This is a genomic window from Streptosporangium amethystogenes (genome assembly GCF_000721075.1).
Lineage (GTDB): Bacteria > Actinomycetota > Actinomycetes > Streptosporangiales > Streptosporangiaceae > Streptosporangium > Streptosporangium amethystogenes.
Window position 1 is genome coordinate 113,582 of sequence record NZ_JOEQ01000017.1, and the last position, 51,836, is coordinate 165,417.

Below are 51,836 nucleotides of genomic sequence, written 5' to 3' on the forward strand. Positions count from 1 at the left end.
AACACTGGCGGCCAGCAGCCGGTTGTCTGCTGCCTGGGCCAGGCCGAGGGCTTGAATGAAGTAGCGCTGGGCCAGAGCGTGCAAGCCGCTGTCGTATGACATCCAGGCGGCCAGAAGGGTGGCTTCGGCCACTACGGAGACGAGACGGGGGCTCGTTTTCTCCGAAGTTCGACCACGTAGAAGCCGGGTGGCATCCGTATTCAGATAGTGGATGAAAGAACGTCTCGCGTGCTCCCCTCCGAACCGGTTGTCCATCTGCGCGAACAGATCAACCGTGGCACAGAATCGCGCGATGTCGGCTTCGCCTATCCGAGATTCTCTTTCATCGGCGAACAACGGCGTCGCGAGGAGCCAGGTCAAGGAAGCGTCGTTCCATGCTCGTGCGTTGATTTGCCCGTTGAGTACGACCAATGCCTCGTCGAGGTCGGCCTGCCACAGTCGCGTGACTGTCTCCACACCTTCGGCGAGCGCTTCGGGATAGGCCAACCCCAGATCCACCGGCAGCTTGGCCGAGGATGCCAGACCGGCGTCGGAGGGGGTGATCGTACGTCCCAGGACTCGGCTCAACGTCGCGGTGATCAGCCCTGCGGTGTCGCCGCGAGGCTGCATGCCGTTCAGCCATCGACTCACCGACGTGTGATCACAGTTGATGGGAGTGCCTTCGTTCTCCGAGGTGCCTCGGACCGCGCGAGCAAATGATTTACGAGAAAAACCGGCTTCTTTGATAAGTCGGGCCAATCGGTCATTGGGCGCCTGCTCCACCATTCCTCCTCCTGAGTGCACATTTGCGCCCCCTTGCGCGCACTGCGGTAGGCCCTCGGAGAGGTGCACTCTTGTGTCGTCCAGTCAAGCGAGGATTACCGGCCTGGTCTACGGCAATGCGAAAAGAAGGGGTGGCATGAACCAGTGAATTCTTCGAATTTTCGGCCGTCCATGGACGGATCTCTGAACAAAGATCCTCTTACCTCGATGAGACGCCCCCACCCCTTCGACGAACGCGACAAACCGTTGGGACGCTTCCGGGTGATCGCCTGGTGCCTGCCTCGCTGTAATGCCGCCCGGCGTGCTCGAGAGCTGTTCCGTGACCAGCTGGCCAAGCTACCCCTGGCCACCGACGTGCTCGACGAGCTGGAGATCGTGGTCTCCGAACTGGTCACCAACGCCACCCGCTACGCCCCCGGCCCCTACGAACTACGCCTCCTACACGACCAGGGCCTGCCCGTCCGCGCCGAGGTCGTCGACGCCGGAGCCGGAACCACCCTCATCGCACACCTGCTGCACCGCCCACTCCCCCTGCCCGAGCACCTCGACGACCTCGAACTCGGCGGCCGGGGCCTGCGCATCGTCACCGAACTCACCCACGGCCACTGCGGCACCCAATGGACCCGCCTGTGCGGCACCGGCCAACTAGGCACCGCCGTCTGGTTCGACCTCCCCACGTCTCACCACCCCTGACCCCCAGACCTCCGGGCAGCCGGGACCGTCCCCCGATCCCCGCTGACCCCGGAGCCGGTCCACGCCCACGGTTTCCCCGGCCGCGCGTGGACCGCACGAAAAGGCCGGCGTCCACGGACCTGATCCCCCTCGTCCGGGACGCCGGCCTCCCCCACCACAGCCACCACGGAAAGCGACGGTCCCCATGACCGCACCAGCAAACCCCAAAGGCCGCCGCCGCCGCGAAGCGGGCCCCGTACCGATCGGCCCCCATCCGGCAAGCACCGACAATGCCACCGACCTGGCCCGCGACCTGGAAGCCCGCCACCCCGGCTGGGTCATCCTCTGGCGCCACTGGGCCCGCCGCTACTGGGCCTTCCCCACCTGGCTCCCCAACGCCCCCGGCCCCATCGAAGCCAGAAACATCCAGGACCTGCTAAGCCAGATGAACGACATGCATGCCCGTCCCGCAAGGGAAAGCTCCGGTACAACACCCGAAGGAGGCATTCCACCCTCGGGCAGCGCAGCCCGATAAAGCGCTGTTCGCCGCATGACAGCCGGTGTCCACACTTCGGGGTGAACCCCCGACAAATACCCCAAGGCCGCCGAGCATCTGGATGAGGCGCGCGAGGACATCCTGGCCTTCGCCGTCTATCCCAAGGCCGTGTGGCGGCAGATCTGGTCCAACAATCCGCAGGAGCGGCTGAACAAGGAGATCCGCCGCCGCACCGACGTAGCCGGCATTTTCCCCAACCGAGATGCCATCGTCCGGCTGGTAGGCGCGGTGCTGGCCGAGCAGTACGACGAGTGGACCGAAGGCCGGCGATACCTCGGCCTGGAAGTCCTCGCCGACTGCCGCAAAGCCGCCGAGAGAAAGGCAAAAGAGGACACCGCTGATATCAATGTGACTAAAGATGCTATTGCTGCTTAAATGGTATTCAGATCGCAGAGTGGTCGAATCTCATACACTACGATCTTGGACGCGGCCGAAAGCCTCAGGCTAGAGTGCAAGAGCAGTCAAGGCCCCGGCAGCGTAGCCGGGCTCTTGCGGCATCTGTAACTCATCAGCTCAAGGGTTCAAGTCGTGCATACCTAACTCGGTCTTCAACGCCAACACGAGCGGGTCGGTGAGGTCTCGATCCTCGGCGTACAGCTCTAGCAGGGTCAGAGCAGTGATCACATCGTTGTGGCTGAAGACCCGGTTACCCCAGCCCGCCACCACCCCCACTCCTCCCCTGCTTTGCGCGCGGTGTTCGAGATCGTGTCGCTGGTCATCTCCGTGTCGGAGATCTGAAGGGTCATGAGCAGCCCCTACCCAGTCACAGGTCTGGGCCCGCCTACAGGAGGTGCAAACCTCAGGCGCTGAGCAGCTTCTCGAAGGCGCGCGTGGCGCCGATCAGTCACATCATGGACCGGCTGTCCTCGGCGACCTCACACTATGCGCGTATCGCCTCGGCCCGGTGCCGGGCGTGCCGGAGCGTGTTTCGGCAGCAGATATCAACGGCACCGACCAACGAACGATCATTATTCAGAGTTCTCACAATGAACAGGATCCGTGCGGGGAGGCATGTGACCCTTTTCAGAGATCATATAAATATCAAGGTTATTCTTAAAAACCTCCCGCCACCGAGTACTAATAAAATCATTTAACGCCTTGCCGATCCCCTTACACAGGTTGGGGTGGTTATTTTTTACGCCGACACCAATCTCCACTTCCCCAGAGAGATTAATCGTGTCAAACCTAGTTCTATCGCCCTTCTGGCTTCCTATATAGGTATCCAGAATGCTTCTGTCCGTCGCCACCCCCACAACCGGATCTGCGGAATTAAAAAACCTTACCATACATTTATCTATAGTCACTTCCTTCACAATTTCATAATCCAATTTGAGGTCACTTTCGGCCGTAGTACCACTGGTAATGCATACATTCGGCCGCTCACCCCTTTCCTCAACTTCGCCACGTTTGACAGTGTCATAAGAAATTGCCGGAAAATCGATATAGTAAGGGCCCGCAAAGTCGACGAGCCGCTTCCGAGCAAGAGTAATGGAGTAGCTTGCGATGATTAAATCAACTTCCCCGTCTTTCAATTTCGTTTCTCGATCTCCTGGGTTCACCGGGATATATTTAATATTATCAAAACCAAGCTTTTCTAAAAGGAAGTCACCGACAGCGGTATCGAATCCCGATGCCTTCTGACCGGCCCCTTTGCTCCACCCTGGAATATCGCCATTAATACCTATTTTAACGGTGCGACCTCGTAAATATTCGACCGAGTCTCGGTTCGGCCAGATAACATTCACCGACCAGAGCACCAGGAGGGCTACGGCGGCTATGATTGATACCAATCTCACCAAATTTGGCCGCCCCTGGAGCTTACCTCCGGATATCTGAGGTTGATTAGCGAGACGAATCGCTAGAACCGCAACACCCACGCCGGCGATCCCTATAGGAACAGCAAGGATAGTTGCAAACCCAATACCATCCGAAAGATTAAGGAAGAGTAGGCCAGTTGTGGCCAGGGTGGCCAAGACCAGCGGTACGACCCAAAATAACTCCCGTCGAACCAGTCCGAGCCCAGAAGTCCCTTTAGTTTCGTCGCCAGCGTCAGCCATGAGCGGGACTGTAGCAGACCGGTTTGCCCGATGAGTAGCGACTTAGAAAGTTTTCCAACCCTCTCACCTCCTTACACCTCGACACGAAATTTTTAAATCCGACAAGATCCCGTAGTCGATCTGTTGTCGAGGCCCGCTATCCGGGATGGGTCGTCCTCTAGCACTGCTGGGCACGGTGCTACTGGGCCTTCCCGACCGGGCTTCCCGACATCCCCTGCCCCATCGAAGCCAGAAACGCCCCGGACCTGCTGACCCAGATGAACGACCTCGAATGCAGCGGGCACAGCTGATTCCTCATGTCAGGGCCAGGTTTCCTCAGACCGTCACACCATTTCCCGAAGATGGAAAGGAAAGCGATGACCACACCACAGCGGGTACTCGATCCCACGACATCGGCGAAGCAGGCTGGAACGAGCGTCCGCGAGACGTTCCCGATGGTCCCGGCGCATGGACAGGTCCCCCCGAGCGGCGAGCAACCTTCCACGACCGGGTCTCGGCCGTGGATCCTGAGGTTCGCCCGTGTTCCCGACCGCACACAGGCCACGCGTGTCTCCGAGACGTTCTACGACGACGAGCGACAGATCTCTCTCCAACTGGGTGGCGGACTGCTGCCCTACATGGCCACGAACAAGCCGACCGTCGTCGACGGGGACCCGAACAACCCGCCGAGCCTGGACGAAGGCTCGAAAGACTGATGCCGAACCCCATCCTGGTGCTGGCCGACCGGGGAGACTGGCCGACCGACCGTGTGGTGCAGACCCTCATCGAGCGGGGTGCGGAGGTGTTCCGGATGGACACCGCGGAGTTCCCCCGGGACGTGGCGTTGGACGCGCGGATCGGTGCCGCCCACTCCTGGGCGGGCTCGCTGGTCACCGCTTACCGTGACGCCGACCTCGGCCGTGTGCGGGCGGTTTATTACCGCACCCCCACGGCGTTCCGGTTCGAGGCCGGGATGAGCGGGCCCGAGCGACGGTTCGCCGCCGCTCAGGCCCGGTCGGGTTTCGGCGGGGTTCTCACCGCGCTGGAGTGCCGATGGGTTTCCCATCCGGTCGCGATGTCCCGGGCGGAGTACAAACCCGTGCAGCTTGACATGGCCCGCCGAACCGGCCTCCGCATCCCCGAGACACTCATCACCAACCGGCCTGACGCGGTACGTTCCTTCGCCGAGCACGTCGGCGGCCCGATCGTGACCAAGCCGGTCGCCTCACCGATGCTGATCGAAGACGACTGTCTCAAGACCGTCTACACCCGTCGCCTGACTCCCCCGATGCTGGAGGACCTGGCGGGCATCGAGACCACCGCCCACCTGTTCCAGGCGTGGGTGCCCAAGTCCCACGAGGTACGGCTGACCGTCGTCGGGGAACGTCTGCTCGCCGCCGAGATCCACGCGGGCAGCGACACCGCGTATGAGGACTGGCGGGCCGACTACGGGTCGCTTCGGTACGAGGTCACCGAGGTCCCGGCCGAGGTCCGCAACGGTGTGCTCACGCTGATGAACCTGCTGGGATTACGCTTCGGAGCGCTGGACTTCATTGTGGATCCGTACGGGCAGTACTGGTTCCTGGAAGTGAATCCGTGCGGCCAGTGGGATTGGATCCAGCACGCCACCGGCCTGCCGATCTCCGAAGCCATCGCCGACGAGCTCCAGGGAGTATCTGCATGAACATCCAGCAGCCGCCCTCTCCCGAGATACGGCGCAGGCTCGATGCGATGGTCGCAGAGCTGAGGCAGGCCGGGGCATTGGTCTCCCCGCGCTGGATGGACGCGTTCACCAACGTTCCCCGGCACGTGTTCGTACCGCGCCTGTTCATCCAGGAGATCGACGCACGCGGGATCACAGTGTGGTGCCCACTGGACGACGGCGACCGCGAGGCATGGCTGGACGCCGTCTACAGCGACACCACCCTGGTCACCGCCCTGGACGAGGACACCGTCGCGCCAGCGGACGGCGACGGGACGACCGGGATCGCCACCTCTTCCAGCACCGCGCCGTCACTGATGGCGCGGATGCTGGAAGACCTCCGGGTCGAGGACGGACAGCGGGTCCTGGAGGTGGGCACCGGCACCGGTTACAACGCCGCGCTGCTCAGCCACGTACTGGGCGACCAGCGGGTGCACTCCGTTGACATCCACCCCGCCCTGGTAGGGGCCGCCCGGGAACGACTGGCGTCGGTCGGCTTCAAGCCCGCCCTCGTCTCCGGCGACGGACGCCACGGCTTCCCCGGGCACGCCCCGTACGACCGGATCATCGTGACCTGTTCGGTGACGGCTATCCCCCGGGCCTGGCTGGAACAGACCCGCCCAGGCGGGGTGATCCTCACCGACGTCACGTCCGGCATCGAGGGCGGTCTCGCCCGTCTGACCGTCGGCGAGGGCCTGCGTGCCGAAGGCCGCTTCACCTCGACCACCGGCCGCTTCATGGCCTCCCGTCATGGCGAGCGTACCTACGAACAGCCACGACGGCCCACGTACGCACCTGTCTCGGGGACCAGGGACAGCACGGTAAGCGCGGCCGACATCCGGGCCAACTACGCCTTCCGTCTACTTCTGGGAGGACTGCTTCCCGACCTCGAACTGGTCTATCACCACGACGACGCCACCGGCGCACTCGCCGTACAACTTCAGCGACCCGACGGGTCGGCTTGGGCCCGCACCCCGTTGCCCGGACACCCCGGAGAGGGAGTCGTCACCTGGGGCGGCACCCACGACATATGGCAGCGAGTGGAGGATGCCTGGCGATGGTGGGCCGACCGGGACAAGCCTGACCACACCCGGTTCGGAATCACCGCCGACATTCACACCACCGGCATGTGGTGGCAGCCTCGCGACGAAGACGAACGTGTTCCGATCGGCAATCTGACCCTCTAAACCGATTACTTCGACCGGGGCCGGTGGGCGGCCTCTCGGGATCGCTACCGGTTCAGCTCCGCTCCGCGATGACCTTCCGGTGGTAAGCCAGATGCTCCGGGCTGATCTCGTGGTTCGGAGCGAGCCGGAGCAGATCCAGCGGGGTTTCGGATGTCGTGTCCATCACCCTGAGGTCGGCCTGGATGGCGATCGCGCCTCGGTCGAACAGGACGTGGTGGTTGGGGCAGAGGCAGAGCAGGTTGTCGGGCTCGTCGGGGCCGTTGTGCGGCTTTCCGAGCGGGCGGATGTGAGCTCCCTCGGCATAGAAACCCTGCTGGAGAGCGAGACGGTCGCCGCAGATCTGGCAGTGGTAGTCGTGCGCGCGCTTGATCTGCTCAGCGAGCAGAGAGTCGCGGATGACGCGCTCCACAACGGACTCGACACGGCCAGGCGTGGAGGACCCACCTCGAATGGCAACCGGGTTCAACCCGATCCTGGCGAGAAGCGTGTTGTGGTCGACGCCGTGGAAGTACGCGCCGAGCAGCCTCACGACGATCTGAGCACGAACGTCCTCCTGATCGGTGACGATCTCATGCGCCCATGTCCGCAGGCCGCTGTCCGGACGCTGCTCCTTCATCCATCGCTGCGCGGGCGAGCCGCTGGCGCGTGGCACGTCGGTGTGACCGGGCAGATCCCACAGGCCATGGTGGTAGAGCCACAGCACGGGGAACTCCGGGCTGGGCCGGTCCTCCTCAAGGCCGAACTCCTCGATGAGCTGCCCGAGTTCGCGGCGGGTGCTCTCCCAGGTCGTGAGGCGTGGCTCGCCCTGGGCAGCGCGGCCGATCGCCCAGAGCAGGGTCAGCGGCTGATGCCGTTTCTGTGCGCCGGTCGTGGGAGACACGGCGGGCTTGAGTGAGTCGACCTTCTGCAGGAGGTCTTCGACGGAGGGCACCGTGACAGCCTGCCCCGGTTTCGTCACCTCGAAGCCGAGGTCACCGAGCACCCGGGCAACGGTGGCGTTCCCACCGGAGAACTCGTCGGGACGCAGCGGCCTGCCACGGACTCCCCGGTAGGCGACTCCCGCGATCGCCTTGGAGTCGTACCGCCTACCGCCGTGGACGAGGAAGTAGCCGATGGCCCGGCGGTAGCCGTACTCCTCAAGAAAGGCGTCACGGCCCAACCGGTCGAACTCGGCGATCGCGTCGAGCACCATCTCACGTCGAAGATCGGAAAGCGCCACCGCACGAGCCTATACGCGGGTATCGCGTGAATTCCTGTCGATTTCCGGCGGAATCGGACTTCATGGCAAGCGGTGAGACCTCTCGGGCACCGACCGAAACCCTTCCTTGATTGGTGCGGTCAGTTGTTCTCCCGCCTCCGGCAGGTCACGACGGCCGGGCAACGGTGCACTCCTGCCCTGGGCTCGAGCCGTCAGGAGGTGGGTCTGATGCGTGAGTGCTGTGCCAGGAACCAGTCGGTGGCGATGTCGGTCTCCGTGATGCGTCCGATCAGCGCCAAGGCCGAGCTGATGCTCTCTGGATCCTCCACGGGATTGTCGAGGACGTCGTCATCGCTGATCTGGAAGCGCAGTCCGTCCATCAGGTGATCGAGCGCGTGCGGGTCGTCGCCGGACCGTCTCCAGTTCTCGGGCGAGAGCGGGTCGAAGGAGACGACCGTGCGGCCGTCGCGGGCGTAGTCGAAGTAGGCGTTGTAGTTGATGTCCATGAGGAGGCCGAGGGCCTGACGGCCACCTTCGGTGACGGAGCGCACGAACTCACCGTGGCCATGCGCCGGCACGATGCCGATCCAGCCGTTGACCTCGGCCACCCAGCGGGATTTGTCGTCGATGGCATGGTCGAGGATCTCGCTCAGGTAGCACGGGGTTCGGGTGGCGAGGTCCAGGTGGAAGGGCCGGGCGAGGGCGTCGAGGTCCGCGCCCTTGATCCACATGGCGCTGAATCCCAGCGCCCACAGGTCCATCTCGGCATCGAGTCCCTCGGTGAAGATGGTCGAGACCAGAAGGTCGTGCAGGTAGGTCGGTGACTGCATGGTCGCCTCTCGGAGGAGGGGGTATCTCACAGGACGCCCCGCACTGCGTGTCCGGTACCCGCGCCCGGGGAGCTTATATCTTGATCACCTGGGCGCACCGTAGCAAGGACAAGCCTCGCCCAGGTCGGCCAACCGAGCTTGGTGCGGGCAGGCGGTTGGGATCGACATGGTCGGTCCGGGGGCGGTGTCAGGCACGTCGAGATTTTCCGGATGGCGAGCGCGGGAGCCTCCATCCTGGAAGACTCCGACGTGCCTGCCCGCGCGCTACGAAGAGTCCCCATCCATCGCAGGGCTCTCCCTGCCCGCCCCCCAGGAGCCGACGATGGACAGCGAGATTCAGCTGATCAGTGACGGCGATGGCCTGGCTGTCATCGGGAGTCCGACGGCTGTCGAACGCTTCCTCGTCTCTGAGGGACTGCCGTCGAAGGAACTGGGGCTGCAACGGCTCGCGCCTGCCCTCAGTGCCGCGGCCGGAGCCGCACAGGCAGGTTCCGAGATTGCCGCCAGCTCGGGTCGCTGGGTGAAACTGACTCGGGAGTCAGCACAGCTTGTCGACAGGTACGGGCTGAGGACGAGCTCGAAGACGAATCTCAGCTCGGGTGTGCTGAAGGGGAACAATGGTCAGATCAGGGGATTCGTCGAATTCGCGAAGGGGCCTGGATCGCTTCTGACCAACCCGGCCCTTCTGGCCGGTGCCGCGGGGATCATGGCGCAACTTGCGATGCAACAGGCCATGGACGAGATCACCGACTATCTCGCCACGATCGATGAGAAAGTCGACGACGTGCTCCGCGCCCAGAAGGACGCTGTGTTGGCGGACATGATCGGAGTGGACTTCGTCATCGAGGAGGCCATGACCGTCCGAGAGCATGTGGGCCGGGTCTCCGAGGTCACCTGGTCGAAGGTCCAGGCCACGCCGACGACCATCGCGCGGACCCAGGCGTACGCGTTGCGTCAACTCGACGCACTCGCGGAGAAGGTGGAGCACAAGGCCAAGATCGGTGATCTCGCCAAGACGTCCAAGGAAGCCGCGTCCAAGGTCCAGGAGTGGCTCGCCGTTCTGGCTCGTTGTATCCAGTTGCAGGATGCGATCGCGGTGCTGGAACTCGACCGCGTGCTGGACGCGTCTCCGGAGGAGCTTGACCGGCATCGCCTCGCGCTGAAGGCTGCTCGGCAGAACCGGCTGGAACGCATCTCACGGAGCACCGAGCATCTGATGGCCCGTATGGATGCGGCCGCCGGCACGGCCAACACCAAAGTGCTGCTGCACCCGACCGCGTCCCGGACCGTGGTGCATTCGAGCAACCATGTCGCGACCGCCGTCGTTGACTTTCAAGGGCGGCTCGGGATCGAGCGCGGCCGGCAGTCACTGGAGGCGAGACGATGGGTGGACGCGGCCACGGAGGTGAGGGACAAGGTGTTCGAGACAGGAACAGCGGGCGTCGATGCCGCCAGGCGCGTCGGTAACGAGACCTTCGACCGCGCCAGATCGGTGACGGACAGGCTTTCCAGCGGGATTGCCGAGCGAGCGCTCCGTCGGCGCGGGGACGACGAGGAAGTCTGAATGAGCGGCGGCCGTCGGGGCCTTGGAGCGCAGGCACCACACGATACGGCTGACGGTCACCCGGGGGTTTCTCGCTGCGTCGGCACCGCCCATGTCCGCGACTCCGAGTTCGCCTTCCCTGCCCGGGGTGCACTGATCGCCGTCAGCGTGGTGGGACTGCGCCGATCAGTCGCCTGACTGCCTTGAGGTCGCCGGTCACCGTGAGCGCGCCGTCATCGATTGCCGAGGCCAGTGAGCGTTCGTGGCTCAGTATGGACTGCAGCGTGAGGTGGTCGCTCTCAAGGTATACGTCCGCGGGGGCAGAACCCTGGTCGCGCGCGACGGTGACCAGTTCGCCGTCGACAATCTCGACGCGGTAGACGTCGCGCTCCAGGGCGATCCGATACGTCGCGGTCCACGGCGCGTCCAACTGCGGCACGAAGAAGGCCCGCACGCCGAGCAGTACGGTGTCGGCGCTGATCCCTCCGGTCAGCGGCACGACCGGTGAGCGCATGCCCCAGGTCCGAAGCGCCGCGAACACCGGCTCCAACTCGGTGCCCCATTCGGTGAGTTCGTACGTCCTGCTGGCCGCAGGCGGTGGCAGCATACGCCTGCGCAGCACGCCGACTGCTTCGAGATCACGCAGCCGCTGTGCGAGCACGCTGGGGCCGAGTCCGGGCAGGGCGGCCTGCAGGTCAGCGTAGCGGCGTGGCCCGAGGCGCAGTTCGCGCACCACCAGCAGTGCCCAGCGCTCGCCGATCATGTCGAGCGCGTGGGCGATGGGGCACGCCTGTCCGTACGTCCGCTTCCCGGACTTCTCGCCGGCCTTCGCGTTTACCATCGCCACCTCGTCCGTAGTCGGCCAACTTTAACTATGAAAACAGTAGCATCTACTTCGATTATCGAAGTAGAGTCACGACGAGGCGCACTCGGCCCTGACCCAGGAGGCACACCATGCACGACAGCCGGCAGACCGCGAGCCCGTCCCAGGCCACACCGCAAAAGACAGTGCACGCCAACGATGTCGACTTGGCCGTACAGGCCTTCGGCGACCCGGCTGCCCCCGCGATCCTGCTCATCTCGGGTGCGGAGTCGTCGATGGACTGGTGGGACGACGACTTCACCGCCCGGCTCGCCGCGTCCGGCCGGTACGTGATCCGCTACGACACCCGCGACACCGGCCGCTCCACGACGTTCCCGGTCGGCGCGCCGACGTACACACAAGGCGACCTGCTCGCCGACGCGGTCGGCGTGCTCGACGCGTACAACCTGGCCGCAGCGCACATCGTGGGCATCTCGATGGGCGGGGGCCTCGCACAGCGGCTCGGCGTCGAGTACCCGGAACGGGTCCTGTCGCTCACCTTGATGTCCACCAGCCCCGGCGGCCCCGGTGGTCCGGACAATCCCGACCTGCCGCCGATGAGCGAGGCGTTGACCAAGATGTTCGAGGAGCCTGCCTCCGGCCCCGACTGGTCCGACCGCGACGCGGTCATCGCGTACTTCCTCGCCGCCGAACACGCCTTCTCCGGCACGATCCCGGTCGACGAGGACCGTGTACGCCGCACCGCCGGGCGCGCGTTTGACCGCAGCCCGGTCCCGGCCGCCGCGTCGAACCACTGGATGATCGAGGGTGGCGAGCCGATCCGCCCCCGTCTCGGCGAGATCACCGCACCGACCCTGGTCCTGCACGGTACTGAGGACCCGCTCTTCCCCTATGGCCACGCCGAGGCCCTGGCCCGCGAGATCCCCGATGCATCGCTGATCCCACTGCCCGGCGTGGGCCACCAAATGCCGCCCTACCAGGTGTGGGACACGGTCATCCTGGCGATCGTCGGACACACCGGACCCCGCGTGCGGTGACCGGCCGCGGTCGCGATGCCTGATCCAGGCCACTCGTCCGGCCGAACCGCCGCCCCCTCGCGACCGCGCCGTCTCACCCGGTCGACGCTCCGTTATGAGGCTCCCCCTGTAGCCCGGTCACCGATCCGTTGGTTATCCGAGGGTGCGGACCATGAGCCGTTCGCGGAGGCTTGGATCGTTGGTGTGCGGCTGGGACTCGTCGGTGGCTTCGAAACCCAGGCGCCGGTACAGCCGGGCGGCCCTGTCGTTCCCGTCCACGACCCACAGCTCGATCCTGCGATGTCCCTGTTCGGCGGCCCACTCAAGGACCTCCTCGCAGAGAAGGGCGGCGGCCCCGGTGCCTCGCATGGCCGGGTCGACCCACATGCTGTACACCTCGACCGCTCCACCTCGGTCCTCGGGCACCCAACCTCCGGCGACCCCGACCACCTCGCCCTCGACGACCGCGACCACCTTCACTCCGCGCTCCGGCCGCATCCGGGCACGCCACTGCGCCTCGTCATACGCCTGTTCCCGCGCAAGGGAAGAGGAGAAGGCATAGGGCGCGTCCGCCAACGCCGCAAACCGGACGTCCCGAAACGTCTCCCACTCCTCGGTCGTCAGACGACGGATCTCCATTCGGCATGCCCTTTCCTCTGCTAAATGGAGCCCCACGCTACAAGCTGCCTCCCGCTTCGGTCACTCGATATTCGACCCGTCCGCCCGTCTTCGAGAAGCGGGGCCGCGCGACGGTCGCCCAAACGCCGGACGCGCGGTCGTCCACCGCTCCCAAATCCTGCTGATCACCGTCATGGGCCGGCCCCCACGGCGCGCAGGACAGGCCTCAGCACCAGTTCACGGTGCCGCTCACGAGCGTCGCGTTGTCGTTGGAGATCCACCCCTTGGTCTGGGTGCCCTGCACACGGCCGTAGTTCCAGACTTTCCCGGAGTCCGGGTTCAACACCATGCACCAGACGTAAAAGATGGTGCCTTCACTGAGAAGAGTGATGTTCCCGCAGACCGAACCGATGCCGTTCTTGAGGTTGTAGTTGCCCTTCATCTTCAGGACCTGGTTCGAGTTGTTCTGGACCGAGTTCTGATGACACTCCGCCGCCTGGGCGGACGCGGACGAGGCGCCGGCGATCCCCCCCAGAGCAGTCATCAGGATCGCCGAGGCCAGGACTGCTGCCGTCTTCCGCTTGATCCGCTGTACGCGCATGCGCAACTCCTTCATGACGACCAATGACATGGGAACAACTGCCGACTGCCCATGGGCGCTGAGGGCGATCGCCTCGAAAATTCGGCGAATCGGTAATTGACCGTTGAATCCGTACCAAGACGGTAAATGATTGCGTGCTTCAGGGCGTCAACCAACGGGATTGATCTCCTACCGCGTCCGGTGTAACCGGCATTACAACCAGCGCGGTAGACGAGCCACCCGGACGGAGGCTGACTGTCGGCGCCTTCTGGTCGGGTGAACCGCACAGATCACAGGGTTCGTCGCGAGAGGGGCGACGGGCATGAAGGAGGAGGAAGGTTTCTGGGACCTGATGGATCCCGCGTGGATAGACGACTTCCTGGCAGCAAACGATCGACTTCTGCGGGCGTTGCCGCACCACCCCGACATCAAGGCGTCCTACGGCGCTACGGCAGGCGGGTGGCCGTGGAACAGCCATCACGGTGACGGTTTCGACTCACCTTCGGCGTCGACCGGTCGTCGTCGACAGCTGGGAGGATGCGGGACATGTATGTCCTTGAGGCCGGTGACGCACACGCTCCTTCCATTCTGTTGCTGCACGGTGGTGGCGTCGCGGGGTGGATGTGGCGTCCGACGCTGGAGCGGCTCGCCACGACGGCCCGAGTGATCATTCCCGACCTTCCCGGCCACGGCCGCAGTGCGGACGAGGCGTATCGATCGCACGAGGAGACCGCTCAGGCTGTGGCGGGAGTCCTGGAGGAACGCGCACCGCACGGCGCGATGGTCGCGGGGTTCTCGTTGGGTGCGCAGCTCACGATCCTCCTCGCCGCGACACGGCCCGATCTTGTCACCAATGCCGTCGTCGTGAGTGCGCAGGCCAAGCCTCTTCGGTTCCCACGGGCGACCCTTGGGCTCCTCTCCGCGACCGCACCGCTCGCCCGGCAACGGTGGTTCGCGAAGCTCCAGGCGAAGGAACTGTTCATCCCGGACGAACTGCTGAGCGACTACCTTCGCGACAGCGCTCGCGTGAGTCGTGAGACTCTTCTCGCCGGCGTCGGCGAGAACATCCGCTTCACCCTTCCCGCCGGCTGGGCCGACTTCAAGAACCCGGCACTGGTGATGGTGGGGAAGAAAGAGCGGAAGCTGATGCGTGATTCCGCACGCATCATCCACGATTTCCTCCCGGGCAGCCAGATGACCTCCGTACCGGAATGCGGCCATGGCATCCCTCTGCAGCGCCCGGACCTGTTCGCCCGGATCCTGGCCGACAGGGTGTGAGCAGCCTGGTAGGGACGGTTCCAGGCGTCAGGGTGTCGGATACTGCCGCCGACGCGGCCAAGCCAGGTCTCGTACGGGGTTCGGATCAGGGGATTCACCGGTTGGCACCCGACGTCCCGAGCCTTCACGCCCCCGCGGGGCTCCCGGCCACACCTGCTGAGGATGGCCGCCCATTCACTGGGGGGTGCCTCTCCCAGTGTGTGAGGAGAGACGGTGACCGGCACGGGAGCTGACTGTCAGCGCCTTCTGGTTAGGTGAGCAGCACAGATCGCAGGGTTGGTCACGAGAGGGGCGACGAGCATATGAAGAACGAGGAAGGTTTCTGGGACTTGGTGGAGGCGGCCTGGGCACCGCTGGGGGTGGAGGTCAATCAGGCACGACAGGCACTGACACATCGGACGCCCGCCCCCGGCGAGGACCCGCATGGCGAGCCGCCGTCTGCCGTGGTCGAGGCCGCGCTGAAGGAGTTCCTGAGCAACCTCGGTTCCCTCAGCGAGGGGTTGCCGGCGGACGAGCTGACGGATCTCGATCGGGTGGTCGAGGCCAAGCTCCATGACCTCGACCGCGCGGACGTCCACGCGGTCACCGGCGGTTCCGACGACGGTTTCCTCTACGCGCGCGGCTTCATCGTCGCGCTGGGCCGCGACTTCTACACCGCGGTGGCCGAAGACCCGAAGAAGGCGGTGCCGGACGCCGAGTGTGGACGGATGGGTTACTTCTTCGCCCACCTGCACCGCGAGCGTCACGGAGCCTTCCCGGACACCGGATCGAAAATCTCCCGCGAGTCGTTTTCGAACCCGGTCGGCTGGTCCGGCTGACCCACCACCCGTGAGGCTCGTGTACGACATGGAGCCACGTTCCGAAAAACCGAGGACCGTGAGGGACACCAAGCGTTTTCCCAGCCGGCGTACGGTCATGTGCGTGCTACGGGGGAAGCTCGTCCTACGACGTCCGGAGAGTGTCACCGCATGTGGTGATCGCCGGTGAAACGGCGGGATCATCGGGCCGAGGAGCTTGACTCTCCAGTGACTGGAGGGTTGATGCTGTTGCGGTGAACGACCGCGACCAACTGCTCACCATCGGACAGCTCGCGGACCGCACGGGCCTGTCGGTGCGTACGATCCGCTTCTGGTCCGACATCGACGTCATCCCGCCGACGCGCCGGTCGACGGGCGGCTTCCGCCTGTACGACATGGAGGCGGTGGCCCGGCTTGACCTGGTGCGAACGCTACGCGAACTGGGGCTGGACCTCGACACCGTCCAGAAGGTCCTCACCAGGCAGTGCACGGTGGCCGATGTCGCGCGGGCACATGTGCGGGCGCTGGACACCCAGATCCGCTCCCTCCATCTGCGCCGGGCAGTGCTGCGGTCGATCGCCCAACAGGAGAGCACGACCGAGGAGATGATGCTCATGCACAAGTTCATCCGCCTGTCCGCTCAGGAACGGCAGCGAATGATCGACGACTTCGTCGACCGTACGTTCGACGGCATCGACCCGCAGGCACCGGGGGCCCACATCGCGGCCTCGATGCGCCAGATCCCGGCGGAACTGCCGGACGAACCCACCCCGGAACAGGCGGAGGCCTGGCTGGAGCTCGCCGAACTCGTGGGTGACGCCGGCTTTCAGAAACGGGTACGCCAGATGGCGGTGGCCGGCACCACAACTGGCGACGATTCCGGGCCGCAGCCGTACGACCCCGCGCTTGTCCTCGAACACGCCGGGAGAGCGGTGGCGGCCGACATCAGCCCCGAGTCGGCCGAGGGGAGGGCGATCCTGGATCGGATCGTGGATCCGGAGCTGCCCGCCGGAGACCGTGCCCGGGTGGCCGAGGCGGTGGAGACGTTCACCGACCGCCGGGTGGAGCGGTACTGGCAGCTTGTGGGCGTGCTCAACGGCAGACCGCCGTTCCCGCCCAGAGTCCCTGACTTCGAGTGGTTCATCGCCGCGCTGCGCGTATCCGCGACCTGACCCGGGCCTCAGCCCTCCCCCAGTGGGAGGGCTCAGCTTCCCCCGACGAGCGGTCGGCGTCGGGTCGGTTCGCCCTATGGCCCGCTGTCTGGGGGACCATGCCTACTCACCCACCGCGACACCCCACGAACGCGCAATCCAGCAGACCAGTACATTCGCTGACGGAGTCCCGGCGGGGAAGCTGTCCCTGGTCTTCTTCCGGTCCGCAGCGGACAATCCACCCGAGAGAATTCTTCTACCTCGTGGAGGATCGAGCATGGCCGCGATCAAATGTGGTCTGCCGGCCATCGGCGCACTCGTCATGCTGGCGGCGGGATGCTCGGCGAGCGGTCCGGCGCCCAGAGCCGAAGGCGCCCGGCCGCCGGTCGGCGGGTGCGTTTCCCCCGTCACCCGGGACGCGCTGCCCACCTGGGCGAGGACAGGGTTCAGCGATGACGGCTCGGGCGTGCCCCACGTGTTCGGCGAGCACGGCGACATCATCGCTGTGCTGTTCAGCCATCCGCTGGTGGCCTCCACCGATCCCGAGGTCACGAACAAGATTCTCTGGGTCTCGCGGCTGCCGCAGCAGCCGATGCGGCCGCTGACCATCAAGGCGATGCTGGACGGGACGACGACGTCGGTGGTCCGCGAGATCGGCGGAGGCCCTGGGCCTTCGTCGGTCAACCTGCCCAAGGCGGGGTGCTGGCGTCTGACGTTGAACTGGTCCGGACACAGCGACGCCATCACGCTCAGCTTCACCTGACCGGCGAAGGGCGGCGACTTCCCGCCCGAGTGAAGGGTCATCTCGCGTTCGAGCCGGTCAGGGGCTCGGCAGCGGGGGCGTCGGTTCGGGGTGTCGGTCGTGCTCGCCCGACACCCCGACGGTGTGCTATCAATTAAATGACCAGATAAACCCATACGGTCAAATTTTTGGGAAATGGCGGGGGTCGTGGAGTCACGGACCAGAAGAGTGGGACGGCCACCGCAGGACGCCTCGCAGCGGCTCGCGCGAGCGCACCACATCCTGGACATCGCCGGCGACCTCATCCTGCGCTGGGGGTACGACAAGACCACCGTCGAGGACATCGCCCGGCGGGCCGGGGTCGCCAAGGGCACGATCTACCTGCACTGGAAGACGCGCGAGGAGCTGTTCGCCGCGTTGCTGCGCCGCGAGCGGGTCGAGATGATCATCGAGGTGCGCAGGCGGATCCGGGAAGGCCCCGCCACCCTCCGGGAGCTGCTTCGGCTGCTCGCCTCCGAGACCCTGAGCAGGCCCCTGATCCGGGCGAGTGTCCTGGGCGACTCGGAGGTGCTGGGCAGGCTCACCCGCCAGAAGCGGGACCGTACGGCGGGCGCCGAGCTGGACGCCGGCTTCCGGGGCTACTTCGACACACTGCTGGAACACGGCGCCCTGCGGAGCGACCTGTCGTCCGCCGAGCACGTGACCACGCTCGCCTCCGTCCTGTACGGGTTCCTGAGCGTCTCGCCGATGATGCCTGCCGGGTACCGGCCGGCCGACGAGCGCCTGGCGGAGCTGATCGCCGACACCGTCGGCAGGGCGCTGGAGCCCGGCGGCCCGACCCCGGCCGCCGACGCCCGCGCGGTGGCACGGGCCACCCTGGAGTACGTCGATGCCGTCGTGGAGGCCGCGCGGCGGAAACTGCGCGTCTCCCTTGGCTCTGAGGAGAGTACGCCTTGAAGATCCTCCCCCTTGACGACGAAGCGGCCGACCTCGCCCTGGCGGGCGGCAAGGGGGCCTCGCTGGCCCGGCTGGTCCGCGCGGGCCTGCCGGTTCCCGGGGGCTTCCACGTCACCACCGACGCCTACCGCGACTTCGTCTCGCGCGACGGCCTGAACGACCAGATCATGGCGGCCGTCTCGGGCACGCCCCCCGAGGAGGCGTCCCGGCACATCGCGGCGCTGTTCGCCGCCCGCCAGATGCCCGCGGAGACCGCCGCCGAGATCCGCGCGGCCCACGCGAGGCTCGGCGCGGACGTGCCGGTCGCCGTGCGCTCGTCGGCCACCGCCGAGGATCTTCCCGACATGTCGTTCGCCGGTCAGCAGGACACCTACCTCAATGTCCGCGCCGACGCCCTGCTGGACGCGGTCGGTCGCTGCTGGGCCTCGCTGTGGACCGCGCGCGCCATCGCCTACCGGGCGGCGAACGGCGTACCGCACGACGGCGTGGCACTGGCCGTGGTGGTGCAGGAGCTGGTGGAGGCCGACGCGGCGGGCGTCCTGTTCACCGCGAACCCGGTCACCGGCGCACGCGACCAGGTCGTGATCAACGCCTCCTGGGGACTGGGCGAGGCCGTCGTGGGCGGACAGGTGACGCCCGACACCGTGGTCATCGCCAAAACGGCCGGGGCCACCGGGGAGATCGTCGAGGAGCACGTCGGCGACAAGACCGTCATGACGGTCCGCACCCCCGGCGGCACGCGTGAGGAATCCGTGCCCGAGGAACTGCGCCGCCGCCGCGTGCTCGACCGCGAGCAGGCCCTGCGGCTCGCCCGGCTCGCGACGGAGATCGAGAAGCTGTACGGGACGGCCATGGACGTGGAGTGGGCCAGGCGCGACGGGGCGTTCCTCGTCCTGCAGGCCCGCCCGATCACCCGGCTCAGGCAGCGGGTCGAGGAGTGGAACGACAGCCTGGCCGGCGACTACCTGTGGACCGGCGCCAACCTCGGCGAGGCCATCCCCGACGTGATGACGCCGTGTACCTGGTCGCTGGTGCAGATCTTCATCGGCGAGGCGATGTCGACGTCGAAGATGCCCGGTTTCAGCGTGGTCGGCAACATCGGCGGCCGCTTCTACATGAACCTGAGCCTCGCGTTCTCGGTGGCGCGGGCCATGGGCATGGGGAGCAGGCTCGGCGCGATCGAGCAGGTCTTCGGCAAACTGCCGCCCGGCCTGGAGGTGCCGCTGCTGCCGGCCTCGCGCTGGCAGATCGTCAAGGGCGTGCTGCCGCCCGCCTTCGCCCTGCTCAGGCGGGTGACGGTCAACACCAAAAGGATGCGCCCCTTCCTGGCCACGGCGCAGGAGCGCTGCACGGCGCTGCGCGAGCGGACCGCCGCCACCGCGACCACCGACGAGCTGGTCCGGCTCTGGGAGGCCGAGCTGCTGCCGTACTTCGTGGAGTCCTGCCAGGTCCTGGAGGCCGCCGGGCGCCAGGGCGGCAACGCCCTGGTCATGACCCGCGACCGGTTGCGCGAGCTGGTGGGTGAGCGTGACGCCGAGGCCATGCTCACCGGTGCCAACACCGACGGGGAACTGGCCAGTCTCCAAACGATCATCGGCCTGGAGCGGCTCGCCGCCAAGGAGATCGACCGGGAGACGTTCGCCCGGGTATACGGGCACCGGGGCGCGCACGAGTTCGAGGTCTCGATCGCCCGTCCCGGCGAGGACCCGGGATGGATCGACGCGCAGCTCGCGGCCATGCCCGAAACCCGGGAGCACGCCGGCACGCTGCTCGACCGGCAGCGGGAGGCGCGCGAGGCGGCCTGGAAGCGCTTCGGAGAACGTCATCCCGGCAAGGTGGCGAAGACGCGAGAGCAGGTGGCGCGGTGGAACGCGATCGTCCGCGACCGGGAGACGGCCCGCTCGGAGGTGATGCGCGCCTTCTGGGCGCTGCGCGCCTTCGTCCTGCGGGCCGGAGAGCTCACCGGCCACGGTGACGACCTGTTCTTCCTGCGGATCGAGGAGATCCTCGCCGTGCTGCGCCGTGACGCGTCCCCCCTGGAGAAGGTGACGGTCCGGCGGGCGACGTACCAGCGGTACGCCGCGCTGCCCGCCTACCCCACGCTGATCGTCGGTCATTTCGATCCGGAGCGCTGGGCCGCCGACCCCGGCCGGCGCGGCGACATCTTCGACGCCCGCGGGGGCAGCGCCCCGGTGAGCGAGACGGTGACCGGCTTCCCCGGGGCGCCCGGCATCGTCGAGGGGATCGTCCGGGTCATCCCCGGTCCCGAGGACGGCGACCGGCTCGCCCCGGGCGAGATCCTCGTGACGACGCTGACCAACATCGGCTGGACACCGATGTTCCCCCGTGCCGCCGCGGTCGTGACCGACATGGGCGCACCCCTGTCGCACGCCTCGATCGTCGCCCGCGAGCTCGGCATCCCGGCCGTGGTCGGCACCGGCAACGCGACCATGCGCCTGCGCGACGGCGACCGGATCCGGGTCGACGGCGAGCGTGGCACGGTCGAACTGCTGACACCGCATCCGTGATCTCCGGAGTCACCGGCGACGCCTGGGAGGGGTGGGCCATGGTGGTCGCGCGGAGGCCGGGGGCGTACGTATGCGGGATCGACGCGGCGATGGACGTGATCGGCGGCAAGTGGAAGGTGCTGATCCTCTGGGCGCTCGACGAACGGGCGTGCCGCTTCGGTGAGCTGCGCAGGCTGGTGCCGGGGGTGACCGAGAAGGTGCTCGCCTCCCATCTGCGAGAGAACGCCGGCGGCCGACCGTCCTTGCGATCTCGTCCGAGGCGGTTGGCCCGCTGACCCCTCTTCTCCGGGATGACACCGTGGACGCCGCTGGTTCCGGCGCGAAAAGCGAGGAAGGGCTACAACCATTCGCCCGGTGAGTCGCGTTGGGAACGGGCGAGAGGAGATCCACTTTGACCCATCACGATGGCTTTCGCGAGTTCGTGCTCGCCCGCCAGCAGGCGCTGATGCGGACCGCCTACCTGCTCACGGGAGACACCCACCTCGCCGAGGATCTACTGCAGAGCGTCCTGATCAAGGTCGCGGGGCATTGGCCCAAGTTCTCCAAGGGCGGCAATCCGGAGGCGTACACGCGCAAGGCACTGGTCAACCAGTACATCTCCTGGTGGCGTCGGCCGCGTCTTGAGTCACCGAGTGCCGACCCACCGGAACGCGGCGTCTCCTACGACGAGGCCGCACTCGACCGGATCGTGCTGCGCCAGGCACTGGCCAGGCTGACGCCCAAGCAGCGTGCCGTGATCGTGCTGCGCTTCTGGGAGGACCTCACCGAGCCGCAGACGGCCGAGGTGCTCGGCTGCTCGGTGGGCACCGTCAAGAGCCAGGCCTATCACGCGCTGACCCGCCTGCGCACACTCGCACCCGAACTGACGTACCTGCTGTCCGATTCCGAGATCAGGGAGGTGGCCCAATGAGGAGGCTGCGTGAGGCACTGGACGGTATCGCCAACGAGGTTCCCCTGGTGGACCTGGCCGATCTGGTCGTCGCCGGCCACCGGCGCAGGCGGCGCACCACCCTGACACTGACCGCCGTCGCGGCGGTCGCGGTGCTCGGCGCGGCGACAGCGGCTGCGGCTGTGGCGCTGCCGGGGTCGCGTGGCGACTACACGGCGACACCGCAGAACGTGGACGCGGTGCCCGATCTGCCCGACGGCAGGGTAGGGGCGATCAGCCATGCGTACCAGACGCAGTGCAAGGTCGACGCGGAGCGGCGGCTACCACCCGACTGCGGCGCCATCGAGTGGCGGGTGGTCACCCGCACCGGCACGACCTACCGGGTGCCGCAGGCGCTCGTCAGGAACACCAAGGATCGCCCCGCCCCCGTCGCGATCAGCCGGGACGGGCGCATGTTCGCCTACTACAGCCGTCAGGCCCAGGCGCACGTGGTCCGCGATCTGGTGAGCGGCTCCGAGACGACCTCCTCCGTCACGGTGAAGGAGGAGCGGATCGGGTTGGGGTCCATGCTCACGCTCTCCGACGACGGCCGCTATCTGATCTTCGACCCGAGGGAGGGGAGCAAGGACCCCGGGCTGCTGATCGACGTGCGGACCGGCAGGACGGTGTCGGTGCCCGGTAAGTTCGAGGCGGTCAGCATCAAGGACGGCGTCGCCTCCCTGGTCCGGTACGTCAAGACCGACCTGTGGCTGATGCCCGTCACCGGTGGAGGCACGCCGGTGCGCTTCGACGGCGTGTTCATCATGTTCAGCGAACTCTCCCCAGACGGCCGCACGGTGGCCGCCGTCGAGTGGCAGAGACTCGAGAGTCACACGCTCACCCTGCTCGACGCCAAGACCGGGCGGCTCCTGCGGAAGGTCGCCATCCGCGGCCTGCCGAAGGACGGTGGCCTCTCCGGCACCGCTCTCTGGCGGAGTGGCTCCGAGGTCACGATCGTCTACTCGAACAAGTCCCCGGAGACCTACGCGGTCGACATCAACACCGGACAGGCCCGGCGACTGGCCCGCTACCCCGGCAACATCGCGCACCTGACCCTGCCTGGAATCACATAAACCGTCAAATAGCACCAAAACGACCGAGGGGTGCGGCCGCTCCGACCGGGGGCGGAGTTCTGCTGGCAGACTCGGCCGCATGGAGATCACGCTGGTCCAGGGGGACATCACCGCTCAGGATGTCGACGCCGTCGTCAACGCCGCCAACTCCTCGCTGCTGGGAGGCGGCGGGGTCGACGGGGCCATCCACCGGCGCGGCGGCCCCGCGATCCTGGCCGCCTGCCGTGACCTGCGGGCCTCGCACTACGGCAGGGGGCTGCCGATCGGCCAGGCGGTGGCCACCGTCGCGGGCGACCTGCCGGCCCGCTGGGTCATCCACACCGTCGGGCCGGTCTTCTCCGCCACCGAGGACCGCTCGCACCTGCTGGCCTCCTGCTACCGCGAGTCCCTCCGGGTCGCCGACGAACTGGGCGCGACCAGCGTCGCGTTCCCCGCGATATCCACCGGCGTCTACAGCTGGCCCGTCGACGACGCCGCCCGCATCGCGATCGACACCGTACGCGTCGCGCCGACACAGGTCACGGACCTGCGGTTCGTACTGTTCACCCCGGACGCCTACGGCAGCTTCGAAAGGACGCTCGATACCGCGGACCCCAGTGGGCGGTGACACGGCCGGCAGGCCGGCCTGATTCAGGAGCCGGGCGGCCCCCGCGCCCGCCTGGCTTCCGGGCGGCATCGAGGGGAGCTTCGACGCGGACGGGCTCAGCGCCGAGGGGCGGGTGGATCTCTCCCAGGCCCGCATCTCGGGGTCGCTGAACCTGCACGACGCGATCCTGTCCGCGCCGGGCGGCCGTGCCCTGACCGCCCGGCAACTCCAGACCCGCGAGCTGGACCTGCGCCCCCGGCGGACACCCGAGGGCGAGGTCGACCTGCGGCACGCCCAGATCGGGGTCATCCGCGACGACCCCGCGACCTGGTCACCGCGCCGCCAGGACGGTCTCGGCGCCGAACATGATCAGCACACCGGCCGCCGGCAGTGCGCCGCCCGAGGCGAATCAGGGCCGGCTGGCCGCCCTGCGCGACGAGCAGGTGGGGCGGGCGCTCGCGTTGATCCACCGCAACCGGACCGATGATCTCCCGCTCTCCTGGTCGGCACAAGAAGACAGGACGTGAACGGTCACAGAAAGGGCACCATTCCGTGGCGGGAGAATCCACATGACTCCGGCATCCAGCGGTGACACATCGGATCCGTTGACGCCTTTGGCGGCAGGATTCACGAAAGAAAGCTCCAGCCCAACCGGCCGAAAAACCATATGAGGACCGGCCGTTCCTTGGCCGATATTACCGCCCACCGGCCGCGGAAGCCTGCCCTGACGGCTTCACCCGCGGATCTCCTCGTTTCGGCAGATGCGACGGCCCGCCGGGGCGTCGCATCATGGACCGAGCGCTGCAATTAATCATCATCACAAACTCCTATCGAAAAGAATGGGGTGCGTGTCAAGCGAAAAGGTGCGACTTAATCTGGATATCTTGGCCCGGGAAGGCAGGGCGGCGTGGGCGTGGCCTCGTATTCAGAGGGGAATTCGCGCGAGCCGCGCGGCGGACGCGGGGTTGTCATCCGTGTCGTGGCCGATGTGGTGAATGGGGTGGCACCCGAGGAACTGCCTCTGGTCAGAGCTCTGAACTCGGTCGGTTACACGGACGCGGTGCGCCGCCTGCGGCGTGCGCGGACGCGGAGGGAGCCGCTGGGCTTCGGGCTTGAAGAGGTCACGGCCCTGGTCACCGCGGTGGTCTGGATCGCCGTGGACGAGGCGCTACGCGAGTCGGTGAACGGAGTGCGGCAGCGGGTGGCGAACCGTCTGCGGACCCTGCTGCGCAGGCCGGCTCCCGAACCGGTGGTCCTGCCGCTGACCCGGGAGCAGCTGACCTCGGTACACGCTCGGGTGCGGGAGCTGTCGGTCCAGGCGGGACTGGCCGAGGAGCGCGCCGGTCAGATCGCCGACAGCGTCGTCGCCCGGCTCGCTCTGGAGCTTCCTCCGAACACGACGCCTCCGGGCACGACGCCTCCGAGCGTGACGGAGGGGTGACGGCGATGGCCGGGAATGACCGCGTGACCGACGCGGATCTGGCCACCTCCGGTACGACACTGCGTTTCGCGTTGCTGATCCTGCTCCTGCTGGCCAGTACGGCTTCGATGATCGGTGACACCATCCTGCCGGTCATGGTGACAAGTCCCGATACCGGTTTCGGGGTGTGCATGCTGGCGGCGGGGGCCGCCTCCCATGCCCCGGCGACAACGGTGTTGAAGGTCCTCATTACACAGGATGAGGCGCTTCAGATCTGTTATGCCCGGTTCGGGGCTGACGCGACACCGTGGTGGCGTCCCACAGCCGCGGCGGCCGCCCCGTGGTGCTGGCCGCCGCGGTGCTGTACCTCGTCCTGCCCGCCTGGAAGTCACGGCGTGGCCGGGGGAGACCGGTCGGGGAAGGCCCCGAGGACGAGCTCGGGCGACTGCTGTCGGAGCTGGCGGCCCGCGCGGATGTGAAGGCTGTGCGGTTCACGGTGGATCCGGCCGTCGCGACGACCGGCGCGGTGGCCTTCGGGCGTCCCGGTCGCTACGTCGTGCGCCTGCACGGTGGGCTGCTGGCGCGCAGGTACGCGGACCCCGCCGGATTCGAGGCCGTGGTGCTGCACGAGCTGGCGCACGTACGGAGCGGCGACGTCCGCCTGGCGTACGCGACGACCGCGCTGTGGCGCGCCTTCCTGGTGGGGGTGTTTCTCCCCTATGTCGCATTGAAGGCATCGTTCCTGTTCACCGCGTTCACCTCCGGCAGCGGGTCGGTGCACTGGCAGGGTGCTGTCCCCTTCCTGTCGCGTGCGCTGACCCTGGCGCTCCTGCTGACCCTCGCACGCGCCGATCTGCTCAGGAACCGGGAGCTGTACGCCGACCTGGCCGCCGTACGGTGGGGTGCGTCGAAGTCGGTGTGGTCGAGGTACGACGACGCCCGCGCGCGCGGGCGCCGATGGATGATCGGGGACCTGTGGCGGACGCATCCGAGCTGGGAGCGGCGCAGGCGTTCGCTGAACGATTCCACCGCGTTATCGGGTTCACCGGCCCTGCCGATGCTGCTGACCGGGATCGCCACGCTGCTCACCACGACCACGCTGTCGCCGGTCCTGTCGGACCCGGCGATGGTGACGGTGTGCGTTCTCGTCGTCGCGGGTGTCGTCGCGGGCATCGTCGTCATGGCATCGGGGCTGGCGGCGGCCCGTGCCGTGGCCGCCGGGCGGCGGCCGCCTTCGGGAGTGCGGGCCGCCGCCAGCCCCGATGACGAGTGTCGTCGTGGCCGCGGCGCTGGTGAGCTGGACCGCGCGCCGTTATCGGCTGGTCACGGGTCTGATCGCGGGGGGCGTGGCGTCGCCGGTGGCTCTGGGCGGTGCGCTGATCATCGGGTCCTACGACGGGTGCCTGTGGCCGTTGAACACGTTGTCGTCCTTCTGTTCCTGGAATCCCGCCCCGATCTGGAGTGTACTCAAGGTCGATGTGCCGTTACTGATCGGCATGACCATGCCCGCGGCGGCGGTGACGGTTCTGGTCTTCGGGCTCTGGAAGAACCGGTTTCGCGGCGGATGGTGGATGACCAGGGGTGGTGGGGGGCACGGCGGATGGCGGTCGCCTCGCTGTCGGCGGCGGTGTTCTTCCTGGCGTTCTTCTTCGGCACATGGGCGGGCCCTGCCGGGGAGCTTCCTTCGACCGTTCGCACTTTCACGGCCGAGGACTTTCTGGATCAGGCCCCGCCCTTCGTGGAATCCGCCGAGTTGAGGAGGGAGCAGCGGCGCGCGTGGGTCGCCGGTGGCATGGATCTGTTCGAAGGGCTGGTGAGGGATTTCGGCTCCGCCGATGAGGCCATGGGTGCCCAGGGGCTCGGGCGGCCCGAGCGGATCGTCATGGCGCTGAGGACGCTCATCGCCGGAGTCAAGCGGGCCGAGCGATATTTTCCTGTTCCCGACGCGGCAGAGCAGCGGGTCTGGGCCGAGTTGCTGGCGGGCATGGAGCGGGAGGCGACCGGGGCGCTGAACGCTCTGAACCGCGAGGATCAGGCTGTTTTCGGGGAGTCGATGAAACAGTTGAGGACATCCATGGAGCAGATGGTGGGTCTCGCCCAACGGCTGGCGACGATGGCACCGGGATGACGGGGTGGGTTCCGCCCGATTCAGGGCGCCGGGAGTTCTAAGCTGTCCGATCATGCGCTTCCTCCCGCCCCGTGCCGGTTCCCGGCGACCTCTCCGACGCTGGGCCCTGCTGTCCGCCGTGTGTCTTGCCGTCCTGCCCGCCGGAGTCGCGCAGGCCGCCGCGCCCCAGCCCTCGTTGCTGAAGTCCGGCAGGCTGGCGGCCACCTCGTGCCCGGAGCCGCCGCTCATCGACAGAGGCGTTCCGCAGCCGGGCGAGTACCTCACCGCGGTCGTGAAGTGTCTGAACACCTCGTGGTCCGCCCACTTCGCTCGGGCCGGGCTGCGGTTCCGCACGCCCACGGTCCGCCTCTACCCCGAGCCCGCGCGGCGCGTCTGCGGAATACCTTGGCCCCAGGGCGCGGACGCCTTCTACTGCACGAAACGGGCCACGCTGGTGTTCCCGCTCACCGATGCCTGGATCGAGGACCGCACCGATCTGTACCCCTTCAAGGTCGCGGCCCACGAGTACGGCCACCACCTGCAGAGCCTCACCGGCATCTGGGACCGCTACGAGAGGCGCGTCCACTCCGACCACACCCGCCAGGCCGAACTCGGCCGCCGCTACGAGCTCCAGGCCGACTGCCTGTCGGGGGTGTTCCTGGGCAGCGTGCGGGACTCCCTGCCCCGTACCGATCAGGACTGGAGGGCACTGTCGGAGATGCTCCGCGCCAGCGGTGACGAGGGTGAGCGCCACACCCACGGCAGCGGCGCCAACCGGGTCCGCTGGTTCGAACGCGGCTACCGCGCGCTCTCCCCCGCCGCCTGCGACACCTGGACCGCCGCCCCGTCCCGGGTGTCCTGACCAGCGGGGGCCGGCACAGGCCGCCGGCCGCTACCGCTTCAGTTCCAGTACCAGGTTGAACGGGGTGGCGGTCGCCTGGCGGGTCCGGGTGAAACCCGCCTGCCGGGCCACCTCGAAGAGTCGTTCCCGCCCGGCCTGCGCGCCCAGGGCCTCGGTGCCACCCTGGGCGAGCGCGTTGGGCACGCAGATGGTGGCCGAGGCGTTGAAGAAGAGCCGGCCCACCGGGTTGAGGTCGTCCGGCAGGCGCCCGTGCGCGAACGGCTCGACCAGCAACACGGTGCCGTCGGGCGCCAGGGTGGAGTGCACGTGCCGCAGCGCTGCGACGGGGTCGCCCATGTCGTGCAGGCAGTCGAACAGGCAGACCAGGCCGTAGCCGGCCCCCGGGTAGTCGTCGGCGTAGGCCGTATCGAAACTCACCCGGTCGGTGACCCCGGCCTGCAGTGCCAACTCGCGGGCCCGCACGATCGAGGGCACGTGCGCGTCAAAGCCGGTGAAGCGCGAGTTCGGGTACGCCTCCGCCAGCACGATGGTCGAGGCGCCGTGCCCGCAGCCGACGTCGGCCACCAGGATCCCGGCGGTCAGTTTCCCCTCGACGCCCGAGAGCGCGGGAATCCAGCTGTCTCGCAGGTGGGCGGCGTATCCGGGGCGGAAGAACCGCTCGGTGCCGTTGAACAGCGCCCGGTCGTGGTCGGGCCAGGCCAGGTCCCTGGCACCTCGGTAGGCCTCTGCGATCCCGGCCTCGTCGCGGTAGACGGAGGAGATCAGTTCGGCGAGCCCGGTCATGAACACCGGGCTGGTCTCGTCGGCGAACACCCTCGCCTGCTCGTCGGTCAGCGTGTAGGCGCCGTCCCGGTAGTGGACGTATCCGGCACATGCCTGGGCCGCGAGCCATTCGGCGACGAGCCGCTCGTTGGTGCCGGTGCGCCAGGCCAGGTCACCGGGGCTGAGCGGACCCGCTCCCACCATCGCCTTCCACAGGCCCAGCCGGTCTCCGAGCACGACCGTCGCCGCTCCGAACGCGGCCCCCATGTCGAGCACGACCTGGTCCACGAGCCTCTGCAGCCCGGCCTCGTCCATCGGAGCCTTCCCCGTCGGTCCGTGTGGTCGCCCGTGGAACTCTTCGAGTCCGCCCGCCGCCCGGAAGGGCGCGGGAGAGGTCGGCGAATCCCCGCGCGACCACCGTTTTCATCGTAGTGCCCGCCTTTCGCGCCTCCCGGAAACGGATGTTCAACGTCGCGCAACGGCTCCCTCGGCCTCGGATCAAAAGCGTCCGCTGTGCCGGCCGTGATCCGACGCCTGCGGGTGTTCGGCCCGGAAAGGATCGAAGTGATGTGGCTCGGCGGGCAGATCCCCCGCCGGCTGCTCGTGCTGGAGGGAAGGGCCGGCTCGGTGCCTGCCCGCGGCGGCGGCCGGACGGCGACCGTGCCCGCCCTCGGAGCCGGAATCGTTCCGGCCCAGGCGCTCGACCAGGGGCGACACCAGCCGCATCGCCGACGGCGTGAGCGCGAGCAGCACCGCCACCACCACGCCCGCGGCGAGAATCACACCGGCGAGCACGTCGTGCGGGTAGTGGACCCCCACCATCACCCGGAGCAGCGCCGCCACCGCGGCCAGCGGCAGGGTCAGCGCGGCGAGGCGGGGACGGAGCAGGGCCAGCCCGACCGCGAGTCCGGCGGCCAGGGTGGCGTGGTTGCTGGGAAACGACCAGTCCCCCACCTCCGGGCACTCCGCGATCGCCGCCGCGGCTCCCGGTACCACCCGGCAGGGGCGTTCCTCGATCACCATCAGCTTCACCGCCTCACTGATCGCGTAGGCGGCGACGGTGCCCACGCCGATCATGACGGTTCCGGCGACACCGCGTACGTCCCCCCGGCGCAGGGCGGTCCACCACACTCCGACGAGGATCAGCCCGAGGAGCACGAGGGTGCCGTCGGTGGCGATCTCCATCGCCGCGCTCGCCCACGAGGGCGCGTTCGCCACCGCCTCGGTCACCGATCGGTACCCGGAGGCCGAGGCGCCTTCCACGACCTTCGCCGGACCGGCCCCGCCCGTTCCCTCCGGCGAAAGCCAGGCAACGACTCCGGCCCCCACGCCCAGCGACACGGTCGAACCCAGCAGCCGGTTGCGGAGATTGTTCCCAGCGTCAGTCTTCATAGCGGTTGATCATAAGAAGGACCGTGGCATAACGCCTAAATGAACGACAATCGAATCTGAGGTGAACCTCAGGGACGGCGACCGGCGGTCATTCGCGGCCGGGTGTCCCGAAAACCACGGCCGGTACCGTTCCATCCGGTTTTCGGCGCGGTCCGCGAGTGGCCGCCGTGCGCCGTCGGCCCGTCCTGACATCGACCCGGCCGTCCGCCGTATGGCGGAGCGCGGATCCGTCACACGGCGGACGGCCGGTCGGCCACGGTGCCTCCGCCGGGGTGGTCCACAGGCGGTCGATCTCGGTAACCTACTACGCATGCCTGGTAGGACAAACAGTCTCGCGAGGATCAGGCTGGTCATCGCGGACGACCAGGCCATGATCCGCACCGGGCTACGGTTCGTCGCGGAGAGCGCCACGGACATCGAGGTCGTCGGGGAGGCCACCGACGGCCTGGAGGCCCTCTCCGTGACCCGGCGACTGCGACCGGACGTGCTGCTGATGGACATCGCGATGCCCCGGCTGGACGGCCTGAGCGCCGCCCGGCGACTGCTCTCGGACCCGCATCCGCCCAGGATCGTCATGCTGACCACCTTCGACACCGACGAGAACCTGCACGCCTCGCTCCGCATCGGAGTGAACGGCTTCCTCCTCAAGACCTCGCCTCCCGAGCAGCTCATCGAAGCGGTACGGGTGGCGGCGGCCGGTGACGCGCTCATCGACCCGGCGGCCGCCATGCGGGTGATCGCCTCGTTCACCGCGCACCACATGCCGGTCGCACCGCCCGAGCTGGCCACCCTCACCTCGCGTGAGCTGGAGGTGCTGCGTCTGCTCGCCCGGGGGCTGTCCAACCCCGAAATCGCACGGGAGTTCCAGGTGGGCACCTCGACCATCAGGACCCACGTCGCCCGGGTGCTGCACAAGCTCGGTCTGCGCGACCGGATCCAGGCCATCGTGTTCGCCTACGAGGCCGGGGTCGTGCGGCCCGGACAGCAGGGCCGGTCGTGCTGAGGAGACTGCTCGGCGACTGGCGGCCGACCTGGCTGGATCTCCTTCTCTCCCTCGCCGTGGGGATCACCGGCCTCGTCGAGTCCTTCGGCCGTCAGGGCTCCCAGCCCGGCCAGATCAGCGATCCGGTGCCGCTGGCGGTGGGAGCGGTCGTCGCCGGGACGCTGCTGCTGCTCCGGCGCAGGTTCCCCACGCCCCTGCTGCTCGCGCTGATCTCGATCGGCCTGGCCGTACGGGCGGTGGCGGGCGACGGCTACTACGCCGCCTGGCATTTCTACTCGACGCTCATCCTGGTCCACACCGTGGCCAGCGCCGCGGAGCTGCGGAGCCGCCGCGGGCTCGCGGGGCTGGCGTGCGTACTGGTGGCGTACGCCGGCCTGCAGACGTTCCAGCGCAACGACATCGCCGAATTCATGATCGGCGCCGTCTTCATGGGCGTGGCGTACGGGAGCGGCATCCTGCTGCGTCGCCAGATCGACCGGACGTTGCGGCTGGCGGAACACACCATCCGCCTTGAGGTGGAGCGCGAGGAGCGGGCCCGGCAGGCGGTGACCGAGGAACGGACCCGGATCGCCAGGGAACTCCACGACATCGTCTCGCACAACGTGAGCGTGATGACCCTGCACACGGGCGGGGTGCGGATGCGACTCGGCGAGGAGCACAGGCGGGAGCGCGACATGCTGCTCGGGGTCGAGAAGGCCGGCCGCGAGGCGGTCGAGGAGCTCCAGCTCATGCTGGGGGTGCTCCGCAGGACCGGCGATCCGGACCCCGGCGCCGCCCAGCCGAGCCTGGAGCGGCTGGACGAGCTGGTCACGCAGGTCAAGGAGACCGGGGTGGACGTCCGCCTCCGGATCACCGGCGAGCCACGTTCCCTGCCGCCGGGACTCGCGCTCTCCGTCTACCGGGTGATCCAGGAGGCTCTGACGAACGTGCTGAAGCACTCCCCCGCCGCCAGTGTCGACGTCGTGATCGCGCACGGCCTGACCGGGCTGGATGTGGAGATCACCGACGACGGCGCAGGGGGCGGGCGCAGCTCGGACGGACATCGCCCGGGTGGGCACGGCCTGATCGGGATGCGCGAGCGGATCGCGATGCACGGTGGCGAGCTGTCCACCGGTCCCGTCCCCGGCGGTGGTTACCGGGTGGTCGCCCGGTTCCCGCTGAACACCTCGGTGACGACCGGCTGAGCCGCCTCCCGCCCGGCCCACTCCGCGTCGCTCATCCGCAGCATCCGCAGCCCGATCACCCCGGAACCGGCCAGGTAGAGCAGGCCGCCCACGACCGTGCCGATCGGGAAGACCAGGGTTCCGAAGACGCCTGCGATGATCGCGAAGGGTGCCCACCACGGCCCGTGACCGGCGTAGGCCAGGGCCAGTCCGAGCAGGAACAGGCCGAGCAGCCCGAGGAAGCCCGGGATCTGGAACCCGAAGGTGGCGCCGGGATCGGCGAACGCCTGCTCGGCGAGCATCTCGCCCTGGGCGGGCGGCAGGGCGCGTTCGAGCCGGGAGTAGAAGAAGTCCCCGAGCATCAACCCGGAGAAGTTCACCACGCCGAGCAGCGCGAGACCACCGGCGAGGTGGCCGAAGACGACTCCCTGGTGCCGGATGAGGTGGATCATCCCGATGATTCCCGGGATCATCAACACCCAGCTCCAGTGCAGCAGCGAGGCGCTGACCGAGACCTGCTCCGGATACCTGCCGTAGACGCCGGTGGTGTCGCCGCCCTGCCGCAGGGCCGGGTCGGCGATGGCGCCCGCGATGTAGAGGAGTGGCGCGACGAGGAGGCATACTCCTGCGGCCCATCTGCGGAAACCGAGTGGATTGGAGAGCGATGGCATGAGATCTTCCCTTGCGTTCCGGCCCGCACCCGGACGGGCGGGGATGAGGCCGGGAACGTTAGGCGACGACGCGGCGCGCGTCGTCCTCCTCATGACCTATTGTCGCTCCGCCATCCGGCGGACCCCGTACCCCGCCGATCGCGACACGAGCCCGGCGCCCCGCGCGCGCGGGGCTCACCGCGCCGGGCGCGACGCGCGGATCCGGACCGTGAAAGCGAATCGGCGGATCGGGCGATAGAGAGGGACCGCCGTTCGCGTTCGAAGGATTACACATGACGGGAAGACCATCGTGACCGCGATGTCCTGGGCCGCCCATCCGGCGGAGGACGCCCAGGTCGTCCGGCTCTCCCTCGACGAGTCCGAGCGGTTCAGCGCGATCTTCGACACCTACTTCGGCGAGATCCACCGCTACGTCGCCCAGCGGCTCGGCGCCGACGCCGCGGAGGACATCGTCGCGGAGACGTTCCTCACCGCGTTCCGCAAGCGGGCGCAGTACGACCCGTCGCGGGCCGGCGTGCGGGCCTGGCTGTACGGCATCGCCACCAACCTCATCGGCAGGCACCGCCGCGTCGAGGTGCGAACGTTGCGCGCACTCGGGCGCCACGGCCCCGACCCGGACACCCCGGGGCACGAGGAGCACGTCGCCGTGCGGGTCAGCGCGGAAAGCCTGCGGCCGAGTCTCGCGGCGGCCCTGGCCGGGCTCCACCAGCGAGATCGCGACGTCCTGCTCCTCGTCGCCCTGGCCGGGCTGAGCCACGAGGAGATCGCCATCGCCCTGGGCATCCCGTACGGGACGGTCGGGTCGCGGCTGAACCGGGCCAGGAAGAAGTTGCGCGCCACGCTGGGCGAGACCAACCCGATGCTGGAGTCCGAGGAGGCCGGTCGTGGATGAGCTGAAGACGGTCCGCGAGCTGTACGGCGAGCCGCGGCTCGATCCGCTCCTCAAGGCCAGGGTGCGCGGGTTGCTGACCGACGAGCCCAGGAGGCGGCGGTGGCGGCTGTCATGGACCGCGGCCGTGGCCGGCCTCGCGGCCGCCGCCGTGGCGATGGCGATCGCGGTTCCCGGCATGACCGGGGAGGCGGAGGCGCCGAACCGGGGCGCGACGCTCTCCGGGCGGTCGGTCCTGCTCGCGGCGGCGACCACCGCCGAGTCGGGCCCCGCGTCGGCGAACGCCTACTGGCGCGTCAGGAAGCTGCACCGGCGGACGTACCCGGAGCAGCTGGGCAGGGGGGCGAACCGTTACTGGGTGGTGGAGTCACGGCTCACCGAGCAGTGGGTCGCCAGGGACGGCCGGGTCTGGTCCGCCTCCCGGGCGCTGGGGGCGCGCCCGGGAAGCGAGGCCGACGAGGAGGCCTGGCGTCGCGACGGCTCCCCCACCGAGTGGTCGAGCCAGGGGGAGGTGCTCTCCACCTCGCCGGAGAAGGGCGAGCTGCGGGCCGTCACCGGCCAAGTGCCCTTCAGCATGGCCGGTCATGAGATGACCTTCGAGCAGCTCCAGAGGCTCCCGGTCACCCCCGCCGCGCTGCGGGACTGGGTCACCGAGGCGGTGAGCGACGTTCCGGCCGGCACCGTCGACGGCGTCGTCGCGGACGCGCTCAGCGGCCTGCTGTGGAGCAAGCCGTCGCCGCCGGACGTGCGCGCGGCCGCCTACCGTGCGCTGGCCGAGTTGCCGAACATCCGGTATCTGGGCGGCGCCACGGACGAGCGGGGCCGGAAGGGAGCCGGATTCTCCTTCACCGTTCAGCCTCCCGGGGCGCGGAGCGGCACGGCCGTGCAGCGGACACTGATCATCGATCCGGACAGCTCCCAAGTGCTCTCCTCCACGGTCACCGGCCCACCCGAGGTCAGGGGTGAACAGGTCGAGCTGGTCCTGGCGGCGGGCTGGACCAATGACCGGCCCGCCGTTCCCGAACTTCCCTAGCCCGCCCGGGAGGCCTGCCTCCTCACGCTGACGGCCCGTTCGCCCTCGTAGCCCCTTCGCGGGTGCGCGGGTGGGCCGCCCGAGACATTGTTTGGAGCAATCGCTTGTTTTGGCATGCCCGTACGGCGCTCGCCCTGATCAGGAACCGTCCCGGAGCGCCTTCCCCGGCGACAGGCGAGGGACCGGTCATCTGCCCCGCCGACCGGTTTCCCGCGATCAAGGTGTCCGAGGTCATGGCGGGCCGGATCAGGCTCGTCGGCCTGCCCCCCGTCGACCTGGGCACCGACATCGACTGGCGGATCGACCCGCACCGGAACCGTTCCTGGACACTGAACCTGCACGCGCTGCGGTGGATGGGAGGGCTGATCGCCGAGTACGAACGCTCCGGCGAGGCGGAGTACCTCGACCGCGCCACCCGGATCGCCGAGGACTGGACGCGCGCCAATCCCCGTGGCGTGACCGGCATCAGTCCCTGGGCTTGGGCCGAGCACCCGGTCGCGCTACGCGCCCCGGTCCTGGTCTGCCTCAGCGCGCACGTGCGCGACGACTGGCTGTCGGAGAGCCTGGTCGAGCACGCCGAGATCCTGTCCGACCCCGCGCTCTACCGGCGGGGGCACAACCACGGCCTGGACCAGGACATCGCGCTGCTGACGGTCGGCTGCCGTCTCGGCCAGGAGCGGTGGAAGGACCTGGCCGTCCGGCGGATGAGAGACTCGGCGGAACTCGCCATCGACGCGCAGGGCGTGCTGCACGAGCAGGCTCCGCGGTACGGGATATACGTCCACCGGCGGCTGGGCACCGCGATCGAAGCGATCAGGGCGTCCGGGGCCGAGGTCCCTGCGGGGCTCGTCGCGCGGCGCGACTCGCTGGAGACCTACGTCAGCCATGCCACCCAGCCCGACGGCCGCCTGGTGCCGATCGGCGACAGCCCGGCCGACACGCGCCCGAGCGGTTTCCGGCACGGGGAGGACACCGTGCGGGTGTTCGACGACGGTTACGTCTTCGGCAGGACGGCATGGGACGACCCGGAGTCGGCCTTCTACTCCATCAGGTTCGGTACCGGCCGCCGGCTGCACGGTCATGAGGACCATCTGGGCGTCACCTACCACGCCCACGGCCGGGACATCCTGGTGGAGGCGGGTTTCCACTCCTACGAACGGACCGGCTACCGGAGGTGGACCCTCTCCCCCGAGGCGCACAACGTCCCCGTCGTGGTGGGCGCGGACCTCCGCGAGGGGACGGCGACGCACCTGGTGAGCTCGTCCGTCGCCCCGGCACGGCAGTGCTACCGGTTCACCGACACCGCGTACGGCGTCAGCCGTACGCGGTCGGTCCTGGTCGGCCACGGCGCCGACCTGATGGCCGTGCTGGACTCGGTCCCGGCGGGGTCGGCGCTGCGCAACCTGTGGCACTTCGCCCCCTCGCTCACGGTGGTCGCCAACCGTGACGGCCAGGTGGTCCTGGCCGACGGGGAGTGGCGGGTGACGCTGCTCCAACTCGCGATGCCCTCGGGCCGGCCGCTCGGCGGGCAGACCGTGCGGACCGAGACGATCGCCCTCGGCTACCTCAGGCAGGCCGAGGCGACGACGGTCCTGTCCCCGCCCGCCGAGTCGGTACTCACCCTGATCGTGCCGGGCACCGCCGACCCCGAGGTCACCCGGTCCGGCGGACGGCTGAGCGTCCGCACTCCCGGCGGCCACGTCTCGCTGCGCTGGGACCCCGACCTGGGTTGACCGAGCCCCGGTGCGCCCCGGCGACGGTCAGGTGAAGACGACCGTACGGTGACCGTTGAGCAGCACTCGCTGCTGCACATGCCACTGGACGGCCCTGGCCAGGGTGCGGCACTCGGTCTCCCCGCCCAGCGCGACCAGGTCCTCCACCGACGCCGGCGGCCTCTGCTGATCTCCCAGACGTACGGGGCATGGACAGGGGTGGCGGGGCATCTTACAGTTCGGGAATGTGCTGATCGCGGGTTTCCCAGTGAGGCTGTGGCATGCCAAAACGGTTGCTCTACGTTCCCACGCATCGGCGCTGTCCCGAGGCCATCGTCTCGTATCTGGACGAGAGCCTGTTCCTCGCCCGCAGGTACGGGGAGGAGATCCCCTTCCTGCTCGTCGAGTCGTTTCCGGCCGACTGGATCCCCGAGCATGCCGAGTTGCTCGGGCGGCTCAGCGTCGAGCGGTCCGCGCGGGCCTTTCACCTGACACCGGAGGGGCGGCGAGCCTACGTACGGGCGCTGGTGGAAGCGGCGGCCGATGAACCGGCGGATCGGGATCGGCTGGAAAGGCTCCTGATCCCGGAGGGGGTCTCGTACGGGGCGGGGCCGAACATCGCGGCGTTGGTCGCGGTGGCACTCGACGCCCAGGTGCTGCTGCGCCGGGACTCCGACACGCGCCCGATGCCGCGCGGGGAGGTCCTCGCGTTTCCCGGAGAGCTGGAACTGCGCGCGCTGGCCGGACAGGGGGTGTATTTCGTCGCCAGCACCTACGTGGGAGATCCGCCGCTGGACCGGCGCGACCTGCTGTCGGCGGGACCGGAGTTCGTGCGCCGTATCGAGCGCGAGATCAAACCCGGCCTGAGCGATCGGGAGATCGACGAGCTGCTCCGCGAGTACCTGGTCGACGAACCGGCCCGCGGCTACGACTCCGATTTCGTCACCCCCGACCGGCCTGGAAGCGTGGAGATGGGCGTCTCCTGCGTCAAGGAGATCTTCCGTACGGTGCCGGAGATGCCGCTCACCGAGATGCTCGGATCGGACTTCATCCAGCGGAACCTGCTGCTGGCCGTCGGGTATCCGGTGTTGTTCCACTCCCGGAAGGTCTACCACCGCTACGACGAGACCCGGCGCGGGCGCTCCGACTTCTCGGGCGCGGTCCGCTACGCGGTACGGGACCTGCGTTACCTGCTGTTCTGGCGGATCTGGAGCGAGCTGGCCGCGCGGGTGGCCGCGCGGCCCGAGGATTTCTGGCGCCCGCCGGGAGAGATCGACGCGGAACGGTTCGGTGCGGCGGCACGGCAGGCGGTCGCCCGGCAGACTCCATCGCTCCCCGGCATCGCGGCGGAGTTCGGCGCGGCGCACCTGGCCGCGGCGGCGGAGACCGGTGGCGACATCGCGGCACGGCTGAACGCGATCGGTACGGCCGCGCTCGACGGTGCCGACCGTCATGTCGCGGAGGTCGTGGACGGGTTCGCCGACTACTGTTTCCTGCTGGAGCACTGGCCCGCGCTGGTCGCCGCCGCGTCCCGGTCGGCCGGTCTGGTCCGGGCCCTGGCCCTAGTGGGAGAGGACCGGCTCGGATGACCGACGGCAGGCCGCGCAACAGCGGTCAGGAGGTGCCGCACTCGGCCGCCTTTCGGCGGCAGGTCGCCAACGCGGTCAGGGCGGCCGAGTTCGAGGCCCGGGAATTCGCCGGGGTGCCGGTCTTCCACGACCAGCCCAGCCTGCTGGAGGCCAGCATCCGTGCCGTCGACCCGGCACTGGGGTGCTGGGTGGAGCTCGGATTCGGCGGCGCGGAGAGCGCCCTGCAGATCAGGGCCATCGCCGCACGAGCCGGACTCACCATGACGCTGCACGGGTTCGACTCGTTCGAGGGGTTGCCCGAGGACTGGGGAGGTGAGGCGAAGAAGCACGACTACCGGTTCGCCAGGCCCCACCTGGACCTGCCGGACATCCGGGTGCACGAGGGCTGGTTCCACGAGTCGATCCCGAGGGCACTGCCGGAGCTGGCCGGCCGGATCGGCTTCGTCCACGTCGACTGCGACCTGTACTCCTCGACGCGCACCGCGTTCGAGCTGCTCGGAGAACGTCTCGGGCCCGGGACGGTCATCCAGTTCGACGAGTACTGGAACTACCTTGAGGCGGAGGAGGGAGAGCTGAGGGCGTTCCGCGAGTTCCTCGCCAAACAGGACCTGGGCTTCCGCTATCTCGGCTACAACGCGAACTACATGCAGGCGAGCGTGCTGTTAGAGACCTGAGATCAACTCCCTGAGCTCCGCCTCGCGGGGTGAGCCCACCTGGTGGAACCGGTCGGCGGCCAGCCGCCACTGCCCGGCGGCGGCCCCGGTGTCGCCCGCCGCCGCCAGGGTGTCGCCAAGCAGGGTGAGAATCCGGGCCTGCGCCAGCGCGTCGTCGGCTTCGGCCGCGATCCGCAGCGCCTGGTCGAGCCGGGTGACCGCCTCGGTGAGGCGGCCCGCGTCGGCCGCCACGGCGCCGAGCCCCGCAGTGGCCTCCGCCTCGCCGCGCCGCTGCCCGTACTCGACGAACGGCGGCAGCGCCCGCGCGAACGCCGCCTCGGCCTCGTCGATCTCACCCCGGTCGCGGTGCGCCCAGCCAAGCCTGACCAGCGCGTCGGATTCGGTCAGCTTCGCTCCCTGCTCGCGTGCGATCTCCAGCACCTGCCGGTAGAACCCGGCGGCCAGGTCAGCGTGTCCGCGTACCCGCTGGACGTCCCCGATCGCGGTCAGCGCGTAGCTCTCCCCACTACGGTCGTGGAACTCACGCTGCATGACCAGTGACCGCTCCGCCTGGGCCATGGCCTCGTCGAGCCGCCCCAGCTGGAGGTAGCTCATCGCGAGATGGGTGTGGGTGTATGCCACGCCGGTCAGGTCGTCGATCCCGGCCCAGGCCGGCAGTGCCCGTTCGAAGTAGGCGGTCGCCTCGACCATCCGGCCTCGATCCAGGCAGACCTCACCCATCCCGTTGAGCATGAAGGCGCTCAGCAGCGTGCTGTCCAGGTCCGTCGCGATGGCCAGGCCCGCCTCGTAGCAGGCGATGGCCTGGGCCGGGCGGCCCTGGTCCCGGTAGACGTTCCCGAGGTTGCGCAGGATGCACGCCTCGCCCCGCCGGTTGCCCGCCAGCCTCGCCGCCTCCAGCGCCAGCTCGTGGGTCGCCGCCCATTCGGCCCAGCGAGCGAGCACCCGGAAATGGTAGTGCAGCGGATCGGCGAGTTCCCAGGTCAGGTCCCACAGCCGGTGCTCGTAGGCCTGCCCGACGGCGGCGACGATGCCCGCCTCCTCGGTGACGAACCAGTCCATCGGCCGGTGGCCGACCAGGACGTCGGCGTCGAGGTCGCGGGGCAGCCAGAGCCTCGCCCGGGGAGCCAGGGCGTCTCGTTTGCTGTTCGGCGACATCAGGTAGAGGGCGCGTTTGGACAGCGCCAGATACCCGCCGAGGACACGTTCCATAGCCTCGTCCGCGGGACCGTGGTCACGCAGCCGTTCCTGGGCGAACGAGCGCAGCAGGTCGTGGAAGCGGAAGCGGAGCTGCCCCACCGCGTCCTCGCCGATCGCCTCCAGGAGCTGGACGTCGGCCAGCCGCTCGATGAGCTCCTCCGCGACCGCCAGGTCGGAGTCGAGCGCCGCCGCGAGGACCCAGGGGGCGAAGTCGGGTGCTCTGACCAGGCCGAGCAGCCGGAACGCCGACCGCTCCTCCTCGGTCAGGGCCGCATAGCTCAGGGAGAACGAGGCGCGCACGCTGAGATCACCGACTTTCAGCTCTTCGAGGCGGCGGTGCTCGTCCTCCAGCCGGATGAGCATCCGGGCCAGCCGCCAGTGCGGCCGGACCGCCAGTCTGGCCCCGGTGATCCGGACCGCGAGCGGGAGGTGGCCGCAGAGCCGTACCAGCCGCTCGGCGGCCTCCGCCTCGGCATCGACCCGAGCCGGACCGACGATCTTCCTCAGCAGTTCGAGCGCCGCCTCGTGCGTCAGCACGTCCAGGTCGAAACCCCGGGCGCCCTCCAGCGTGGGAAGGCGCTCGCGGCTCGTGATCAGTGCCGCGCAGCCGGGCATGCCGGGCAGCAACGGCCGGAGCTGGGCGGCGGACGCGGCGTTGTCGAGAACGACGAGCACCCGCCTGCCATTCAGCAACCCCCGGTAGAAGGCGGCGCGTTCGGCCGCCTCCGGCGGGATCGCCGGGCCCTGCACGCCGAACGCGCGCAGGAACCCGGAGAGGACGTCCGAGGGGTCGAGGGATTCGGCTTCCGCGCCCCGGAGGTTCACGTACAACTGGCCGTCGGGGAAGAAGTCCCGGAGCCGGTGCGCCAGCCGTACCGCGAGGGTGGTCTTGCCGACCCCGCCCATGCCCGAGATCGCACTCAGCACCACCGTGTCCTCGGCTCCGACGAGCCAGGAGCGCAGGGTCTCCAACGCCTCCTCACGTCCGGTGAAGTCCGCGAGGTCGGCGGGGAGCTGGTAGAGCCCCGCGGTGATGGTGAACGGCTGGTCCAGATGCTGATGGATGATCAGGTCTCGTCCGGCGACGTAGAGGTCGCGTCCGGCGTGCATCTCAGGCATCGCACCTGCCGCATCGGGAAGGAGTCCAGAGTGACACGAGGATTATCCCCGAGCGGAGCCCGATGATGAAGGCGATTGTCACCAATGTTTCCCGCCACGACGGAGCGCATGTCCTCGAAGCGCGCTACGGCGACTGGCGGATCACCGTTCACCTGCGTCCGGACACCGGGCCGGTGACGGCCGCCGAGCTCGCGGAGCCGCTCGGGGCCGTGGCCGCGGCCCTGGCGACGGCACCGGCGGCGGACCCGCCCTGGAGCGACGCCGAGGACGCGGCGCTGGTACGCGCCTTCGACGCCTGCTACGACCTCGACGCAGTGGCCGCGCGCCTGGGACGGCCCGCCGGGAGCGTACGGCGGCGGCTGACGCTCTTCGGCAGGCTGCCCGCGATGGATCCGGTGACCGGTCGGCTCATCGAGCCGTCAGATGACCTCGCCACCCCCTGACCTCGGCACGGTCCGCGGTCAGTGCGGCCGGCGTTCGAACAGGGTCCCGTTCACCACCATGGCGTCGAGGCCGGCTTCCCGGAACACCGCCATCGCCTCGGCCGGGGTCTCGACGATCGGCTCGCCGCGGATGTTGAGAGAGGTGTTCAACAGCACCGGGGGCGCGCCGAGGCCGGCGAACTCCGCCAGCAGCCGACCGAGCGACGGGTGGTCCTCCTGCTCCAGCGTCTGGACTCGGGCCGTGCCGTCCACATGGCATACGCCCGCGAGCGTCTTTCGGTGCTCCGGCCGGATGGGCCAGGCGAACTGCATCCAGGGGGAGGCGCAGTCGGCGTCGAAGTAGTCCCCGGCCGCCTCCGCGAGGACCACCGGGGCGAGCGGCCGGAACCACTCGCGGTGTTTGATGCGGCTGTTGATCCGCCGTGCGACGTCGGCGCGCCGGGGGTCGGCGAGGATGCTGCGGTGGCCAAGCGCTCGCGGTCCGAACTCCGAGCGCCCTTCGAACCAGCCGACCACTCCGCCCCGGTCGAGCAGCTCGGCCGTACGACGCAGGACCCGGTCGTCGATCTCCTCCGTGCCGTAGGTTCGCCCCCGGTATGGACCGACGGGGAAGCGCGCGGTCGAGGTCGGCGGGTCGAGTTCGAGTGCGGCGAGGATCGCCGCGCCGAGCGCCGTTCCGTCATCGCCGGGGGCATAGACCACGTGGACCCGTTCGAACGTGGTGTTCTTTATGATCTTTCCGTTGAACGCGCAGTTCAGCGCGACTCCCCCGGCCAGGCACAGGTTGGGGCAGCCGGTCACCCGCCAGGCGTGGGCCAGCACGTGCAGCAGGATCTGTTCCAGGACCCACTGACCGGCGAAGGCGATGCTCGCGTCGATCTCGAACCCGCCGGACACCTGGTCCGAGCGGATCCGGCGGATCCGCTCGACCACGCCGTACGGTCCCTCCAGCGTGATGGTGAAGCGTCCGTCCGGCAACAGCTCGACGGCCTCCATGAGCTCGCCAGTGAACCGGTCGTCACCGTAGGGTGCGAGGGCCATCGTCTTGCCGGCCTGCATGAAGGCGAAGCCGATCCCCTCGGTGACCGCCCGGTAGAGGTCGCCGAGCGAGTTGGACATCAGCGCCGTCAGGTCGTTGGACGACGTGGCGCCCCGCTTGGCCCCCACCACCTGGCCGAGCCGGATGAGCTCGTTGCCCCGGCCCAGCATCCAGGTGGTCGTCTCCCGCTCGTGCCGGTCCGCGGCGCCCGGTCCGACGACGCTTCCCGCTCCGTCCACGACCAGCACCACGGCCTCCTCGAAAGGGCTGGTGAAGAAGGTGCTCGCGGCGTGCGACCGGTGGTGGTTGACCCAGCGGATCGAGATCTCGGGTTCCCAGCCGCACAGCGGGGTGAGCATGTCGTTCGCGGCGAAGGCCCGGATGTCCTCGGCCCTCAGGCCTGCCGCGTCCAGGCAGTAGGCGAGGGAGGCCCGACAGGGGTCGGGGTCCAGCAGCGCGTAGCGGACCCGGCTGAGCCGCTCGTCCTCGATCGCGATGCTGCCGCCGTCCTCGGTGATCAGCCAGGTGGCGAAGTCGTGAATGGACCCGCCGAACCCTATGACGCCCGTCATACTTTCTCCTTCGTTAGGTCTCGGCACTGCCGGCCCACGGGTTGCACAGGTGGACGAGGAGGATCGCGATCGCCCAGCGGTCGGGCATCACCGAGACGGCGCCCAGCGCCACCGGCGGGGCCGCCCACTGGTACAGCCGTGCCGTGTCCGTGGCGACGAGAAGCTGGGCATAGGCGAGGGTCACGGTGACGACGAGCATGGGCACGATGCGCGCGTCGGTGACGAGCAGCGCGAGCAGCCCGGCCCCCCAGGGCGTCAGCGTCGCCAGCGGGTCGAACCACTTTCCCGCGTGGTAGAGGCTGCCCGCCCGCCAGGGATTTCGCATCAGCTCGGACTGCCCGAAGTGGTCCTCGCCGACGGTGCCGGTCAGCCGGCGGATCAACGGGGCGGCGAGAGCGGCCAGGGGCAGCCAGTGCCAGGCGAAACAGGCGGCGAACAGCGGAGCCGACTCCTTGACGCACCCGGCGACGAGGGCCGCCAGCAGGGCTGGGAGCCAGAGCCCGTGCTGGAGGAGGATCGCCGAGCCGAGAGCCCAGGCGAGGGCCGTCCCGTCGACGAGCACCGGCCAGCGGAGCTGGATCCGCCAGATTCCCGGCATGCCGCATATCAACAGGCCGCCGACCACCCGCAGGCGCGCGTCGGGAATCCAGGGTTCCATCCATACGGTGACCAGCGGTGGCAGCGCCACCAGGTGCGCGGTCGTGCACCAGCGCCATCGGCGTGGGGAGTCCCCGCACAGCGCGGGCAGCAGCCAGCGCAGCATGAACGGCAGCGCGACCGGCTGCCCGGCTCCCGCCCGCAGGTAGCGGCGGCCATCGGGACAGACGGCCCGCACCGGCCAGTTGATCAGGCTCAACCCGAGCAGTACCAAGGAGAGACCGAGCGACCACAGCGCCGCGCTCACGGATCACCGCACTGCTCGCACCACCAGCAACCGGTGGCGTACGGGGTGGGTCCCAGCGGCGCGGGACGGCCGCACCGGGATCTCAGCCGCACCGGAGAGGTCTCCGGGGTCTCGATGGCCAGCATGGTCTCCGTGACGTGTCCGACGAACCCGCCGGTCAGCCGCTGTTCGGTCAGGCCCCGCAGGGCGTGCGCCATGTCGATGACTCCGATCCCGCGTCCACCCGGCGCGTCCGCCGGATAGGGCACGGTCGTCCATCTCGACGATCGGGCCGTCTTCAGCCGGACCTTGCCGGTGTAGAAATTCGGGTCGGGGATCGCGAGGGTCCCCTCCGTCCCGAAGATCTCCAGATGCGGGATCCGGGTTCCCCACACCTCGAAACTCGTCGTCAGGGTGGCGACGACCCCGGTTTCGAACTCCAGGAGGGCCGCCAGGTGGGTCGGCACATCCGCGAGGAAGGTCTCCCCGGCGCGTGGTCCGGTGTCGATCGACCGCCGCGGTGAGGGCCGGCGGTGCGCGCCGACGACGTCGCGCACCGGGCCGAGCAGTCCGACCAGCATGCTCAGGTAGTAGACGCCCATGTCCAGCAGCGGTCCCGCGCCGGGCTGGTAGAAGACCTCGGGCGTGGGACAGCTCCGTTCGTGTCCGGGGGTCAGGAGTGCCGCCGCCGCACCCAGCGGATGTCCGATCAGGCCCTGGTCGATCGCGCGGCGGGCGGCCTGGGCGGCGGCCCCGAGTGCGGTGTCGGGCGCGCCGCCCAGCATCGCGCCGGCCGTCGGGGCCGTGGCCAGCAGTTCGTCCAGCTCCGCGGCCGAGGCGGCGAGCGGTTTCTCGGTGTAGACGGACTTGCCGGCTCCCAGCGCCTGACGGGTGATCCCGGCGTGCCACCGCGGCGGGGTCAGGTTGATCACCAGCTCGATCGAGGCGTCCCGCAACGTCTCGGGCAGGGAGGCCGACACGGCCCGCGCGCAGGACGCGGCCAGCTGCCGGGCTCGCTCGGGAATCGAATCGCAGCAGGCGACGATGTCGATGATCGGCGCCCTGGTCAGGGTCCTCAGATATTTGGCGGAGACGTTCCCGCAGCCGACGACGGCGCACCTGACAGGGGGGACCGGCATGTCTGCCTCGCGTGAGTGGGGCTGCACCGTCATGGCGAATACCTGAAGGCTCTGCTCTTATTAGAAAAGAAAGCCAGAGAATGACAAGGAAAAATTAGATTCTATCTTCAGATAACATTTACGGAGATGCCGTGGCGGAAATTCGGCCATTCCGTTTCGGGGTGGAGACGGCGGGTGCCCCGAACGCGGCCCGCTGGCGGGACATCGCCCGCGCGGTCGAGGACCTCGGCTACCGGACGCTGCTCATCATCGATCATCTCAGCGACCAGCTCGCGCCGGTTCCGGCGATGCTGGCGGCGGCCGACGCCACGACGACGCTGAGGGTCGGCTCGCACATGCTCGCCAACGAGTTCCGCCATCCGGCGTTGCTGGCGAAGGAGGCGGCCACCGTCGACCTGCTGTCGGAGGGACGGCTGGAGCTCGGCCTCGGGGCGGGGTGGAACCGCGCCGAGCACGAGCGGATCGGGGTCGAGCTGCCCGCCCCGCCCACCCGGGTGGACCGGCTGGCCGAGGCGATCGCCGTCGTCAAGGGCCTGCTGGAGCACGAGTCGTTCAGCTTCTCCGGCCGCCACTACGCCCTCGACGAGGTGGCCGGACTGCCACGGCCGGTGCAGCGGCCGAGGCCGCCGCTGATGGTGGGCGGCGGCGGGCGGGCGATCCTGTCGCTGGCCGCGCGCGAGGCCGACATCGTCGGTCTGAACGCCAACCTGGCGTCCAGCCGTTCGGACGCCTCCAGCGCGGCGACCATGACCGGGGCGGCCACCGCCGCCAAGGTGGAGTGGATCCGGGCCGCGGCCGGGTCCCGGTTCGACGCGCTGGAACTCAGCGTCCGGGTCTACTACACGGTGGTGACCTCGGACGCGGAAGCGGCGGCCGCGGGACTCGGCCCGCTCACCGGGTTGCCGGTCGCCGAAGCACTGCGCTCACCCCATCTGCTGCTGGGCGACACCGAGCGACTGGTGGACTCCCTCCAGGAATATCGCGAAATATACGGTATTTCCTATTTTGTAATTACGGCCGATGCCTATGAGGCGTTCGCCGGGGTCGTCTCCAGGCTGGGATAACCGAGGCGGATGTAAATTTCGGGGATTCTGTTCCGGCCGCCTTCGCCCTACTGTGGTCCCAGAGTCGTCGGCGTAGGGACGGTTTCAGATGGACATAGCTGCGGTGTCGTCCGCGGTGGCTCTCATGGTCGCCGGCGGCGCGGCCACGACCATGGGCGAGCAGGTGGCCCTGGACCTGGTCGAGCGGATCCGCGAGAGGATACGCGCGATCTTCGGCTCCGACGAGCGCTCGGCGGAGACGCTGGACCAGGCGATCGAGGAGCCCGGCGACGAGAGCCGGATCAGGTCGCTGGCCGAGGCACTGTCCTGGTACGCGCGGCGGGACGAGGAGTTCGCCGGCGAACTGGAGGGGTGGGCGCGCGACCATCCGGCTCCGGCGTCCCTCGTGCAGAACGTCCACGCGGGCAGGGACGCCTACGCGGCCGGCCGGGACATGACGGTCAACCAGCGATCCGACCCCTGAGACCATCGGCTCCGGGCTGACCGTCGGCTCGATGCCCCGGCGCACCCGGCGGGCGGCGTCCGGCCTTGCTCAGCCACCGGGCCCACCGGTCGATGTCACGGACCAGGCGGCCGGGGTGCGCCTTGCGGGCCGGGCGGAAGCCGGCCTCGACCCCCAGGTGCGGCTCGATGTCGCGACCTGTGAACCCGTTCTCAGATCGCCTGCTGTGAGGCGGCGGCCTCCGGGCGCAGATCGGCGAGGCCCAGCCGGTGCGCCGGTTCCTCCGGCAGTACGACCCGGCGGGTGGGGCTGAGGTCCGGTCCGATGTGGAACAGCTCGCCGGGCTCCATCAGGTGCCACTGGGGATGGTCGTCCATGCGCTCGCTGGCGACCACGGACGCGGAGGTGCCCGCCAGGTCGCGGGAGCGGACCCGCATCCGGTCGTTGCTGCCGCTGTGGTCGAGGTGCCGGACGCCGTGCTGTCCGCCGGCGGCACGCCGGAGTACGTACAGCTCGTGGGTGTCGGGATAGCGCAGCGCCCACAGGTCCCGCGGCGTGGTGAGGATCAGGTTGAGGGCGTAGACGGGCAGGTTCCTGGCGACCCAGCGTGCGGCGCTCTCGATGCCGGCGGCGACGTCGCCGCCGTGCGCCCTGGTCTCACGGGTGATCAGCGCGAAGAAGCGCTCCGAGTCGGTGTCCCCCCGGACCAGTTCCCGGTCCTTCCCCAGTTCCGCGTCGAGGTCGTCCAGGCCCTCGATCACCCCGTTGTGCGCGAAGAGCCGCCCTTCCTGCAGGAAGGGGTGCGTGTTGCGCACCTCCAGGCCGCCGGTGGAGGCGAAACGGATGTGCGCCAGAAAGGTGCTGGACTCCACCTCCTTGGCCTCTTCGGCGAAGCACCGGTCCTGGTAGGCGGCGATGGGAGCCTTGTGCATGTGCGGGGTGCCGTCGGCGTCGAAGTAGCCCAGCCCGGTCCCGTCGGGGTCGCGGTGGCTCTGGCGGCTCAGGCTGTCCGGGGCGTCCAGCAGCCAGAAGGTGGCACGCGTACGTTCAGGGGTGCTGCTCAGGCCGAACAGACGACACATCTCAGGGTTCTCCTTCTCCGTCACTTCTGTTCCGGCCGCACCGGCCCGTACCCGGCCCGGCGCCGTCAGCCGTGGCTCCGGGGCCTCCTGACCCCGGCCCCGTGCGCGAAACCGGTGGCGTCCTCGGCGGTGTGACGCGGCCGGTCCTGGCCGGAGAGGCGGGGCAGGACCCGGCGCAGGTCCTGCAGCAGCAGGTCGGCCAGGTCGTTGCTGAAGCCGTTACGGACGACGATGCGCAGCACCGCCAGGTCCGTGCGGTTCTTCGGGAAGGTGTAGGCGGGCACCAGCCAGCCGCGCTCGCGCAGCACGGCGGAGACGTCGAAGACCGTGAAGTTGTCGATCCCCTCCCGTACCCGGAAGGCGAACACCGGGGCCTGGCCGCCGTCGGTGATCAGCTCGAACCGGTCCAGCCCGGCGATCTCCCCGGACAGCCGGGTCGCCACGTCCCGGCAGGTCTGCTGGACCCGGCGGTAGCCGTCGAAACCCAGCCTCAGGAAGTTGTAGTACTGCGCGACCACCTGGGCGCCGGGGCGGGAGAAGTTCAGCGCGAAGGTCGGCATGTCCCCGCCGAGGTAGTTGACGTGAAAGACCAGGTCGTCGGGGAGCGCCTCGGAGTCGCGCCACAGCGCCCAGCCCACCCCCGGCATCACCAGCCCGAACTTGTGCCCGGAGGTGTTGATCGACGCCACCCTCGGCACCCGGAAATCCCAGTGCAGGTCGGGGTCGAGGAAGGGCGCGATCATCGCGCCGGAGGCGCCGTCCACGTGGATCGGCACGTCGAGTCCGGTACGGGCCTGCAGGTCGTCCAGGGCCGCGGCGATGTCGGCGACGGGCTCGTAGCTGCCGTCGTAGGTGGAGCCCAGGATGGCCACGACCCCGATGGTGTTCTCGTCGCACAGCTCGACGGCCGTCTCCGGGCTCAGGTGGTACCGGTCGCCCTCCATCGGCACATACCGGGGTTCGACGTCGAAGTAGTCGGCGAACTTCTCCCAGCAGATCTGCACGTTGACGCCCATCACCAGGTTGGGCCGCCCGGCCGACCGTCCCTCGGCCTGGCACCGGTGCCGCCAGCGCCGCTTGAGTGCCAGACCGCCGAGCATCGCCGCCTCACTCGAACCGGTCGTCGAGCAGCCCACCGCGCGATGGGGCTCCTCGGCGTGCCAGAGCCGGGCGAGCATGTCCACGCACCGGATCTCCAGCTCCGCGGTCTGCGGATACTCATCCTTGTCGATCATGTTCTTCTCGGCGCACTCGGCCATCAGCCGCCGCGCCTGCGGCTCCGCCCAGGTGGTGACGAACGTCGCCAGGTTCAGCCGCGCGTTGCCGTCCAGCATCAGCTCGTCGTGCACCAGCTGGTAGGCCGTCTCCGGCTCCATCTCCCCGGCGGGCATCGCGTAGCGCGGGACCCGGACCGGCTCCCGGCTGAAGATCGGGTTGATCTCCAGATCGCGGCTTCCCCGCCCGGTGTGACCGGGCCGCCTCAGTGGCATCTTCCCACCCCCTCACCTGGGCTTTCCCCTAGGCTGGGTACCCGTGCCGCCGCGGTACGACACCAACCGCCGGTGATCCGTCCGGCTCCGTCACCGGTACGGCTGCCACCTGACCGTCTGGTCGCGAGCCTTGAAACTGCGCATGCGGTGCTCCCACTGCGACCGGATACCCGGGTTGCTGCGCAGCACGGGCAGGACGCTGGTGACCAGCTTCAGCTCGCGGAGGCGGCGCAGCACCGGAAAACCGCGCCAGCGGGTGACGTCGAAGCCGTAGCCCTCGGCGAGCGACGTGTGCTCGTCGGCGGGATAGTCCATCCGCAGGCGGCCGACCGCCACCGGGGCGAGGTCCCACTCGCGCGGGCCTATCCCGGTGCTGTCGAAGTCGCACAGCACCGGCCCCTTGGGCCCGGCGATGACGTTGCCCATGAACACGTCACCGTGGATGACCCCGGCGGGGAGCGCGTAGTCGAGCGCGGCGAGCCGCTCCTCGACCTCGTCGCACTCGTCCAGCAGGAAGGCGTGGTCGCCCGCGGACAGGTCCTCCGGTTCGGCGAGCCGCTGACGGACCTCGGTCATCGGGGCCCACTCCGGCAGGTCCACCGGCGGGTCCGGCAGCCTGTGCAGGCGTCTGAGCAGGGTGGCCAGCTCGCCGCCGCCGGGGCGCGGGCCCACCTCGGGGGTGTGCTTCCACAGCGTCACCAGGTGGCCCTCCACCTGGAGCGGCTGCTCGCAGCCCGGCAGGAGCCGCACCGCGGGGAAGTCGTGGTCGGCCAGCCAGCGGGCGACCCGCACCACGGTCGGCACCCGCGAGCGGGCGGCCGAGGACCCGGCGACGCGCACCACGACGGGCGCCCGGCGCAGGCGGAAGACCGCGTTGTTCGTGAACTTGATCAGTTCGGCGTCACCGGACGCGAGCCCGGCCCGGTCACAGACCGATGCCAGCAGCGAGTGGAGCCGATCGCGGGTGAGACCACCGGCCTGAGCGGCGGCGTGGTCTGCGGCGTGGTCGGTGGTCATCGTCATGCCGCACGCACCACCGAGATGCGCCGGGCGAGGTCCTGGGCGTCACCGGCGTGCGCCCGCATCATGGCGACCGCCTGCAGCGGCGCGAGACGGTCGGTGATCCGCATCGAGCGAATCTCGGTCGCCAGGGTGACCGCCTCGTTGCCGTTGACGATCCCGGCGGCCATGTCACCGGCTCTGAGCTGCACCGTCGCCAGAGCGGTCAGCTCGAAGGCCCTGCTCCTGGCCATACTCGGGTCGCGTTGCCCGAGCGCGTCGGTGAGGAAGCGCTCGGCGATGCCGAGATGGCTGTCGAGGTGGGTCTCGGCGAGGTCGGCGTGCACCATGCCGCTCGTGGCGTCGAGGTCGGCGGCGCCGAAGAAGCTCACCCAGGCCGGGGACTCACGGTCACGGGCACGAGCCAGCTCGTCGGCCGCCCGGTTGATCGATTTGAGTGCGAGATCACTGTCGCCCAGCAGGGCGTAGGCCCACGCCTCGTTGGCGAAGAGCATCGCCACGGTCCGCTCGCAACTGGCGTCCTGCGCGCAGATCTGTCCGAGCTGGAAGAACCGCAGCGCGTCAAGGATGCGGTCGCAGTGCAGGTGGACGCGACCCATCCGGTACAGGACGTTGGCCGCCAGCGAGGAGTTCCTCGCGTGCTTGGCCTGTTCGAGCGCGCGGGCCAGGTGGCTTCTGGCCGAGCCGTACAGACCGACGTCGAAGGAGGTCCAGCCCGCGAGGTTGTGCTGGTCGGCCAGCGCCTGGTGCAGGCGGAGAGTGACCGACTCCGGGCACGAGGCCCGCAGCAGCCGCTGCGACCAGGCCAGCTGTGCCACCACCGCGTCGCGGCAGACCCCGCCCCCGTGCCGGTAGTCCAGGGCGCGCAGCGTTCGGGTCACCGTCTCGATCTGCTCGACGTCGGCCATGCCGATGCGGTGCGGGATGGGGGTCTCCGTGGGCGTGATCGGCTCGCTCCACTCCTCCGCGTCCCCGGATGCCGCGCCGATGGTCACCTGTGCGGCGTGCGCGAGCAGGCGGCGCACCTGCTCGTCCTCGCTGGAGTCGTCGCGCTGGTCGGCCGCCGTCGCCGGGGCCGGTGCCGTGCAGGAGGCGTCGTAGGCCAGGCCCATGTAGCCACGGGGGATCCCCAGGCCGTCGGCGATCCGGCCCAGCACGTCGTACGCCATCACCTGGCGGCCCTTGAGGATCTCGGATATCTCCGACTGGGACTGCGCGGTGAGGGCGGCGATGTGACGTTGCGAGACGCCGATCCGCTGCAGTAACCGGTACACGGTGGCCATGTCGCGGACGGCCAGGGCCTGTCGCATCTGCGGGCGTTCCCAGAACGCGGGGTCGATTTCCCGCGCGTTCGCGTTGCTGACGTTCATCAATTACCTTCAGCGTGGAGACCCGGTCCTTCAAGGGCGGGAGGAAACGCGGCACGGTGCCGCACTTCTGGGTGGGTGGTGTAGCCGTAGCCGTCGGCTCGTTGGAGCAGGTGGATGTGGCGGTGGCCGATGCCCT

The 51,836-nt window shown here is 68.9% G+C and carries 48 protein-coding genes and 2 pseudogenes (1 of these 50 cut by a window edge); 31 read left to right on the forward strand and 19 right to left on the reverse strand.

What is annotated here, in order from left to right; translation table 11 throughout:
* Positions 1-765, reverse strand: the 5' portion of a protein-coding gene (locus tag IG98_RS0124280) for an NsdA family TPR-like regulatory protein (RefSeq protein WP_030916439.1). 615 nt of this gene lie to the left of the window's left edge; 765 of the gene's 1,380 nt are visible here — the first part of the coding sequence; its start codon is at positions 763-765; its stop codon lies beyond the left edge, outside the window.
* A gap of 204 nt (positions 766-969) precedes the next feature.
* On the opposite strand from IG98_RS0124280, the gene IG98_RS0124285 reads away from it, so the two are divergent.
* Together IG98_RS0124285 and IG98_RS0124295 are read left to right on the forward strand one after the other, a co-directional pair.
* A complete protein-coding gene (locus tag IG98_RS0124285; RefSeq protein ID WP_169750170.1) occupies positions 970-1,455 on the forward strand; it encodes an ATP-binding protein in 486 nt (161 codons plus the stop codon).
* 565 nt (positions 1,456-2,020) lie between these two features.
* Positions 2,021-2,365: pseudogene (locus IG98_RS0124295) on the forward strand (IS256 family transposase); the annotation flags it as partial.
* 138 nt (positions 2,366-2,503) lie between these two features.
* Here the strand turns inward: IG98_RS0124295 and IG98_RS50765 are convergent.
* Positions 2,504-2,656 carry a hypothetical protein gene (locus IG98_RS50765; protein WP_157594483.1) on the reverse strand — a complete coding sequence of 51 codons (153 nt, stop codon included), beginning with the start codon at positions 2,654-2,656 and terminating at the stop codon, positions 2,504-2,506.
* 302 nt (positions 2,657-2,958) lie between these two features.
* The gene (locus IG98_RS48985; RefSeq protein WP_084195604.1) at positions 2,959-4,047 is read right to left on the reverse strand and encodes a transporter substrate-binding domain-containing protein; all 1,089 of its coding nucleotides are present in this window, start codon (positions 4,045-4,047) and stop codon (positions 2,959-2,961) included.
* A 356-nt stretch (positions 4,048-4,403) separates the two neighbouring features.
* Between IG98_RS48985 and IG98_RS0124310 the strand changes: the two genes are divergently transcribed.
* From IG98_RS0124310 to IG98_RS0124320, 3 genes are read left to right on the forward strand one after another with little or no spacing between them, the layout of a single operon-like run.
* Positions 4,404-4,742: a hypothetical protein gene (locus IG98_RS0124310; protein ID WP_211264081.1), complete on the forward strand. Its 339-nt coding sequence runs from the start codon at positions 4,404-4,406 to the stop codon at positions 4,740-4,742.
* Complete coding sequence (gene tgmB, locus IG98_RS0124315) at positions 4,742-5,710, forward strand: ATP-grasp ribosomal peptide maturase (RefSeq protein WP_030916448.1); 969 nt, start codon at positions 4,742-4,744, stop codon at positions 5,708-5,710. Before IG98_RS0124310 ends, tgmB begins: the two co-directional genes overlap by 1 nt.
* Entirely contained in the window at positions 5,707-6,915 is a 1,209-nt protein-coding gene (locus IG98_RS0124320) for a methyltransferase domain-containing protein (protein ID WP_051752793.1), read from the forward strand. Before tgmB ends, IG98_RS0124320 begins: the two co-directional genes overlap by 4 nt.
* A gap of 52 nt (positions 6,916-6,967) precedes the next feature.
* On the opposite strand, the gene IG98_RS50770 is transcribed toward IG98_RS0124320, so the two are convergent.
* Both IG98_RS50770 and IG98_RS0124330 read right to left on the reverse strand, forming a co-directional pair.
* A complete protein-coding gene (locus IG98_RS50770; protein WP_157594484.1) occupies positions 6,968-8,134 on the reverse strand; it encodes an HNH endonuclease in 1,167 nt (388 codons plus the stop codon).
* A gap of 191 nt (positions 8,135-8,325) precedes the next feature.
* Entirely contained in the window at positions 8,326-8,943 is a 618-nt protein-coding gene (locus IG98_RS0124330; protein ID WP_030916456.1) for a DUF6461 domain-containing protein, read from the reverse strand.
* 322 nt (positions 8,944-9,265) lie between these two features.
* On the opposite strand from IG98_RS0124330, the gene IG98_RS0124335 reads away from it, so the two are divergent.
* Complete coding sequence (locus IG98_RS0124335; RefSeq protein ID WP_030916459.1) at positions 9,266-10,507, forward strand: hypothetical protein; 1,242 nt, start codon at positions 9,266-9,268, stop codon at positions 10,505-10,507.
* 142 nt (positions 10,508-10,649) lie between these two features.
* On the opposite strand, the gene IG98_RS0124340 is transcribed toward IG98_RS0124335, so the two are convergent.
* A complete protein-coding gene (locus IG98_RS0124340) occupies positions 10,650-11,327 on the reverse strand; it encodes a winged helix-turn-helix transcriptional regulator (protein ID WP_030916462.1) in 678 nt (225 codons plus the stop codon).
* Between the two features lie 113 nt (positions 11,328-11,440).
* On the opposite strand from IG98_RS0124340, the gene IG98_RS0124345 reads away from it, so the two are divergent.
* A complete protein-coding gene (locus IG98_RS0124345) occupies positions 11,441-12,346 on the forward strand; it encodes an alpha/beta fold hydrolase (RefSeq protein WP_030916465.1) in 906 nt (301 codons plus the stop codon).
* A gap of 132 nt (positions 12,347-12,478) precedes the next feature.
* Here IG98_RS0124345 and IG98_RS0124350 read toward each other — a convergent pair whose 3' ends face one another.
* Positions 12,479-12,964 (reverse strand): GNAT family N-acetyltransferase, encoded by a 486-nt coding sequence (locus IG98_RS0124350; RefSeq protein WP_030916467.1) that lies wholly within the window; start codon positions 12,962-12,964, stop codon positions 12,479-12,481.
* A gap of 205 nt (positions 12,965-13,169) precedes the next feature.
* Positions 13,170-13,559, reverse strand: a complete 390-nt coding sequence (locus IG98_RS0124355) for a hypothetical protein (protein WP_157594485.1) — start codon at positions 13,557-13,559, stop codon at positions 13,170-13,172.
* A gap of 510 nt (positions 13,560-14,069) precedes the next feature.
* Here IG98_RS0124355 and IG98_RS0124360 point away from each other — a divergent pair.
* The 14 genes and pseudogenes from IG98_RS0124360 to IG98_RS0124425 all read left to right on the forward strand — a co-directional run bounded on the left by IG98_RS0124360 (position 14,070) and on the right by IG98_RS0124425 (position 27,952).
* A complete protein-coding gene (locus tag IG98_RS0124360; protein WP_030916473.1) occupies positions 14,070-14,801 on the forward strand; it encodes an alpha/beta fold hydrolase in 732 nt (243 codons plus the stop codon).
* A gap of 302 nt (positions 14,802-15,103) precedes the next feature.
* Positions 15,104-15,619 carry a DUF4240 domain-containing protein gene (locus tag IG98_RS0124365; protein ID WP_037971121.1) on the forward strand — a complete coding sequence of 172 codons (516 nt, stop codon included), beginning with the start codon at positions 15,104-15,106 and terminating at the stop codon, positions 15,617-15,619.
* A 233-nt stretch (positions 15,620-15,852) separates the two neighbouring features.
* The gene (locus tag IG98_RS0124370; RefSeq protein WP_030916479.1) at positions 15,853-16,770 is read left to right on the forward strand and encodes a helix-turn-helix domain-containing protein; all 918 of its coding nucleotides are present in this window, start codon (positions 15,853-15,855) and stop codon (positions 16,768-16,770) included.
* 256 nt (positions 16,771-17,026) lie between these two features.
* Entirely contained in the window at positions 17,027-17,512 is a 486-nt protein-coding gene (locus tag IG98_RS50775; protein WP_051752794.1) for a hypothetical protein, read from the forward strand.
* Between the two features lie 207 nt (positions 17,513-17,719).
* Positions 17,720-18,448, forward strand: a complete 729-nt coding sequence (locus IG98_RS0124380; protein ID WP_211264082.1) for a TetR/AcrR family transcriptional regulator — start codon at positions 17,720-17,722, stop codon at positions 18,446-18,448.
* Positions 18,445-20,976 carry a PEP/pyruvate-binding domain-containing protein gene (locus IG98_RS0124385; protein ID WP_030916490.1) on the forward strand — a complete coding sequence of 844 codons (2,532 nt, stop codon included), beginning with the start codon at positions 18,445-18,447 and terminating at the stop codon, positions 20,974-20,976. The genes IG98_RS0124380 and IG98_RS0124385 overlap by 4 nt, the downstream gene beginning before the upstream one ends.
* 38 nt (positions 20,977-21,014) lie before the next feature.
* A pseudogene (locus IG98_RS0124390) lies at positions 21,015-21,197 on the forward strand (winged helix-turn-helix transcriptional regulator); the annotation flags it as partial.
* Positions 21,198-21,367: 170 nt separating this feature from the next.
* Positions 21,368-21,886 carry a SigE family RNA polymerase sigma factor gene (locus IG98_RS0124395; RefSeq protein WP_030916497.1) on the forward strand — a complete coding sequence of 173 codons (519 nt, stop codon included), beginning with the start codon at positions 21,368-21,370 and terminating at the stop codon, positions 21,884-21,886.
* Complete coding sequence (locus tag IG98_RS0124400) at positions 21,883-22,977, forward strand: hypothetical protein (protein WP_030916501.1); 1,095 nt, start codon at positions 21,883-21,885, stop codon at positions 22,975-22,977. The genes IG98_RS0124395 and IG98_RS0124400 overlap by 4 nt, the downstream gene beginning before the upstream one ends.
* Positions 22,978-23,056: 79 nt before the next feature.
* Positions 23,057-23,584, forward strand: coding sequence for an O-acetyl-ADP-ribose deacetylase (locus IG98_RS0124405; protein WP_030916505.1), 528 nt, complete (start codon positions 23,057-23,059; stop codon positions 23,582-23,584).
* A gap of 112 nt (positions 23,585-23,696) precedes the next feature.
* On the forward strand, positions 23,697-24,050 hold the full coding sequence (locus tag IG98_RS50780; protein WP_157594486.1) for a hypothetical protein: 354 nt from the start codon (positions 23,697-23,699) through the stop codon (positions 24,048-24,050).
* Positions 24,051-24,542: 492 nt separating this feature from the next.
* Entirely contained in the window at positions 24,543-25,004 is a 462-nt protein-coding gene (locus tag IG98_RS52625) for a hypothetical protein (RefSeq protein ID WP_211264083.1), read from the forward strand.
* A 289-nt stretch (positions 25,005-25,293) separates the two neighbouring features.
* The gene (locus tag IG98_RS0124420; protein WP_169750171.1) at positions 25,294-27,111 is read left to right on the forward strand and encodes a M48 family metalloprotease; all 1,818 of its coding nucleotides are present in this window, start codon (positions 25,294-25,296) and stop codon (positions 27,109-27,111) included.
* A gap of 52 nt (positions 27,112-27,163) precedes the next feature.
* Positions 27,164-27,952 (forward strand): neutral zinc metallopeptidase, encoded by a 789-nt coding sequence (locus IG98_RS0124425; RefSeq protein WP_030916513.1) that lies wholly within the window; start codon positions 27,164-27,166, stop codon positions 27,950-27,952.
* Between the two features lie 30 nt (positions 27,953-27,982).
* Here the strand turns inward: IG98_RS0124425 and IG98_RS0124430 are convergent, their stop codons facing one another.
* The gene (locus tag IG98_RS0124430; RefSeq protein ID WP_030916516.1) at positions 27,983-29,029 is read right to left on the reverse strand and encodes a class I SAM-dependent methyltransferase; all 1,047 of its coding nucleotides are present in this window, start codon (positions 29,027-29,029) and stop codon (positions 27,983-27,985) included.
* Positions 29,030-29,212: 183 nt separating this feature from the next.
* On the reverse strand, positions 29,213-30,106 hold the full coding sequence (locus IG98_RS0124435) for a phosphatase PAP2 family protein (RefSeq protein WP_063766275.1): 894 nt from the start codon (positions 30,104-30,106) through the stop codon (positions 29,213-29,215).
* A gap of 310 nt (positions 30,107-30,416) precedes the next feature.
* On the opposite strand from IG98_RS0124435, the gene IG98_RS0124440 reads away from it, so the two are divergent.
* Positions 30,417-31,109 carry a response regulator gene (locus IG98_RS0124440; protein ID WP_030916521.1) on the forward strand — a complete coding sequence of 231 codons (693 nt, stop codon included), beginning with the start codon at positions 30,417-30,419 and terminating at the stop codon, positions 31,107-31,109.
* Complete coding sequence (locus IG98_RS0124445) at positions 31,103-32,293, forward strand: sensor histidine kinase (RefSeq protein ID WP_051752797.1); 1,191 nt, start codon at positions 31,103-31,105, stop codon at positions 32,291-32,293. Before IG98_RS0124440 ends, IG98_RS0124445 begins: the two co-directional genes overlap by 7 nt.
* On the opposite strand, the gene IG98_RS0124450 is transcribed toward IG98_RS0124445, so the two are convergent.
* A complete protein-coding gene (locus tag IG98_RS0124450) occupies positions 32,242-32,943 on the reverse strand; it encodes a hypothetical protein (protein WP_030916526.1) in 702 nt (233 codons plus the stop codon). The genes IG98_RS0124445 and IG98_RS0124450 overlap by 52 nt on opposite strands.
* Before the next feature lie 298 nt (positions 32,944-33,241).
* Between IG98_RS0124450 and IG98_RS0124455 the strand changes: the two genes are divergently transcribed.
* The 5 genes from IG98_RS0124455 (at position 33,242) to IG98_RS47250 (ending at position 38,840) form a co-directional block, all read left to right on the forward strand.
* Positions 33,242-33,835: an RNA polymerase sigma factor gene (locus IG98_RS0124455; RefSeq protein WP_037971122.1), complete on the forward strand. Its 594-nt coding sequence runs from the start codon at positions 33,242-33,244 to the stop codon at positions 33,833-33,835.
* Positions 33,828-34,865, forward strand: coding sequence for a CU044_5270 family protein (locus IG98_RS45230; RefSeq protein WP_037971123.1), 1,038 nt, complete (start codon positions 33,828-33,830; stop codon positions 34,863-34,865). The genes IG98_RS0124455 and IG98_RS45230 overlap by 8 nt, the downstream gene beginning before the upstream one ends.
* A gap of 104 nt (positions 34,866-34,969) precedes the next feature.
* Positions 34,970-36,598 carry a heparinase II/III family protein gene (locus IG98_RS0124465; RefSeq protein WP_245651690.1) on the forward strand — a complete coding sequence of 543 codons (1,629 nt, stop codon included), beginning with the start codon at positions 34,970-34,972 and terminating at the stop codon, positions 36,596-36,598.
* A 260-nt stretch (positions 36,599-36,858) separates the two neighbouring features.
* Positions 36,859-38,166, forward strand: coding sequence for a DUF6271 family protein (locus IG98_RS0124475; protein WP_157594487.1), 1,308 nt, complete (start codon positions 36,859-36,861; stop codon positions 38,164-38,166).
* A complete protein-coding gene (locus IG98_RS47250; protein WP_051752799.1) occupies positions 38,163-38,840 on the forward strand; it encodes a TylF/MycF/NovP-related O-methyltransferase in 678 nt (225 codons plus the stop codon). Before IG98_RS0124475 ends, IG98_RS47250 begins: the two co-directional genes overlap by 4 nt.
* On the opposite strand, the gene IG98_RS0124485 is transcribed toward IG98_RS47250, so the two are convergent.
* Positions 38,829-41,156, reverse strand: a complete 2,328-nt coding sequence (locus tag IG98_RS0124485) for an ATP-binding protein (RefSeq protein ID WP_084195605.1) — start codon at positions 41,154-41,156, stop codon at positions 38,829-38,831. The two genes, IG98_RS47250 and IG98_RS0124485, sit on opposite strands and share 12 nt — an antisense overlap.
* A gap of 62 nt (positions 41,157-41,218) precedes the next feature.
* Here IG98_RS0124485 and IG98_RS0124490 point away from each other — a divergent pair, with 62 nt between their 5' ends.
* Positions 41,219-41,599: a hypothetical protein gene (locus IG98_RS0124490; RefSeq protein WP_030916542.1), complete on the forward strand. Its 381-nt coding sequence runs from the start codon at positions 41,219-41,221 to the stop codon at positions 41,597-41,599.
* A gap of 18 nt (positions 41,600-41,617) precedes the next feature.
* Here the strand turns inward: IG98_RS0124490 and IG98_RS0124495 are convergent, their stop codons facing one another.
* From IG98_RS0124495 to IG98_RS0124505, 3 genes are read right to left on the reverse strand one after another with little or no spacing between them, the layout of a single operon-like run.
* Complete coding sequence (locus IG98_RS0124495) at positions 41,618-43,210, reverse strand: carbamoyltransferase family protein (RefSeq protein ID WP_037971124.1); 1,593 nt, start codon at positions 43,208-43,210, stop codon at positions 41,618-41,620.
* A gap of 13 nt (positions 43,211-43,223) precedes the next feature.
* Complete coding sequence (locus IG98_RS0124500; protein WP_030916545.1) at positions 43,224-44,114, reverse strand: hypothetical protein; 891 nt, start codon at positions 44,112-44,114, stop codon at positions 43,224-43,226.
* The gene (locus tag IG98_RS0124505; RefSeq protein WP_051752803.1) at positions 44,111-45,232 is read right to left on the reverse strand and encodes a Gfo/Idh/MocA family protein; all 1,122 of its coding nucleotides are present in this window, start codon (positions 45,230-45,232) and stop codon (positions 44,111-44,113) included. The genes IG98_RS0124500 and IG98_RS0124505 overlap by 4 nt, the downstream gene beginning before the upstream one ends.
* Before the next feature lie 131 nt (positions 45,233-45,363).
* On the opposite strand from IG98_RS0124505, the gene IG98_RS0124510 reads away from it, so the two are divergent.
* Both IG98_RS0124510 and IG98_RS0124515 read left to right on the forward strand, forming a co-directional pair.
* On the forward strand, positions 45,364-46,296 hold the full coding sequence (locus IG98_RS0124510) for a TIGR03621 family F420-dependent LLM class oxidoreductase (protein WP_063766277.1): 933 nt from the start codon (positions 45,364-45,366) through the stop codon (positions 46,294-46,296).
* An 88-nt stretch (positions 46,297-46,384) separates the two neighbouring features.
* Positions 46,385-46,759, forward strand: coding sequence for a hypothetical protein (locus IG98_RS0124515; RefSeq protein ID WP_157594488.1), 375 nt, complete (start codon positions 46,385-46,387; stop codon positions 46,757-46,759).
* Positions 46,760-46,950: 191 nt separating this feature from the next.
* Here IG98_RS0124515 and IG98_RS0124520 read toward each other — a convergent pair whose 3' ends face one another.
* The 4 genes from IG98_RS0124520 to IG98_RS0124535 all read right to left on the reverse strand — a co-directional run bounded on the left by IG98_RS0124520 (position 46,951) and on the right by IG98_RS0124535 (position 51,700).
* On the reverse strand, positions 46,951-47,820 hold the full coding sequence (locus IG98_RS0124520) for a class II glutamine amidotransferase (RefSeq protein ID WP_030916558.1): 870 nt from the start codon (positions 47,818-47,820) through the stop codon (positions 46,951-46,953).
* A 65-nt stretch (positions 47,821-47,885) separates the two neighbouring features.
* Positions 47,886-49,310: a glutamate decarboxylase gene (gene gad / locus IG98_RS0124525; protein ID WP_030916561.1), complete on the reverse strand. Its 1,425-nt coding sequence runs from the start codon at positions 49,308-49,310 to the stop codon at positions 47,886-47,888.
* A gap of 90 nt (positions 49,311-49,400) precedes the next feature.
* On the reverse strand, positions 49,401-50,333 hold the full coding sequence (locus IG98_RS0124530; RefSeq protein WP_030916564.1) for a phosphotransferase enzyme family protein: 933 nt from the start codon (positions 50,331-50,333) through the stop codon (positions 49,401-49,403).
* Positions 50,330-51,700: a helix-turn-helix domain-containing protein gene (locus IG98_RS0124535; RefSeq protein ID WP_030916567.1), complete on the reverse strand. Its 1,371-nt coding sequence runs from the start codon at positions 51,698-51,700 to the stop codon at positions 50,330-50,332. The genes IG98_RS0124530 and IG98_RS0124535 overlap by 4 nt, the downstream gene beginning before the upstream one ends.
* Positions 51,701-51,836 lie beyond the last annotated feature (136 nt).

What these genes read in the sequence shown, in the direction of transcription:
- IG98_RS0124345 (WP_030916465.1), top strand. Translation starts at nt 11,441, where the DNA reads ATGCACGACAGCCGGCAGACCGCGAGCCCGTCCCAGGCCACACCGCAA.
- IG98_RS0124515 (WP_157594488.1), top strand. Translation starts at nt 46,385, where the DNA reads ATGGACATAGCTGCGGTGTCGTCCGCGGTGGCTCTCATGGTCGCCGGC.
- IG98_RS50775 (WP_051752794.1), top strand. Translation starts at nt 17,027, where the DNA reads ATGGCCGCGATCAAATGTGGTCTGCCGGCCATCGGCGCACTCGTCATG.
- IG98_RS0124425 (WP_030916513.1), top strand. Translation starts at nt 27,164, where the DNA reads ATGCGCTTCCTCCCGCCCCGTGCCGGTTCCCGGCGACCTCTCCGACGC.
- IG98_RS0124495 (WP_037971124.1), bottom strand. Translation starts at nt 43,210, where the DNA reads ATGACGGGCGTCATAGGGTTCGGCGGGTCCATTCACGACTTCGCCACC.
- IG98_RS48985 (WP_084195604.1), bottom strand. Translation starts at nt 4,047, where the DNA reads ATGGCTGACGCTGGCGACGAAACTAAAGGGACTTCTGGGCTCGGACTG.
- IG98_RS0124335 (WP_030916459.1), top strand. Translation starts at nt 9,266, where the DNA reads ATGGACAGCGAGATTCAGCTGATCAGTGACGGCGATGGCCTGGCTGTC.
- IG98_RS0124430 (WP_030916516.1), bottom strand. Translation starts at nt 29,029, where the DNA reads ATGGACGAGGCCGGGCTGCAGAGGCTCGTGGACCAGGTCGTGCTCGAC.
- IG98_RS0124365 (WP_037971121.1), top strand. Translation starts at nt 15,104, where the DNA reads ATGAAGAACGAGGAAGGTTTCTGGGACTTGGTGGAGGCGGCCTGGGCA.
- IG98_RS0124340 (WP_030916462.1), bottom strand. Translation starts at nt 11,327, where the DNA reads ATGGTAAACGCGAAGGCCGGCGAGAAGTCCGGGAAGCGGACGTACGGA.
- IG98_RS0124400 (WP_030916501.1), top strand. Translation starts at nt 21,883, where the DNA reads ATGAGGAGGCTGCGTGAGGCACTGGACGGTATCGCCAACGAGGTTCCC.
- tgmB (WP_030916448.1), top strand. Translation starts at nt 4,742, where the DNA reads ATGCCGAACCCCATCCTGGTGCTGGCCGACCGGGGAGACTGGCCGACC.
- IG98_RS0124405 (WP_030916505.1), top strand. Translation starts at nt 23,057, where the DNA reads ATGGAGATCACGCTGGTCCAGGGGGACATCACCGCTCAGGATGTCGAC.
- IG98_RS0124455 (WP_037971122.1), top strand. Translation starts at nt 33,242, where the DNA reads ATGTCCTGGGCCGCCCATCCGGCGGAGGACGCCCAGGTCGTCCGGCTC.
- gad (WP_030916561.1), bottom strand. Translation starts at nt 49,310, where the DNA reads ATGCCACTGAGGCGGCCCGGTCACACCGGGCGGGGAAGCCGCGATCTG.
- IG98_RS0124505 (WP_051752803.1), bottom strand. Translation starts at nt 45,232, where the DNA reads ATGCCGGTCCCCCCTGTCAGGTGCGCCGTCGTCGGCTGCGGGAACGTC.
- IG98_RS0124535 (WP_030916567.1), bottom strand. Translation starts at nt 51,700, where the DNA reads ATGAACGTCAGCAACGCGAACGCGCGGGAAATCGACCCCGCGTTCTGG.
- IG98_RS0124310 (WP_211264081.1), top strand. Translation starts at nt 4,404, where the DNA reads ATGACCACACCACAGCGGGTACTCGATCCCACGACATCGGCGAAGCAG.
- IG98_RS0124285 (WP_169750170.1), top strand. Translation starts at nt 970, where the DNA reads ATGAGACGCCCCCACCCCTTCGACGAACGCGACAAACCGTTGGGACGC.
- IG98_RS0124450 (WP_030916526.1), bottom strand. Translation starts at nt 32,943, where the DNA reads ATGCCATCGCTCTCCAATCCACTCGGTTTCCGCAGATGGGCCGCAGGA.
- IG98_RS0124320 (WP_051752793.1), top strand. Translation starts at nt 5,707, where the DNA reads ATGAACATCCAGCAGCCGCCCTCTCCCGAGATACGGCGCAGGCTCGAT.
- IG98_RS0124520 (WP_030916558.1), bottom strand. Translation starts at nt 47,820, where the DNA reads ATGTGTCGTCTGTTCGGCCTGAGCAGCACCCCTGAACGTACGCGTGCC.
- IG98_RS47250 (WP_051752799.1), top strand. Translation starts at nt 38,163, where the DNA reads ATGACCGACGGCAGGCCGCGCAACAGCGGTCAGGAGGTGCCGCACTCG.
- IG98_RS0124360 (WP_030916473.1), top strand. Translation starts at nt 14,070, where the DNA reads ATGTATGTCCTTGAGGCCGGTGACGCACACGCTCCTTCCATTCTGTTG.
- IG98_RS0124490 (WP_030916542.1), top strand. Translation starts at nt 41,219, where the DNA reads ATGATGAAGGCGATTGTCACCAATGTTTCCCGCCACGACGGAGCGCAT.
- IG98_RS0124530 (WP_030916564.1), bottom strand. Translation starts at nt 50,333, where the DNA reads ATGACGATGACCACCGACCACGCCGCAGACCACGCCGCCGCTCAGGCC.
- IG98_RS0124350 (WP_030916467.1), bottom strand. Translation starts at nt 12,964, where the DNA reads ATGGAGATCCGTCGTCTGACGACCGAGGAGTGGGAGACGTTTCGGGAC.
- IG98_RS0124485 (WP_084195605.1), bottom strand. Translation starts at nt 41,156, where the DNA reads ATGCCTGAGATGCACGCCGGACGCGACCTCTACGTCGCCGGACGAGAC.
- IG98_RS0124440 (WP_030916521.1), top strand. Translation starts at nt 30,417, where the DNA reads ATGCCTGGTAGGACAAACAGTCTCGCGAGGATCAGGCTGGTCATCGCG.
- IG98_RS0124435 (WP_063766275.1), bottom strand. Translation starts at nt 30,106, where the DNA reads ATGAAGACTGACGCTGGGAACAATCTCCGCAACCGGCTGCTGGGTTCG.
- IG98_RS0124330 (WP_030916456.1), bottom strand. Translation starts at nt 8,943, where the DNA reads ATGCAGTCACCGACCTACCTGCACGACCTTCTGGTCTCGACCATCTTC.
- IG98_RS0124475 (WP_157594487.1), top strand. Translation starts at nt 36,859, where the DNA reads ATGCCAAAACGGTTGCTCTACGTTCCCACGCATCGGCGCTGTCCCGAG.
- IG98_RS0124355 (WP_157594485.1), bottom strand. Translation starts at nt 13,559, where the DNA reads ATGAAGGAGTTGCGCATGCGCGTACAGCGGATCAAGCGGAAGACGGCA.